The following is a 56,785-nucleotide window of genomic DNA, read 5'->3' on the forward strand; positions in this document are numbered from 1 at the left end:
GCGTAATGTGTGCAGGCTAAAATTGAGTAAGCCCCAAAAAAGCCCCGACAAACTATCTAAGCTATTGATTTTATAATTTATTTTGGTGCTTCTCCTGGGCACCAAATATTATCATAAAATCAATAACTTAAAGAATTTATAGAGCATTTTGGGCTGCTCTGATTTGCCTATCTACTTATCTTTTGCCTACAGCACTTGATCACAAGCAAAAAACGCTTTTAGCGCTTGGATTAAAAAGCCAAGGTCGCGGCTGTCGGCCAGTTCGCGGATGGAGTGCATGGCAAAGGTGGGCAGGCCAATATCCAATGTTCGCACCCCCAGGCGGCTGGCGGTGATAGGGCCGATGGTCGAGCCGCAGCCTAGGTCGCTGCGGCTGACGAAGTTTTGCAGCGGTACCGCTTCGCGTTGGCACAGGTGACGGAAAAAGCCTGCCGTTTCGCTGTTCGTGGCGTAGCGTTGGTTGCTGTTGATTTTGATAACCGGTCCTGCGCCCAGCATGGGGGCGTGGTTGCCGTCGTGTTTATCGGCGTAGTTGGGGTGCAGGCCGTGGGCGTTGTCGGCGGAAATCAGCAACGATTGTTGCAGAATTTGCGCAAATTGTGCCTCATTTTGCGCCCATAGACGGCGCAGCACTTGTTCCAAAAAAGGCCCATCCGCGCCACAGGCCGAAGCGGAGCCGACTTCTTCATGGTCAGTGCAGACCAACACGCAATGTTGCCCGCTTGTCTTTGCGGCCAGTAATGCCTCTAATCCAGCAAAACAAGACAGCAGATTATCGAGCCTTGCGCTTGCGATAAATTCGCCGTTAAGGCCGATTTGTGCGGCTTTTTGCGTGTCATAAAAACTCAGCTCAAAGGCCAGTATTTGAGCGGATTCAATCCCCTGCTCTGCGGCCAGCTGCTGCGTTAATAAGGCAGATAAATCCAAGGGGTTGTCACCTGCCAAAGCGAGGATGGGCGAAAGTTCGGTTTGCGCGTTAATCGGCCAGCCTTGATTGGCTTGGCGGTTTAAGTGAATAGCCAAATTGGGGATAACCGCCAGCGGGCGTTTAAAGTCAATTAAACGGCTTTGAACTTTGCCGCTTAGCTCAAAAGTCACCCGCCCGGCCAGTGACAGGTCGCGGTCAAACCAAGGCGCAAGCAGGGCACCGCCGTAGACTTCAACGCCCAGTTGGCAAAAGCCGTGGCGGTTGATCACAGCACTTGGTTTAACACGCAAACAAGGGCTATCGGTATGCGCCCCTACCAGCCGCAGCCCGCTTTGCAATGCAGGGCGCTGCCCAAGCTGTACGGCAATCAGCGACGAATCATTGCGGGTGATGCAGTAACACCCGCCCGCCTCAATCTGCCAAGCCTCGCGTTCGTCCAGCAGGATAAAACCGGCTCTTTGCAGCCGCTGCACCATATTGGCACAGGCGTGAAAAGGCGTAGGCGAGTGATCCAAGAAATCAAGCAGCGCGGGGATCTGGCTCATAACGGGCCTTTGCAGGAAATAAAGGGCGCAAAGTTTAGACGATTTACTGCAAAGTCTGCCGCTTGCCGTTATTCTGCACGGTTTTCGCCAAAGGCTTTCGGGACATCGGTTATGCAGACTTTTTTCCTCGCGCCAACGGATTTTGGCGTTGGCCTGACCTCTATCAGCTTAGGTTTAGTGGGTGCGTTGGAGCGTGCCGGTTTGCGCGTGGGTTATCTCAAACCGATAGCCCAGGTGCGCCGTGAAAAGCCCGGCCCTTCGCGCGCCAGTGAATTGATAGCGCGCACGCACGGGCTAAGTTCGCCGCAGCCGCTGCAACGCGCCGAGGTGGAAAAACTGCTCGCCGATGGCGCTCTGGATCATCTGCTGGAGCAAATCGTCAGCCTGTATCAGGAAGCGGCACGGGATAAGGACGTAGTGATTGTCGAAGGCATGGTACAAAACCGCCAATCCAGCTACGCCTCGCGGGTGAATTTTCATCTGGCGAAAAGTTTGGATGCCGGAGTGATTTTGGTCTCCGCCGCCGAAGACGAGCCTTCCAGTGAGCTGCTTGAGCGCATTGAGATTCTCGCGCAGCTTTTTGCAGGTCCCAATGACCCCGAGCTGCTTGGCTTGATTCTTAACAAAGTCCGCGAGCCGGCGGCTTTTACCGTACATCACGCGCCGCTGCTGAAAAACGGCGGACTGCGCCTTTTAGGCTGTATTCCCTGGCAGGCCGAACTGAACGCGCCGCGCACCAGCGATGTAGCGGATTTGCTGGGCGCGCGGGTGATCAATGCCGGGGATTTTCACCATAGGCGCATGCAAAAAATCGTGCTCTGCACCCGCGCGGTCGCCAATACCGTGCATCTGCTTAAACCCGGCGTGCTGATAGTCACTTCCGGTGATAGAGCCGACATTATTATTGCCGCCAGCCTTGCCGCGATGAACGGCGTGCCGCTCGCAGGGCTGCTCCTGTGTAGTGATTTGCCGCCGGATGCGCGGATTATGGAACTGTGCCGCGGCGCATTGCAGGCCGGACTGCCGGTGCTTTCCGTACAGACGGGAGCCTATGACACGGCGACCAATCTCAATCGATTAAGCCGAGAAATTCCGATAGATGACCGCGAACGTGCAGAGAAAGTCGCCGATTTTGTCGCCGAATATCTCGATGGCGATTGGCTGCGCGCACGTTGCGGGCAGCCACGTGAGGTACGCCTGTCGCCGCCCGCTTTTCGCTGGCAACTGGTCAAACGTGCGCAAGCGGCGGGCAAGCGCATTGTGCTACCGGAAGGCAGCGAGCCGCGCACCGTGCAGGCGGCAGCGATTTGTCAGGCACGCGGCATTGCCCGCTGCGTACTGCTCGCCAAGCGCGAAGAGGTCGAAGCCGTCGCCCGCGCTCAAGGCATTGATTTACCGGCAGACCTTGAAATCCTCGACCCGGATTTAATCCGTGAAAACTACGTAGCGCCAATGGTCGAACTGCGCAAAAGCAAGTCGCTCAACGCACCGATGGCGCGCGCGCAACTGGATGATCTGGTCACGCTGGGCACCATGATGCTGGCGCAAGATGATGTCGATGGTCTGGTTTCCGGCGCCGCGCACACCACCGCCAATACCATCCGCCCTGCCCTGCAACTGCTAAAAACCGCGCCCGGCATTGCGCTGGTTTCCTCGGTCTTTTTTATGCTGCTGCCCGACCAAGTGGTGGTCTACGGCGACTGCGCGGTCAATCCCGACCCTTCGGCCGAAGAACTCGCCGAAATCGCTCTGCTCAGCGCCGAATCCGCCGCCGCTTTTGGCATTGAACCGCGCGTGGCCATGCTCAGCTATTCCACCGGTCATTCCGGCAGCGGTGCGGATGTGGAAAAAGTGCGCAAGGCCACCGAGCTCGCCCGTGCGGCCCGTCCCGACCTGCTGATTGACGGCCCGTTGCAGTACGATGCCGCCGCCATTGCCAGCGTCGGCCAGCAAAAAGCACCGAACAGCAAAGTCGCCGGACGCGCCACGGTGTTTATCTTCCCCGACTTAAATACCGGCAATACCACCTACAAAGCGGTACAGCGCAGCGCCAACTGCCTGTCGGTCGGCCCGATGCTGCAAGGACTGCGCAAACCGGTCAACGACCTGTCACGCGGCGCATTGGTGGATGACATTATCTACACCATCGCACTAACAGCCGTGCAGGCCGCACGCTAAACGTTTTGATAGAGATGTGTTACGAAAAAACGATTTGACAAAATAGGCCATATCAATCTATTAAATCATTGTTTTTATTAAAAATAATTGGAGGCCGAGGTCGGAATCGAACCGGCGTGGACGGATTTGCAATCCGCTGCATGACCACTCTGCCACCCGGCCTCTTTGCTTTACCTTAAAGCACCTTTAATCATTTTTATATCATTGATATAAAAAGATTTTTTGTCTTTGCTTCGGCGCAGCGGCGCGTATTATCCACCAGTCACTGGCGCTTTGGCAAGAAAAAATCTACCGCAACAGGAAAATGGGCGATTTAAGGCTGCTGCGCATTAAAGGCTTGCCCGTTAATGCCTTGGCTATCTGGTCCCATCAGATAGAGGTAGGCGGGCATGATGTCTTCGGGGGTTGGCAGGTTTTCCGGGTTTTCCGCTGGATAGGCGTGGGCACGCATGGCGGTGCGGGTTGCGCCGGGGTTGAGGCTGTTGCTGCGGACATTACTGATGCCGTCCAGTTCATCCGCCAGCGTCTGCATCAGTCCTTCGCAAGCGAATTTGGAAACACCGTAAGCGCCCCAGTAAGCGCGACCTTTGCGCCCTACGCTGCTGCTGGTAAAAAGTACCGAGGCATCTTTTGACAGCAGCAGCAGCGGCAGCAATGCATGGGTCAACATAAAAGCGGCGCTGACGTTGACTTGCATCACGCGCATAAAGTGCTCGCCACTAAGCTGCTGCAACGGGGTGCGCGGGCCGACGATGGCGGCGTTGTGCAGCAGGCCGTCGAGGCGGCCGAAGTGGCTTTCCACCATTGCGGCCAGTTCGTCGTATTGGTGCGGAGCGGCGGTTTCCAGATTAAACGGGATAACCACCGGCAGCAGATGTCCGGCGGCTTCGATTTGGTCGTAAACCTGATTAAGGTTTTCTTCTGTTTTACCCAGCAGCAGCACGCAAGCGCCATGTGCGGCAAAGGTTTTCGCCGCTTGTGCGCCAATGCCACGACCGGCACCCGTGATCAAAATCACGCGGTCTTTAAGCAGATCAGCAGGCGCTCGATAGTCCAGCATGGTTAGTCTTCCAACAATTCGTTCAGCAGGGGTTGCAAACGGCTTTGCATCGGCTTTTGCTCGCTGCGACCTGCGCCAATAATGGCTTTTAGTGCAGCCAGCGCCTCGGCAAAGTCATCGTTGACCAGCAGATAGTCGTATTCGCAGTAATGGCTTATCTCCAGCCTTGCCGACTGCATGCGCCGATTGATGGTGTCTTGGCTGTCCTGCCCGCGAGTGGTCAATCGCTCAAACAAGGCGGCGCGGCTGGGCGGCAGGATAAAAATCGAACGCGATTCGGGCATTAAACGCCGCACTTGTTGCGCGCCCTGCCAGTCGATTTCCAGCACCACGTCCAAGCCTTTATCCAGCATCTGCTGCACGCTTTGCTGCGAAGTGCCGTAATAATTGCCGAACACTTCGGCGCTTTCCAAAAATTCGCCGCGCCCTTGCATGGCGACGAAGGTTTCCAGGCTGCAAAAGTGATAATTAACGCCGTCCTGTTCACCCGGGCGGATGGCCCTGGTGGTGTGCGAGATGCAAACCTGCACATCCGGCCATTCGCGTACCAAGGCTGCGACCAGCGAGGTTTTACCTGCGCCGGACGGGGCGGAAATAATATAGAGATGGCTCATAAGGTTTCCTTAACTCATTTAAGCTTATTCAATGTTTTGCACTTGTTCGCGTATCTGCTCGATAAGCACTTTAAGGTTCACCGCCGTCTGGCTGCTGCGCGGGTCGAAGGCTTTGGCCGCCAAGGTGTTGGCCTCACGGTTGAGCTCTTGCAATAAAAAGTCGAGCTTTCTGCCGACCGCACCGGTGCCATGCAGCACGCGGCGTATTTCCTGGGTATGAATGCTCAACCGGTCTAGCTCTTCACTCGCATCGGATTTAACGGCGAGCAGCGCCAGTTCCTGCTCCAGCCGTTCATGATCGATGCTGATTTGCAGCTCGTTTAAGCGCTCTCTGGCTTTTTGTCGCCAGTCATAGAGCATCTGCGGAAGGCATTCACGCAACTTGGCCACTTCCGTCTCAATCGCATCAAGACGCTCATCGAGCAGGCGAACCAGGGCTGCCCCTTCGCGCGCGCGGGTTTCTTGCAGTTCGGCGAGTGCTTGCTCGAAGGCGGCCAATGCGGCCTCGGTCAGTATTCGCGGATGCTGACTGCGCGTTTTCAGCACGCCCGGCCAAGCAAGGACTTGCAGTGGGTCAATGGGCGCGGCCTGCTGACAGCGGCCGGCAATTTCGCGAGCGACAGCGATCAACTCATCGGCGCGTTTGCCATCAATTTGCAAACTGCTGTCAGCGCCGCTCTCATCCAAACGCAAGCTGCCATCGACCTTGCCCCGCAGCAGATTTTGCCTTAGTGATTCGCGCAAGAGCGCCTCAATACTGCGCAGCACTTCCGGCAAACGCAGTTGCACTTCCAGATAACGATGATTAAGCGAGCGCAAATCCCAGCTTAAGGTACCGAAGCTGCCGGTGCGCGTGGCGCTGGCGAAGGCGGTCATGCTTTGTACCATGAGCTTATCCCGGCGAATAAAAATGCCGATTGTAGCGCAAAGAGCGCCATGCCCAGAGCCTCTTTAAAACTTGGCACAGCATTTGCCAAACCTCTTGCCTGTAGTTGCCATGCGTCAAAAAAACCACATAAATGCAGGGGTTTTAATGAGCCAAACGATTGAAGCGAGTTCTTTACTGTCGCAGATGCACGCGCTGCAAAACGCAGCCAGTGGTGCAGGCGCTTTTGCTGCGCCTTCCGAAGACGCCCGCTTTACCAAGTTATTCGGCGATATGCTCGATAAAGCCTCTGCTCAGCAGCAGGCGGCGCGCGAGATTGCCAATGCCTTTGAAATCGGCCAAAGCGATACCGACTTGAGCGACGTGATGATTGCCATGCAAAAAGCCAATGTCTCTTTTGCCGCGTTGACCCAAGTTCGCAACAAATTGGTGCAGGCGTACCAAGACATTATGCAAATGCCGATTTGATATGAGCGTAGTTAGTGAAATGCTGCCCGAGATGGGCGAGGAAAAACCCCAAAAACCGCTGTTTGGTCTTACCTTTTTACAGCACTTAAGTGAGGCCAGCCTGCTGCGCCAACTGGGTCTGCTGGTGGGACTCTCGGCCAGTGTGGCGATTGGCCTTGCGCTGGTGCTGTGGTCGCAGCAAGCGCAGTACCGCCCGCTTTTGGCTTCGCTCGCCGGTGTTAATGCCGAGCAAGTCAGCGAAACCTTAGGCAATGCCGGCATTGATTTTCATCTGGAGCCTGATTCCGGCGCGCTCTTGGTTAAAAGTGAAGACCTGGCACGCGCACGACTGGCCTTGGCGAAAGCCAATATCGCCCCACAAGATGCCAGCATCGGCTTTGAACTGCTCGACCGCGAACAGGGCCTGGGCAGCAGCCAGTTTATGGAGCAGACCAACTATCGCCGTGGTCTGGAAGGCGAACTGGCGCGCACCATTGCCGCAGTCAACGGGGTCAAGCAGGCGCGGGTGCACCTTGGAATTCCGAAAACCGCCGTGTTTGTGCGTGATGCGCGAAAGCCCAGCGCCTCGGTGCTGGTCGAACTTTACCCCGGGCGCAGTTTAGAAGCCGGACAAGTGCTCGCCATCGTTAATCTGGTCGCCGCCAGCGTGCCGGAAATGGAAAGCGCGCAAGTGGCGGTGGTCGATAACAAAGGGCGATTACTCTCCGACCAGCAGGAATTATCGGAATTAACACAGGCCGGCAAACAACTCGATTACACGCGAAAACTCGAATCCACACTGCAGCAGCGCTTGGATAACCTGCTCGCGCCGGTTCTGGGGATGGAGCGTTTTCAGGCACAGGTGACGGCGGATATTGACTTTAGCGCTCAAGAATTAACTTCCGAGACCTTTAATCCCACAGCCCCTGCGCTGCGCAGCGAGCAAAAAGTCAGCGAACAGCGGCAAAGCAGCCAGCCGCCGCAAGGCGTGCCGGGGGCGCTGTCCAATCAGCCGCCGGCTGAAGGCCGCGCCCCGCAGCAAGCGACCGCCACCGCGACCACCGCAGGCGGGCCGATTGCCGCCGGACAGCCGCTGGTCGATGCCTACGGTGAACAAATCAAAGACCCGCAAAGCGGCCAACCGATGCTCGCGCCCTTCCCTGCTGATACGCGCGAGCAGGCTACGCGCAATTTTGAACTCGACCGAAAAATCCAGCACAGCAAGCAACCCGTAGGGCAGCTTAAGCGCCTTTCTGTCGCGCTGGTGGTTGACCATCAGATGAAGGCAAACGCCGAAGGTGAATTAGTCGCAACGCCCTGGACAAGCCAAGAGCTTTCGCAATTGACTGAACTGGTACAGAGCGCGGTAGGTTTTGATGCGGCCAGAGGCGATCAGGTTCAGGTGATCAACGCACCCTTTAACGCCATGGCCGAAGAGCCTCTGCCAGAAATAGCCTTTTACCAACAACCTTGGTTCTGGCAATTGGGCAAACCGGCGCTCGCCCTGCTCGTGCTGTTGATATTGATATTCGGCCTGCTGCGCCCGTTACTTAAACCTGCGGGTTCGTCCAAAGCACTCGCGCTGCTGGATAACCAAAGCGAGCCGCTGGAAGGTGAGTTGCCCGAAGCCGAGCCACTCGCCCTGCCCAGCCCGAAAGCGGAAAAACCGCTACGCCTGCCCGGCGCAACGGAAGGCTTTAACGCACAGCTCGATGCCATTCGCGATCTGGTCGCCGATGACCCCGGCCGCGTGGCGCAAGTGGTCAAACTCTGGATGAACCCTTAAATGATGGAACTCTCCCTGCCCGGTATCGACAAAGCGGCCATTTTGCTGCTGTCCTTGGGCGAATCCGATGCGGCCGCCGTACTGCGCCAGCTCGATGCCAAAGAGGTGCAGCGTGTGGGCCTGTGCATGGCGCAGCTTGCCAATGTGCGCCGCGAACAGGTCGAGGCGGTGGTCGCTGAATTTATCGATACCGTCAACGACCACACCAGCTTAGGTCTGGGCACGGACGATTACATCCGTAGCATGCTGACCCAAGCCTTGGGCGAAGATAAAGCCGGAAATCTGATTGACCGCATCTTGATTGGCGGCAATACCAGCGGGCTGGACAGCCTTAAATGGATGGAAGCGCGCGCAGTAGCCGATGTGATTCGTTTTGAGCACCCGCAAATTCAGGCCATTGTGGTGGCTTATCTTGACCCCGACCAAGCGAGCGAAGTGTTAAGCCATCTCGATAGCAAAGTACGGCTCGATATTATCCAGCGCGTCGCCTCGCTCTCGACCGTGCAGCCGACGGCGCTTAAAGAACTCAATCAGATTTTGGAAAAACAGTTCGCCGGCAGCAGCGGCAACTCGCGCACCCACTTGGGCGGAGTAAAACGCGCGGCCAATATCCTCAATTGTCTGGACAGTTCCTTAGAAAGTGAACTGCTCGATACCCTGCGCCAGACCGATAACAGCCTGTACACCCAGCTCGAAGATTTAATGTTCGTCTTCGACAACCTCGCCGATGCCGACGACCGTGGCATTCAAACACTGCTGCGCGAAGTGCCGCCACAAACCCTGCTGATTGCGCTGCGCGGCGCAGATGAGGCGGTCAAGGGCAAAATCTTTAACAACATGTCGCGCCGCGCCGCCGAACTGTTGCGTGAAGACCTCGCCGCCAACGGCCCAGTGCGCCTGTCCGAAGTGCAAGCGGCGCAAAAAGAAATCGTCGCCATTGCCCGCCGTATGGCCGATGCTGGAGAAATCACCCTGGGCGGCGCGGGTGCCGAACAGATGCTGTAACGCGCCGTCATGTCCGCATTCAAAGACTCGCTCGCCCCCATCCCCGCGCGTGATGCAAAGCCGTTTTCGTCTTGGTCGCTGCCACAGTTTTGCGTAGCTGAAACCGCGCTTATCAGTGACCAAGACGCGCGCGAAGAAGCGGTCAAAGCCCCGGTTATCGACGAGCAAGCACTGCAAGCGCTGCGTGATAAAGCCTATCAAGAAGGTTTTACCCAAGGTGAACGCGAGGGTTTTGCGCAAGGCGAGCAAAAAGCCAAGGAACAAGCAGAGCAGGCGCTGAATAGCCGCCTAAGCAGCCTGCAAAGCTTGATGCAAGCGCTGTTTGAGCCGATTGCCGAACAAGATCAGCAGATTGAAAACGCCCTGCTGGATTTATTGCAACAACTGAGCAAAGCGGTGATTCGCCGTGAACTCAAAATGGATTCCAGTCAAATCCTGCCGCTGCTGCGCGAGGCGCTATCCCTGCTGCCCATCGGTGCGGACAATCTTCATCTTTGGGTCAGTGCACAAGATTTTGCCGCCGTTAAAGCCTTTCGTGACCACCACAACGAACACTGGCGAATCTGCGAAGACCCGGATTTATTGCCCGGCGGTTTTCGTCTGGAAAGCCAGCACAGCCGCATTGACGCCACTATTGAAGCCAGGCTGGAACAAGCCTTTGCGCAGATCGCCGAAAGGCAACGCGAACAACGCCTGCATCCGCCTGCTACCGATTTATCTATTAGCCTCTCCCCCATCAATGAGGAAGGGAAGCCTTGGGCAAGCGATGCAACTTAACCGAATTAGCTTGCGCAAACGCCTAAACGCCTACCAAAGCAGCCTGCATCTGCCAGAGCAACCTGGCGTCGAAGGCCGCTTGCTGCGCTCGGTGGGTCTATTACTGGAAGCCTTGGGATTAAGAGCCGCACTTGGCAACCGCTGCCAAATCATCAATGACGAGCGCTTTCACTCCGCCCGGGTGGAAGCCGAAGTCGTCGGTTTTTGTGGCGAGCGCGTATTTTTAATGCCGGTCGGGCCTCTCGCCGGTATTGCGCCAGGCGCTCGGGTCGTGCCGATTGCTGGCGGCGATCGTCTGCCGATGGGGCGCAGCATGTTAGGTCGGGTGCTCGACGGCACCGGCAAAGCGCTTGATAACAAAGGCCGCATGCGCGCCGATGACTGGATACCCATGCAGGGCGAGGTCATCAACCCGCTAGAGCGCTGCCCCATCCGCCAGCCGCTGGATGTCGGCATTCGCAGCATTAACGGCCTGTTAACCGTCGGACGAGGCCAGCGGCTGGGGCTATTCGCCGGAACCGGTGTGGGTAAATCGGTACTGCTCGGCATGATGACGCGCTTTACCGAGGCCGACATTGTGGTAGTGGGTTTGATTGGCGAACGCGGACGCGAAGTCGCTGAATTTATTGAGCAAATTTTGGGTGAGGAGGGCATGAAACGCGCCGTGGTGATTGCCTCGCCGGCCGACGACGCACCGCTTTTGCGTCTACGCGCCGCCATGTACTGCACGCGCGTTGCCGAATATTGGCGCGACAAAGGCAAACACGTACTGCTGCTGATGGACTCCTTAACCCGCTACGCGCAGGCGCAGCGCGAAATTGCCTTGGCGGTGGGCGAGCCACCGGCCACCCGCGGCTATCCGCCGTCCGTTTTCGCCAAACTGCCGGCGCTGGTCGAACGCGCCGGTAACGCGCAGGCAGGCGGCGGCTCCATCACGGCTTTTTATACCGTGCTAAGCGAAGGCGACGACCCGCAAGACCCGATTGCCGATGCCGCGCGAGGCATTCTCGACGGCCACTTTGTGCTGTCGCGCCAATTGGCCGAAGAAGGGCTGTATCCGGCCATCGATATCGAAGCCTCCATCAGCCGCGTCATGCCGCAAGTGGTCAGCGCCGAACAACTGGCAAAAAGCCAACGCTTTCGCGCCCTTTGGTCGCGCTGGCAACAAAGCCGCGACCTGATCAGCATCGGCGCATACAGCTCCGGGGACGCTCAAACGGATCTGGCCATCACCCGCGCACCGCAGATGGAAGGCTATCTGCGCCAATCGCTTAGTGAACGGGTCGATTTTGCACAAAGTGAGGCGCAATTAACCGAATTGCTGAGTGCGCCGCTGCCGCCGAATCACCAGTAATTTTCTACCGCAATCTGCCCAGGTTTGCGTGTTAAAGCCAGACGCATGCCACGCTCTTTTAATACGGCGCGGCAGTCTTCGACCATCTTAGGATTGCCGCAGAGCATCAATCTTGACTGTTCGGCTGACAGTGCAAAACCCGCCGCTTGTTCTAACTCGCCGCTTTTAAGCAACACCGGGATGCGCTGATGCAATGTGCCGCTATGGTGCTCGCGGGTAATGATCGGGATATAGCGCAGTTTGCTTGCGTATTCAGCAAGATAATCGCGCCGCGCAAGATCTGCAATCATCGGCTGATAAGCAAGTTCCGCAGCCTCGCGCACGCTATAAACCAGCACAATGCGGTTAAAACGTTGCCAGACTTCAAAATCCTGCAAAATCGATAAAAACGGCGCAAGGCCGGTACCGGTAGCAAGCAACCATAAATCTTCGCCGTCTGCGAAACGGTTTAGCGTTAAAAAGCCAAAGGCTTGCTTATCAATCAGTAAATGATCGCCCAGACGCAGACGCGAAAGCTCGCCGGTAAACTCGCCGTTCGGTACGACAATGGAGAAAAACTCCAAAAACTCATCGTGCGGCGCAGAAACCATCGAATAAGCGCGCCAAACCAAGCTGCCGTCTGCCTTCTGTACGCCAAGACGGGCAAATTGTCCGGCTTGAAAACGAAATGCCGCGTCACGTTCAGTACGAAAGCTAAATAAATTGGCAGTTAGCGGGTGGATCGCGGTAATGGGTTGGCGGGTGAATTTTTCGGCGTTCATGGCTTGCTCTCTCCCTTCCCTATAAGCGGGCAAGGGGTTTTAACAGTTTTTATAATATCCAAGCAAAGCATATATTTACTGGCTTGTGTTTTTGGTTGGACTCATGCAAATTTGAAAGGCATTGCGGAAAATGGAAAAGGGGTTGGTTATGGCTGCGGCGGCGTTTGATACGGCTGAGCATATTGAAGCGTTGGAAAAAGAAGGCATTGAGCACAACCATGCGCGTGCTTTTGTCAAGCTCGTGTGGCGCTCGCATAAAGCGGTCCTGGCTACCCAAGCTAAAGAGCAGCAAGAAATCAGCGCTCGTACAGCAAAAGAACAAGATAGCAAGACAGAGCATAAAATTGAGCTTCTGCGTAAAGACTTAGGAGCTGTTGAAGAGCGGCTCAATGGCAAGCTGACAAATCTTGAAACAGGCCTGCGTAAAGACATGGAAGCTGTCGAAGAGCGCCTTAATGGCAAGCTGGTAAATCTTGAAACAGGCCTGCGTAAAGACATGTAAGCTGTTGAAGAGCGCCTTAATGGCAAGCTGGTAAATCTTGAAACAGGGCTGCGCAAGGACATGACAAATCTTGAAACGGGTCTGCGCAAAGACATGGAAGCTCTAGGTAACAAATTGATTATCCGGCTGACCTTGGCCATGCTTGGAGTGTTTGGCGTTGTAGGTACTATCCTGGGTTTCGTACTGCGTGCTGTGCTGATGAAATAAATCATCTGACCCATTTCCTGCTTTTTCATGTTGTCCTTAAAGCCCTGCTCAAAGCGGGGCTTTTTGTTACTGGGGACGCTCTTTTGAGGTGCCAACCAGGCAGCGCTACGCTAAGTTCCACCGCATGTAAAGCCTGTGGAGAAGCAGCAAATCAGCAGCAAATCGGTTGAGATAGATTTGTTTAGCGATGACGGAGCGGATTAAAGCGCGCACGGACAATCCCAAAATGCAGCCTACCCTCTCCCATTTATGCATTTCCGCAGAGGCTGCGAGGGCATTTAACTGTCGCCAAAAAACCGCTTCATCCCTTCAAACCAGCCGCTGGCTTTGGGCGAGTGGCTTTGGTTGCCGCTGAGTGTGCTGCGGAACTCTTCAAGCAGTTCGCGCTGGCGTTTGGTCAGTTTGACCGGGGTTTCCACCACAATGCGGCACATTAAATCGCCCGCCGTGCTGCGCCCGTAGGGCATTACGCCTTTGCCGCGCAGGCGGAACAACTTGCCGCTCTGGCTGCCTTCGGGGATTTTCAGTTTGACCCGTCCGTTTAACGTCGGCACTTCCAGTTCACCGCCCAGCGCAGCCTCGGCAAAATTGACCGGCACTTCGCAGTACAAATCCGCACCGTCGCGCTGGAAAATCGGGTGCTCGCGTACCTGGATAACGACGTATAAATCGCCGCCCGCCTCGCCTTCGCCGGTTAAGCGAATGCGCGTGCCGCTGTCCACGCCTGCTGGAATGGTGACCGATAGGCTTTTTTCTTCCTCGACCTGGCCGCTGCCGTGGCAACTGGTGCAAGGTTCGGGAATGATTTTTCCCGTGCCGCCGCAGCGCGGGCAGGTTTGCTGCAGGGCAAAAAAGCCTTGCTGCATACGCACTTGACCGCTGCCGTTACAGGTGCTGCAAGTGATCGGGCTGGTGCCCGGTTTGGCACCGCTGCCGTTGCAGGTTTTGCAGGCCACCTGTAGCGGGATGTGGATGGTGGTTTTATGGCCGTGAACGGCTTGCTCCAAATCAAGCACCAGCCGGTATTGCAAATCGGTGCCACGACGACGCGATGAACCACCGCGCCCGGCGGAAAATAAATCGGAGAACATGTCACCGAAGATGTCGGAAAAGCCGCCCGCGCCAAAGCCGCCGTCCGCACCGCCTGCCATATTAGGATCAACCCCGGCATGGCCGTATTGGTCATAACGCGTGCGTTTTTCTGCATCGGTAAGCACTTCGTAAGCTTCGGACGCTTCTTTGAACTTTTCCTCAGCGGCTTTGTCCCCGGGATTTCTGTCCGGGTGGTATTTCATGGCAAGACGGCGGTAGGCTTTTTTTAGCTCCGCTTCGCTCGCGCCTTTGTTTACCCCGAGTACTTCGTAATAGTCACGTTTGGCCATGCCGGATTGCGCTCTTTAATTTCACGGTTTTTAAAGACTAAAAACGCGAGCACCCATGCGCTCGCGTCTTTTTACCCTCTCCCATAAATGGGAAGGCGTTTGCTTCCCTTGCCCGCTGGCAAAAGCGGGCTAAGGAGAAGCGCAGGCGTTACTTGTTGTCTTTAACCTCTTCAAATTCCGCATCGACGACATCATCCGCGCCTTTCGGCGTTTCCTGTGCACCTTCTTGCGCTTTGCTTTCGTATAACTTCTGCGCCAGCGGGCTGCTGGCGGCAGAAAGCGCCGCAACGGCGGCTTCAATGGCGGCTTTGTCGTCGCCTTTAACGGCCGCCTCCAAATCAGCCAGTGCTTTTTCCACGGCGGCTTTGTCTTCGGCGCTGGCCTTATCGCCCGCTTCGGTCAACATTTTGCGCGTGGCGTGCACCAGTGCATCGCCTTGGTTGCGCACGGCTATCAGCTCTTCAAACTTGCGGTCTTCTTCGGCGTTGGCTTCGGCATCGCGCACCATGCGCTCGATTTCGTCATCGGAAAGCCCCGAGTTGGCCTTGATCACGATGGATTGCTGCTTGCCGGTCGCCTTGTCTTTAGCGGACACGTGCAAAATGCCGTTGGCATCAATGTCAAAGGTCACTTCAATTTGCGGCACACCACGCGGGGCGGGCGGAATGTCGGCCAAATCAAATTTTTCCAGCGATTTATTCTGCGCCGCTTGTTTGCGCTCGCCTTGCAACACGTGGATGGTGACGGCTGTTTGGTTGTCATCCGCGGTAGAGAAGGTCTGCGTCTTCTTGGTCGGGATGGTGGTGTTTTTCTCAATCAGCGGGGTCATCACGCCGCCCATGGTTTCGATGCCCAAGGTCAGCGGGGTCACGTCGAGCAACAGTACGTCTTTCACCTCACCGGAAAGCACCGCGCCCTGAATAGCCGCGCCCATTGCCACCGCTTCATCGGGGTTGACGTCTTTGCGCGGCTCTTTGCCGAAAAATTCAGCAACTTTTTGCTGCACCAGCGGCATGCGCGTTTGCCCGCCGACCAGAATCACGTCGTGAATGCCGGAAGCCTCTAAACCTGCGTCTTTTAGCGCGATACGGCAAGGCTCAATGGTGCGGGCGACCAAGTCCTCAACCAGAGCCTCCAGCTTGGCGCGGGAGATTTTCAAGTTAAGGTGCTTAGGCCCTGAAGCATCGGCGGTGATATAAGGCAGGTTGACATCAGTCTGTTGGCTGGAAGACAGCTCGATTTTGGCTTTTTCAGCCGCTTCTTTTAAGCGCTGCATGGCGAGCGGGTCGCCTTTTAAGTCAATCCCGCTGTCTTTTTTAAAGCTGTCAACAAGGTAGTCAATCAGGCGCAAGTCAAAGTCTTCACCGCCCAGGAAGGTATCGCCATTGGTCGCCAGCACTTCAAATTGATGCTCGCCGTCCACTTCGGCAATTTCAATCACCGATACGTCAAAGGTACCGCCGCCCAAGTCATAGACAATGATGGTGTGGTCGCCCTTGGCTTTGTCCATACCGTAGGCGAGCGCGGCAGCAGTGGGCTCGTTGATGATGCGTTTAACTTCAAGACCTGCAATGCGCCCGGCATCCTTGGTCGCTTGACGCTGGCTGTCGTTAAAGTAGGCCGGAACGGTAATCACCGCTTCGCTGACCGTCTCGCCCAGATAGTCCTCGGCGGTTTTTTTCATTTTTTTCAGCACTTCGGCAGAAATCTGCGGCGGCGCCATTTTTTGCCCTTTGGCTTCGACCCAGGCATCCCCGTTGTTCGCCTTGGTGATTTTGTAGGGCACCATTTTGATGTCTTTTTGCACGACATCTTCATCAAAACGGCGGCCAATCAGACGTTTAACGGCATACAAGGTGTCATGCGGATTGGTTACCGCCTGGCGTTTGGCAGACTGGCCGACGAGGATTTCACCGTCGCCGGTGTAGGCGATAATCGACGGTGTGGTACGCCCGCCTTCAGCGTTTTCAATCACCTTGGCGCTGCCGTTTTCCAGCACGGACACGCAGGAGTTGGTGGTGCCAAGGTCGATACCAATAATTTTGCCCATTTTAAATACTCTCCGAACTTAGGATTGGGTAGCGCTTTGCAACTGATCTGCCCAGTTAAATGGGGCAGATTGCGATTTTTTCAAGTTATTTACTGACCACGACCATGGCCGGTCTCAGCAAACGGCCATTCAGCAGATAGCCTTTTTGGAATACGCGAAGCACCGTATTGGGCTCAACTTCGGCGCTTTCCTCGGTGGTCATGGCTTGGTGCTGCTGCGGGTCGAACGGTGCGCCGTGCGGGTCAACCGGCTCAATTTGATGGCGCTTTAAGGTATCGAGCAACAGTTTGAGCGTTAACTCCATGCCTTCGCGCATGGCTTTGTACGCTTCGCTTTCGATGTCGGTAAGCTCAAGGCCGCGTTCCAGACTATCCACTACCGCCAGCAAATCGCCAGCAAAGCGCTCCAAAGCAAATTTGTGCGCCTTTTCTACGTCCTGCTCGGCGCGACGACGCAGATTTTGCAAATCAGCGGCGGTGCGCAGCGCCTGGTCTTGCGCGGCGGCGAGTTGCTCTTGCAAGGCCTCGGCCTGTGCTTGCCAGTCGATCACTTCTGCCTCGGGCGCGGGGGGAACGCTGTCTTCCTGCGACACATTCAAGTTCTGTTCGTCAGCCACCTTATCCTCCTAAAAACCTGTGCTCATCGTTACGCGGCTATATGGGGATGGTTTACGTCGTTTCAAGGTGTCTTGTCGGCAGCAGGGCGCATGCGGTAAAAGACAAGGGTCTGTTCCCGCCTCAAACGTGGCCGCGACGGAGCCAGATTTTGCGCGCAGCAAGGCGCGAGAAGAGAAATTTGCTCATGCAAATGAACGACGAGCAACACAGCGGCGCACAAAATCTGGCCCGTCCCTTCGGGCTGCGCCCAAAATTTCGCCATACGTTGTTGCAGCATTTGCCAAGGTTGTACACATTGGCTGCATGCTGCGCCTAGTCTGGCGAAATTTTGAGCAGCAGCACGGCTCGCGTTTGAGGCGGGAACAGACCCTAGCCATCCACAGGAGTTTTTTATGCTGCTGCAACTGTCCATCCGTAACTACGCCTTGGTTTCACAGCTTGACCTTGAACTTGCTGCCGGTATGACGGTGATTACCGGCGAGACCGGCGCGGGCAAATCCATCATGCTCGATGCGCTGGGGCTGGCCTTGGGTGACCGCGCCGATGGTAATGCAGTGCGCCCGGGTACGGACAAGGCCGATATTCTGGCCGCTTTTGACTTAAGCCAAAGCCCAGAAGCCGCAAGCTGGCTTTCGCAGCGCGACCTGGAACAAGACGGTCTGTGCCTGTTACGCCGTGTGGTCAGCAGTGAAGGCCGCTCGCGCGGCTATATCAACGGCACGCCCTGCCCGTTAAGCGACCTTAAGGCGCTCGGTGAATTGCTGCTCGACATTCACAGTCAACACGAGCACCAATCGCTGTTGCAAAGCGAAACCCAGCGTCGCTTGCTGGATAACTTCGCCGGCAGTACCGATCTCGCTAAAAGCGTGCAACGCAGTGCGCAGCAATGCCAGCAACTGCGCAGCCAGCTCAATCGCTTAAGCCAGGCGGACGACGAACAACGCGCGCGCCAGCAGCTTTTACGCTATCAATTGGAAGAGCTGGACCTGCTCGCCTTGGCCGAAGGCGAATGGGAGCAGCTTGAACAGGAGCATCAAACCCTCTCCGGCGCAGCCGATTTACTCTCAAGCTGCGCCGAAGTGCTTGCCTTAAGCGAAGCTGACGGCGGCCATCTGCTAGCTGCGTTATCGGGCAGCCTGCATCGCTTAACCAGTTGCGCCCCCTTACCCGAAGCCTTGGGCGAAGTCTGCGAACTGCTGGAAAGCGCCCAAATCCAAATTGAGGAGGCGGTCTCATCGGCGCAGCGCTTTATCGACCATTTCGACAACGACCCCGAGCGCGCGCAGTTTCTTGAAGAGCGCATCAGCAGCGTCTACAGCCTCGCCCGCAAGCACCGCGTGCAGCCTTCCGAACTGCATCGTCATCATCAGCAATTGGCGGCGGAACTTGCCAGCATCAGCGCCGATGAGCAAACCCTTGGCGAACTGGATGAAGCCTTAACCGCTGCGCTGCAAAGCTATCAACAACAGGCCGGCGAGTTAAGCGCACAGCGTGAGGAAGCCGCCGCCCGTCTATCGGCCGCCGTAGAAGCGCAAATGCAGCGCCTGGGTATGCAGGGTGGGCGCTTTGTAATTGCGCTGCACCTGCGCGAGCACACTGAACCGCACGCGGGCGGGCAGGAGCAGGTGGAATTTTTGGTCAGCGCCAACCCGGGCAGTGCGCCAAGGCCACTGATAAAAGTGGCCTCCGGCGGCGAATTGTCACGGATTAGTCTGGCCATTCAGGTGATTGCCGCGCAGACCTCGCGCGTGCCCACGCTGATTTTTGACGAAGTCGATGTCGGCATCGGCGGGCCAACCGCTGAAGTGGTCGGCCAGCTACTGCGCCAGTTGGGCAGCCGCGGGCAAGTGTTGGTCGTCACCCATCTGGCACAAGTGGCCGCGCAGGGGCATCAGCATCTATTGGTCGAAAAACGCAGCGACGCACAGAGCACGCAAACCGCCGTGCTGGCGCTGGACAACAAAGGCCGTCATCAAGAAATCGCGCGCATGCTGGGCGGCGTTGAGATTACCGCCGAATCCCTCGCCCACGCCCACAAAATGCTGGCGAATGTGCAAGGCTAAATGCGCACAGAAACGGGTCTGCCAAAGCAGACCTGTTCAGACCCAAAAATCAGCTATCTTTTTTGCGCACATAGAGCACAAGGTTATGGCCGACCAATTCATAACCTTGCTGGCGCACCACTTCCTTTTTGCGCTCTTCGATTTCGGCATCGTAGAACTCGATAATCTCGCCGTTATCGACACAGACCATATGGTCGTGGTGCTCGCTGTCGGCCAGTTCAAACACCGCGTGGCCGCCATCAAAATTGTGCCTGCGCACCAAACCCGCCGTCTCAAACTGCGTCAGTACGCGGTAGACTGTGGCAAGCCCGACATCTTCACCGGCCTCCATCAGCGCCTTGTAGACATCCTCGGCGCTCATGTGCCGCTGCTCGTGAGTATCGAGCATTTGCAGTATCTTGATGCGCGGCAAAGTGACTTTAAGGCCGACTTTGCGCAGTTCGTTATTTTCAACCATGTGTTGTCTTCTCTATAAGCGTTACTTCTACACGAGGTGCGATGCGGGTATTATCCGCACCTTGTTTGCCCGGTAAAAAGTTAGCGGAAATCTTGAATGTTAAACACCAAGCACTTGTTGACCAGCCTTACCCTGACCGCAGTCATTGTTTTAGCAGGCTGCTTCCCCGGCGTCTACAAAATCGACATCCAGCAAGGTAATGTTGTCACGCAGGATATGATAGACGAATTAAGACCCGGAATGTCCAAAGCGCAAGTGCGCTACATTATGGGCAATCCGCTGATTACCGATACCTTTCATGCCAGACGCTGGGATTATCTGTACAGCCTGCAAACCGGTTCAGGCGAAAAAAGCCAAAAACGCATGAGCCTGTACTTTAACGATGGCGACCAGTTAATCGCCGTTTCCGGTGACTTTCGGCTAAAACCCGGAAAAACACGTGATGAGGCCATTTTGGGAACACAGGCTAATGCAGAATCCATCACCGCACCACCCATAACAGACAATAGTGCTGAGCTACCCGGCGAGCCAGAGCCTGCTGCGCAAGAAACGCCGCTGGTCAGCCAACAGCCGCCTGCCACAGAAAACACAGAAAAGCCCTCGTTACAGTTTTCCGATAATCGCTCGATGGAACCCGGTGCGCCGCCACCTGGTTCGCTGGAAGAACAAATCCAGCACGAGCTGGACGCTGCCAAGCCCATACAGCAGCAACAGCCCGGTCAACTTTAAGCGGCTTTTGCCGCGCGTCTGCGGCGTATTTCTTTCGGGTCAAGCCGCAGCGGGCGGTAAATTTCTACCCGCTCGCCTTCTTGCAAAACATGCGCTTCGGGGTTTTTCAACCGTTTGCCGAAAATGCCCAAAGCGCAGCAGGATAAATCAAGCTCGGGAAACTTGGCCGCAAGCCCTGAGGCTAGCGCCGCTTGTCGTGCGCTGCTGCCCTCTTTCATCGCTAGCCGGCATATTACCTGCTGATTGGGCGCGGCGTAGACCACTTCAACCGATACCATCAACCGCGCCAAATAATGCCCTTGCACGGGCGCAAAACGCATCCACCATGGACGCGGCCAATTGATTAAACAAAGGCCCCAAACTCGCCTTAACCAGTGCGCCGGAATAATCAAAGGAAAGATCCAGGCTGATTTTGCAAGCCGCCTCGCCAAGCGGGGTAAACAGCCATAAACCGTGCAGCTTTTTAAAGGGTCCTTCGGCCAAATTCATCTCAATGCGCTCGCCTGGCACCAGCGCATTGCGCGTGACGAACTGCTGACGAATAATCCCTTTGCCCAGCTTAAGCCGCGCCAGCATGTGGGTTTGGCTCACTTCGAGCACCTCGCCCGCTTCGCACCAAGGCAAAAAGTCACTGTAGTGCGCGACATCATTGACCAACTCATACATCGACTGCGCTGAATAAGGCAGCAAAGCCGAGCGCTGAATATGGCAGCTCATGCGGTAATCCCAATAGCGGCACGACCCATCGCGCCCATAAAAGCCAAAAGAGCCGCGTATTTTCAATTATTTGTAAGAACCGCTCAAGCTATCGCCAGTATTGCGGCAACTGTCTATACTTCGCGCCCCATGAGTAAACCGAAAAAAGCCGCCAAAGGCACTATCGCGCTGAATAAAAAAGCGCAGCACGACTATTTTATTGAGCAGCGCGTTGAGGCGGGATTGGTGCTGTCCGGTTGGGAAGTCAAAAGCCTGCGCGCGGGCAAAGCGCAATTGGTCGACAGTTACGTCCTGCTAAAAGACGGTGAGGCTTGGCTTTTAGGCTGCCATATCACGCCGCTTGCCAGCGCCAGCAGCCACGTCTATGCAGACCCCACGCGCAGCCTCAAACTCCTGCTCAGTAAACGCGAATTGGGAAAATTATTCGGCGCAGTACAACAAAAAGGCTACGCCTGTGTTGCCTTGGCACTGTATTGGAAAAAACACCTGATTAAGTGCGAAATCGCCCTCGGCAAAGGCAAAAAAGCCTTCGACAAACGCCACAGCGAAAAAGAGCGCGACGCTGGACGTGAAATCCACCGAGCACTGCGCAATAAGGGCAAGGAAGAGGATTAACCTGCTAGCAAGCGGGTTTTTCTGTATTTCTAGTATCGGGAAGTAATGCGCAGTCCAAAGACATCCAATCGCGCGACCGCAAAGACAAAGCCCCATTTTCTTGGTTCAATCTCCATGCTTGAGCCAAACCTAAAAGACTAAAAGATTGAAACAGGAAAAACCCTATGACCAGCACCCAGCAACGCGCCGCCCTGCAACGCCAGATATGGCAAATCGCCAATGACGTGCGCGGCGCGGTCGATGGCTGGGATTTCAAGCAATACGTCCTGGGCACCCTGTTCTATCGCTTCATCAGCGAGAATTTCACCGCCTATATCGAGGCCGACGATGACTGCATCCAGTACGCCAAGCTGTCCGACAGCGTCATCACCCCGGAGATCAAGGATGACGCCATCAAGACCAAGGGCTACTTCATCTACCCCAGTCAGTTGTTCGTCAACGTGGCCGCCAGTGCCAACACCAACGAAAGTCTGAACACCGACCTGGCGCGCATCTTCGCCGCCGTCGAAAGCTCTGCCAATGGGTATCCATCAGAGCGTGACATCAAAGGCCTGTTTGCCGACTTCGACACCACCAGCAACCGCCTCGGCAACACCGTAGCCGACAAAAATAGCCGATTGGCCGCCGTGCTCAAACGGGTCGCCGAACTCGACTTCGGCGACTTTAAAGACAATCACATCGACCTATTCGGCGATGCCTACGAGTTCCTCATCTCAAACTACGCCGCCAACGCCGGAAAATCTGGCGGCGAGTTCTTCACTCCGCAGAATGTATCCAAACTGATCGCGCGGCTGGCCATGCACAAGCAAGCCAGCGTCAACAAGATTTACGACCCGGCCTGCGGCTCCGGATCGCTGTTGCTGCAGGCTAAGAAGCAATTCGACGAACACATCATCGAAGACGGGTTTTACGGCCAGGAAATCAACCACACCACGTATAACCTGGCGCGGATGAACATGTTCCTGCACAACATCAACTACGACAAGTTCAACATCCAGTTGGGCGATACGCTGCGGAGCCCACATTTTGGCGACGAGAAACCCTTTGATGCCATCGTATCCAACCCGCCCTATTCGGTGAAGTGGATTGGCGGCGACGACCCCACCCTCATCAACGACGATCGCTTTGCCCCGGCCGGCGTGCTGGCACCCAAGTCCAAAGCCGACTTCGCCTTCGTGCTGCACGCGCTGCACTATCTATCCGCCAAAGGCCGCGCCGCCATCGTGTGCTTCCCCGGCATCTTTTACCGGGGCGGAGCCGAGCAGAAAATTCGCCAGTATCTGGTGGACAACAACTATGTAGAGAGCGTGATTTCTCTCGCGCCAAACCTGTTCTTTGGCACCACCATTGCCGTAAACATTCTGGTGCTCTCAAAACACAAGGCCGACACCAACACCCAGTTTATCGACGCCAGCAGCCTGTTCAAGAAAGAAACCAACAACAACGTGCTGCTGGACTCGCATATCGAGCAAATCATGTCGGTGTTCGACAGCAAGGCCGACGTGGAACACTTTGCCAAATCAGTGAATCACGATGTGATCGCCGATAATGACTACAACCTGTCGGTCAGCAGCTATGTTCAAGCCAAGGACACCCGCGAGGAGATGGATATTGCCAAACTCAACGCCGAGCTGAAAACCACCGTGGCCCGCATCGACCAGCTTCGGAAGGATATTGACGCTATCGTCGCTGAGATTGAAGGAAGGGGGCAGGAGGCATGAGCAGCATGAACTTCTTGGACAAACTGCTGGATGGGGTTGAGGTCGAGTGGAAAACGTTGGGGGAAGTAACATCGCCTACGGCTAATGTTAAGTGGCGCGATGCGAACCGCACCTACCGATATATTGACCTCACCTCTGTAAATATTGAAACGAAGACAATAGTTGAGACATCAGAAATAACGCGCAGCAACGCACCAAGCCGTGCGCAAAAGCTTGTTGAAAAGGATGATGTTATTTTTGCAACGACACGTCCGGCTCAACGGCGCTATTGTTTAATTGATGATTATCATGCTGGCGAAGTTGCCAGCACCGGTTACTGCGTTCTACGCGCCAAGAAAGAAGAGGTATCGCCCAAGTGGATTTTGCATTGGATCGCATCTTCTGATTTCAAGGCCTATGTTGAAGAAAATCAAAGTGGATCTGCATATCCCGCTATTTCAGATGCAAAGGTAAAGGATTTCAAGATTCCCATTCCATGCCCTGAAGATTCAAAAAAATCGCTTGAAATCCAAACAAAAATAGTCCAGATTTTAGACGCATTCAGCGAGCTTACCAGCGAGCTTACCAGCGAGCTTATTTTGCGCAAAAAACAATACGAATACTATCGCGAGCAGTTGTTGAGTTTTGAAGATGGGGAAGTGGAATGGAGGACACTGGGAGACGTAACCAAGAAGTGGTACTCAGGCGGAACGCCAAAAGCAGGTGTGCCAGAGTATTACGAAGGCGGTGATATTCCATGGCTAAGAACCCAAGAGGTCAAGTTTTCAGATATTAAGAGTACCGAAGTAAAAATTACTCAGGCGGCGCTAGACAGTTCGGCAGCGAAGTGGATTCCGGCAAACTGCGTAATCGTTGCAATATCGGGTGCAACCGCAGGTAGATCTGCGATTAACAAGATTCCGCTAGCCACCAATCAGCACTGCGGCTGCCTAGAGATTGACAGCAAAAAGGCGTTGTACCGCTATGTATTTCACTGGGTAAGTTTTAATTATGAAAACATCAAAGCGCTAGGCCAAGGTGCTAGAGGCGATCTGAACTCAAGCATCATCAAAAGTTTCAAGCTCCCTCTTCCTTATGCGAACGACCCTGAAAAGTCCCTTGCCGAGCAAACCCGCATTGTCGCCATTCTCGACAAATTTGACACCCTCACCACCTCCATCAGCGAAGGCTTGCCCCGCGAGATCGAATTGCGCCAGAAGCAATACAACCATTACCGTGATCTGCTGTTGAGCTTCCCCAAACCGGACATCGCATATGGTTGACTTCACCAAACCGATTGCCGAATTGAACCGCTTTATCGTCCTCGACAGGTACGACAAACAATGGCAGGTGGCCGACAGCTATCAAACCGAAAGCGATCTTGAGTATGAGTTTATTCAGGATTTGGTCAATCAAGGGTATGAATACCTGCCGGAACTGAAAACCCCGGAAGCGCTACTGGCCAACGTGCGCGAACAGTTGCAGGCGCTGAACCATGTCCAATTCTCGGACGGCGAATGGGCACGCCTCATAGAAAGCTGGCTGGATAAGCCTAGCGATGGAATCGTCGAAAAAACCCGCAAGATTCATGACGATTATATCCATGACTTCGTGTTCGACGACGGACGTATCCAGAACATCACCCTGCTCGACAAGAAGCACATCACCCGCAACAAGGCGCAGGTGATCAAGCAGTTCGAGCAAACCGGCAGCCATGTCAACCGCTATGACGTAACGGTGCTGGTCAACGGCCTGCCGCTGGTGCAGGTAGAACTGAAAAAGCGCGGTGTCGCCATCCGCGAGGCCTTCAACCAAGTGCATCGCTACAGCAAGGAGAGCTTCAACAGCGAGCATTCCCTGTTCAGATATTTGCAGTTGTTCGTTATCTCCAACGGCACCGACACGCGTTACTTCGCCAACACCACGCAGCGCAATAAGAACAGCTTCGACTTCACCATGAATTGGGCGCAGGCCGACAACAGCCCGGTCAAGGATTTGAAGGATTTCACCGCCACCTTCTTCCAGAAGCGCACCTTGCTCAATGTGCTGCTGACCTATTCGGTGTTCGACGTCGGCAATACCTTGTTGGTGATGCGGCCCTACCAGATTGCCGCGACCGAGCGCATCTTGTGGAAGATCAAGAGCGCCTATCAGGCCAAGCATTGGCGCAGCACCGAGGGCAGCGGCTACGTCTGGCACACGACGGGATCGGGCAAAACCCTGACCAGCTTTAAGGCCGCGCGTCTGGCGACGGAGCTTGAGTTCATCGACAAGGTGTTCTTCGTGGTGGACCGCAAGGATCTGGATTACCAGACCATGAAGGAATACCAGCGCTTTTCGCCCGACAGTGTGAACGGCTCGGACAGCACGGCGGGCCTGAAGCGCAACCTGGACAAGGACGACAACAAGATCATTGTCACGACCATCCAGAAGCTCAATAACCTGATGAAGAGCGAAAACGACCTGCCGATCTACGGCAAGCAGGTGGTCTTTATCTTCGACGAGTGCCACCGCAGCCAATTTGGCGAGGCGCAGAAAAACCTGAAGAAGAGGTTCAAGAGGTTCTACCAGTTCGGTTTTACTGGCACCCCGATTTTCCCGGATAACGCGCTGGGCGCGGACACCACTGCCAGTGTGTTCGGTCGGGAACTGCATTCCTATGTCATTACCGATGCCATCCGTGACGAAAAGGTGCTCAAGTTCAAGGTGGACTACAACGATGTACGTCCGCGGTTCAAAGCCATCGAAACCGAGCAGGACGAAAAGAAGCTCAGTGCGGCGGAAAACCGGCTGGCCTTACTGCACCCGGATCGTATCCGCGAAATCACCCAGTACATCCTGAACAACTTCCGGACGAAAACCCACCGCCTGCAAGCGGGTGCCAAGGGCTTTAATGCCATGTTTGCCGTCAGCAGCGTGGATGCGGCCAAGCTCTACTACCAAGCCTTCAAGACCCTGCAGAAGGACAGCGACAAGCCTTTGAAAGTTGCCACCATTTTCTCGTACGCTGCCAACGAGGAGCAGGACGCGGTGGGCGACATCGCGGACGAAGGCTTTGAAGTCTCGGCCATGGACAGCAGCGCCAAGGAATTCCTGAGCGCGGCCGTTGCCGATTACAACGCGCTGTTCAAGACCCGCTTCAGCGTGGACAGCAAGGGTTTCCAGAATTACTACCGCGACCTGGCCAAGCGCGTCAAAGAGCAGGATGTCGATTTGCTGATCGTGGTCGGGATGTTTCTGACCGGCTTCGATGCGCCCACGCTGAACACCTTGTTTGTGGACAAGAACCTGCGCTACCACGGCCTGATTCAGGCCTATTCGCGCACCAACCGCATTTTTGACGCCACCAAGACCTTCGGTAATGTCGTCACCTTCCGCGATCTGGAGCAGCCAACCGTTGCTGCCATCACCCTGTTCGGTGACAAGAACACCCGCAACGTGGTGCTGGAAAAAAGCTATGCCGAGTACATGGAGGGCTTTACCGATGTCGTCACGGGCGAGGCGCGACGTGGCTTCAAGGATGTGGTGCGTGAGTTGGAGCAGCGCTTTCCAGATCCTGCGAACATCGTCAAGGAATCCGACAAAAAGGTCTTTGCCAAACTGTTTGGTGAATATCTGCGCGTGGAAAACGTGCTGCAAAACTACGATGAATTCGCCAGCCTGAAAGCCTTGCAGGATATTGACACGAACGACCCGCAAGCGGTGGAGGCCTTCAAGGCGGAACGTTACCTGAGCGACGAAGATTTGGCCACATTGCAGGCGATCCACATTCCCGCCGATCGGAAGATCCAGGATTACCGCTCCGCCTACAACGACATCCGCGACTGGCTGCGCAGGGAAAAAGCCTCAACGGAAAAAGAAAAATCCAGCATCGACTGGGATGATGTGGTGTTCGAGGTAGATCTGCTTAAGTCGCAGGAAATAAACCTGGACTACATCTTGGAATTGATCTTCGAGAAGAACAAAAAAACCAAGGACAAGGTGGCACTGATCGAGGATGTGCGTCGAGTAATTCGCGCCAGCCTGGGTAATCGGGCCAAGGAAAGTCTTGTCGTGGAGTTCATCAACCAGACCGACTTGGATGGGCTGGGCGACAAGGCCAGCGTGATCGAGGCATTCTTCAGCTTTGCCCAGGCCGAGCAGCAGCGCGAGGCTCAGGAGTTGATTGACGATGAGGCGCTGAATGCAGAGGCGGCCAGACGGTACATCCGCAGCTCACTGAGACGTGAATTCGCCAGCGAGAACGGCACCGAACTCAATGCCCTCCTGCCCAAGATAAGCCCGCTCAATCCGGAGTACCTGAGCAAAAAGCAAAGCGTCTTCCAGAAGATTGCCGCGTTCGTCGAAAAATTCAAAGGGGTGGGTGGGCAGGTGTAACCGACCAGCGTTATCGCACAGGCGGTAAAGCATGCTTGCTCGACGTACAAACTCCGTGGAGATACTTGGTATGAGTCGCAAAAAATTGATCCGCAACAGCACCGCCGAGTTTTTGATTTTTACTGGCCAGGCCGACGAACAGAGCATCGAGGCTCGCTACGAGGACGAAACCCTGTGGCTGTCGCAGAAGCTGATGGCCGAACTGTTCGGGGTGGATGTGCGCACCGTCAGCGAACACCTGAAGAACATCTTTGCCAGTCAGGAGCTGACCGCGGAAGCAGTTATCCGGAAATTCCGGATAACTGCCAGTGACGGCAAGAACTATCAGACCCAGTTCTACAACCTCGACGCCATCATCTCTGTCGGCTACCGGGTCAACTCCATACGTGCCACCCAGTTCCGCCAGTGGGCGACTGGTGTGCTGCGTGAGTTCGCTATCAAGGGCTATGTGCTGGATCGCAAGCGCATGGAAAATGGCAGTTTCCTGGGCGAGGACTACTTCGAGCGGCTGCTGGAAGAAATTCGCGAGATTCGCCTCAGTGAGAGGCGCTTCTACCAGAAGATCACCGACATCTACGCCACCAGCGTGGACTACAACAAGGACGCACCGACCAGCAAGGCATTCTTCGCCAAGGTACAGAACAAACTGCATTACGCCATCCACGGCCATACCGCAGCAGAGTTGATCCGCAAGCGGGCCGATAGCAGCAAGTCACATATGGGGCTGACTTCCTGGGCGAACGCGCCCGAAGGCAAGATACTGAAAACCGACGTCGCCGTGGCCAAAAACTACCTGACCAAGGATGAGCTGGATTCATTGGGCCGTATCGTCAATGCCTATCTGGAACTGGCTGAGGATCGGGCGCGCCGCAAAATCCCCATGAGCATGGAAGACTGGTCCAAGCGTCTGGACGCCTTCCTGGAGTTTGATGATCGGGAAGTGCTACAGAACAGCGGCAAGATTTCTGCAAAACTTGCCCAGACGCATGCGGAAAGTGAATTTGAGAAATACAGAATTGTGCAAGATCGCCGGTTTGAAAGCGATTTCGACAAAGCAGTGAAAAAACTGGCGTCCGCTGAACCGAACGCCAGAGATGACGGATAAGGCTCAGGTTCCCAAATAAATCGACGTCACTTTTAACCTTGCATGCCCGTGACACATTCAGACTCTGCAATTGCGTAAGCAATGCGGCAATGCCCGTCTCGTCGTTGCTGAATCGTTCAGTTTTGCGCTTGTCGTCCAACGCCACTTCCAGCGTCGCCTTGGAAACGTCAACGCCGACAAACAGCGCGTCCTGGTTTTGAGAAATCTTCGCCATAGCCCTATCTTGCATATACGTGGTCAATGCACAACGCATCGCCGACTGACAACTGTTCGGGATTTCGACAAAGAAATGCTATCCACGCCAAGTGCTGAACATCGGGATACTGCGTTCCCAAGACCATAACGGGCTGTGGATAACATCTCAACACTACATCTGAACAGACGGAAGGTTAAAGATACAAGAGATTCCCTGGGGCGATTCAGACCGGCTACGGAAAATAGCCCAGCAGCAGTCAGTGGGCGCTGATGGCAAGGCAAGGGGGCGTCGGCCAGCGCCTCGCCCTAATAACGGGTAATAGATGTTTGGCGTTTTTATAAGAGTTGGTGCCCGAAGCCGGATTTGAACCGGCACGCCAGTAACTGGCGAGGGATTTTAAGTCCCTTGCGTCTACCGATTTCGCCATTCGGGCAGGGATTTTGCGAGGGGTGCGACTATAGCCAGCTCTCTTCACTTGCACAAGTCTTTGAACCGGTAATTATTTCCCGCTCCGGCGTAAAAATGCCGCAGCGGGAAATGGGTTATTTGAGGATGACAGTGCGGCTGCCGTTTAAAAAGACACGCCGCTCCAAGTGGTAGCCAACGGCGCGGGCGAGGGTTAGGCATTCGATGTCGCGGCCTTTGGCGACCAAGTCTTCCGGGTAGTGGCTATGGTCTACCGGTTCCACGCCTTGGGCAATAATCGGGCCTTCGTCGAGGTCGTCGTTAATGTAGTGGGCGGTTGCGCCGACCATTTTGACGCCTTTTTCATAAGCCTGATGATAAGGTTTAGCGCCTTTAAAGCCGGGCAGTAGCGAGTGGTGGATGTTGATCGCCCGGCCGTCGAGTTTTTTGCATAAATCCGCCGAAAGCACCTGCATGTAGCGGGCGAGGACGACCAGTTCAGCACCGGTTTGTTCAATCACTTGCATCACTTTACGTTCCTGCTCCGGTTTGCCGTCCGGCTGCATGGGCAAATAATGCCAGTCGATACCATGCCAGCGGGCTAAAGGCTCTAAATCGGGGTGATTGGAGATAATGCCGACCACGTCCATGCGCAGTTGGCCGATACGCTGGCGGTAGAGCAAGTCGTTTAAGCAGTGGTCCGCTTTGGAGACCATCAACAGCACTTTCATGCGCCGCGCGGGTGCGGTCAGTTCCCAGCGCATGCCGTAGGGTTTTAGCTGCTGGCTTAAACCTTCGCAAAAAGCGGCTTCGTTGAAATGATCCGGCTGGCCAAATTCGGCGCGGATAAAGTAGTTGCCGGACAAGCGGTCGTCAAAGGACTGATGCTCGCAGACGTAGCAGCCCTGCTCGTAGAGGTAGGCGGTAACGGCGTTGACCGTGCCCAGTACGCCGGGGCATTGGGCGGTCAAAATCCAGGTATCGGTGGCACGGCTCATAGCGGGAAACTCCGGTAAGGGTTTGGTGTGGTTTTCTCTTTCCGCAGACCCTCCCGCCAGTGGGCGAGGGTCTGCGGGAGTAGGGATGTTATGGGTTAAGCATTAAGCGGTTTGCAGGCCGTATTCGCTGCCGGCATCGTTTAACCATGCCCAAAAGTAATCGGCAAAGCTGCGGCGGATAACCAGTTCCCAGCAGTCTTCACCGCTTCGCCTGATTAAAAGCTGCGATTTGGCGAAGGTGCTGCCGACCGCTTTACCGATGGGGAAGTTGCGCGGATGCACGTCGTAGACGGTGGATTTCATCAATAGTTGTCGCGCCTTAGTTCCGGCGAGTTCGACCAAGGTCTGCCCGCCGCTGACATTGACGATGGAATAATGCAATCCCTCTGGCATGGCTTTACGTAAGCGCTGTTCAGTGGCGAATTCTTCTCCGCTCGGCACAATCAGCAGCCATTCATCGGGGGCGAGCCATTGCAAAGAGGTTTCGCCTTGATAAACCACGCTTAGCGGCGCGGGTAGCGCCACCCCTAGCGTTTGCCGGATGGCATCGGCAAAAGCCGGATGGCTGGCATCACCGCGTAGCATTAGGTGGCCTAGCAGTGGTTTCTCGCGCAGCGTGACTTGTCCTGCTCCGTTGTTGGTTTTTTCATTACGACGGGCAAAAAACAACGGTGTTTCAGCGCGGGCGTTGCCGTCTTCGGGGCGTTGCTGGTAGGTATTGGCGGTATTCACAGGGTTTATCCTCAGATATTTTGCCGCTCGCCTTTCGGATCGTAAAACACCGAACTGCAAATTTCGGCCTCAATGACGCTGCCATCCGGCTGCGGGGCAAAGACGTGCTCGCCCATGCGTTTTAGGCCGCCTTTAACCAGCGCCAGTGCAAAGGAATGCCCCATTGCCGCGCTGAAGTAGCTGGAGGTGACGTGTCCGGCGCTATCGACTGGGGCGGTAAAGGTTTTCTCAAATAAAAGCTGGGTGCCTTCCGGCAGGACTTTTTTCGGGTCGACGGGTTTTAGCCCGACCAGTTGCTTGCGCCCTTCGCGCAGACAGTCGGCGCGGTTCATGCCGCGTTTGCCAATCCAGGAGAAGGCTTTGTTTTTGCCGACGCACCAATCCATATTGAGGTCGCTCGGCGTGACCGAACCGTCGGTATCTTGGCCGACGATAATAAAGCCCTTCTCGGCACGCAGGACGTGCATGGTTTCCGTGCCGTAGGGGGTTAGCTCGTACTGTTTGCCCGCTTCAATCAACTGCTGCCAGACCGCCATTGCGTAGTTGGCCTGTACGTTGACCTCAAAAGACAGCTCGCCGGTAAAGGAGATACGAAACACGCGAGCCGGAATGCCGCCTACCAGGCCTTCTTTCCAACTCATAAAGGGGAAGGCCTCCGACGACAGGTCAATATCGGTGAGCTCTGCCAGTAATTTGCGGCTGTTTGGACCGGACAGCGTCATCGTTGCCCAGTGGTCGGTCACCGAGGTCAAATAGACCTTAAGCTCTGGCCACTCGGTTTGCAGATACAGCTCCAGCCACTCGAACACGCCCGCCGCGCCGCCGGTGGTGGTGGTCATTAAAAAGTGGTTATCGGCCAGACAAGCGGTTACGCCGTCGTCGAAGACCATGCCGTCTTCGCGGCACATCAGGCCGTAACGTGCTTTGCCGACATCGAGCTTGGTCCAGGCGTTGGTGTAGACGCGGTTCAGAAACTCGCGAGCATCGGGCCCTTGAATATCGATTTTGCCCAGCGTGGAGGCATCCAAAATGCCCACTGAATGACGCACGGCAAGGCATTCGCGGGCCACCGCGGCGTGCAGGTCTTCGCCTTGTTTGGGGAAGTACCAGGGGCGCTTCCACTGGCCGACATCTTCAAATTGTGCGCCGTTTTCCACATGCCAGCGGTGCATGGCGGTGTAGCGTTCGGGGTCAAACAGTGCGCGGCAGTGACGACCGGCAATGGCACCAAAGGCCACCGGCGTGTAGTTGGGGCGGAACATGGTCGTGCCCATTTGTGGGATAGGCACATTTAACGCCTTGGCCGCAATGGCTAAACCGTTGACATTGCCCAGCTTGCCCTGGTCGGTACCAAAACCCAGCGCGGTATAGCGCTTGACGTGTTCGACCGACTCAAAGCCTTCGCGCACGGCCAGCTCAATACCGGCGGCGGTCACGTCGTTTTGCAGGTCAACAAACTGCTTCGGTGCTCGTGCCGTGCCTTTTGGGTGCTGTACTAAAAACAACGGCTGAAGCGGTTGTTCCTGGCGGTTTTCGGTCTTCGGTAAATCCCCGTGGACGATACTAAAGCCCGCTTTGGCCGCCGCTTGACCGCCGACTTCATAGCCGCTTTGCAATACTTCGCTTAAGCGGAATATCCCGGCAACCGCGCCCGCACAAAGGCGCTCTTGCCAAGTCTCACCGGGGACAAAAGCCGCGATATCCTCACGCCAAACCGGACGAATACCGAGGTGCGAGGCCAGATGCACCACCGGGCTATAACCGCCGGAGGTAGCGACCAGATCGCATGCAAAATGCTCAGCGTTGCCATCGGTCACTTTGCCGTTGCTGTCAATCGGCATTACCCGAGCGTCTTTAACCTGTTTGCCGCCAAAAACCTCAACTACCGCGCTTTTTTCCAGAATGCGTACGCCGCGCTGGCGGGCTTCGTTCACCCAATCGCCTTGCGGATTGCTGCGCGCATCGGCGACAGCGACCACTTGCAAACCGGCATCCAGCCAATCCAGCGCGGTGCGGTAGGCGTAGTCGTTATTCACCGACAGCAGCAGCTTGCGCCCTGCCCTAACGCCATAACGGCGCAGATAAGTAGAAACCGCACCGGCAAGCATATTGCCGGGGATGTCATTACGCGCATAAACCAACGGCCTTTCGTGTGCGCCGGTCGCCAGCACCACCTGTTTCGCACGCACACGGTGCATACGCTGGCGGGCTCTCGCCGCACCGTTTTCCAATAGCGGAGCACGTTCGCCCAAGTGGTCGGTGAGCCGCTCGCAGAGGGTTAAAAAGTTGTGGTCGTGATAGCCGTTGGCCGTAGCGCGGGGCAACAAGGTCACGTGCGGCATTTGCGCGAGTTCTGCCAGCACGGCAGCGACCCATTCGGCGGCTGGCTTGCCTCCTAAGGTTTCGCGCGTATCCAGCAGATTGCCGCCGAACTCTTCTTGTTCATCGGCCAAAATCACCCGCGCACCGCTACGACCCGCCGCAAGCGCCGCCGCAAGTCCCGCCGCGCCGCCGCCGACGACCAATACATCGCAGTTTTGGTTGATATGGTCGTAAATATCCACATCCGGCTCGGTCGGCGCACGGCCAAAACCGGCGGCTTTGCGGATGTACTTCTCATAGGTATGCCAAAGTTTTTTCGGCTGCATAAAGGTTTTGTAATAAAACCCCGGCGGCATTAACGCACCGCCCAATTTGCCGACCAGTCCCATAATGTCGCTATCGACACTCGGCCAGCCGTTGGTACTGTGCGCGGTGAGACCCGCATACAGCGCCTGCTGCGTGGCGCGTACATTCGGCACTTGGGTCGCCTCGCTGCTTCCGATTTGCATCAGCGCGTTGGGTTCTTCCGCACCGGCGGCGACCAGTCCTCTGGGACGTGCATATTTAAAGCTGCGCCCCAGCACCATCACGCCGTTAGCGAGCAGCGCCGAAGCCAAGGTATCGCCCGCGTAGCCTTGCAGCTCGCGCCCGTTAAAGCGAAAGCTCAGCGGCTGGCCGCGGTCAATCCGTCCGCCTTGATCAAGACGATTGGGCTGGTTCATGCGCCCTCTCCTTCTGCCAAGGCTTTTGGCTGCTCGCCGATTTTGTAGGTTTCATGGATTTGGTAAGTGACGGTATCGCGCGTCGCATTGAAATATTTACGACTGCCCGCCGAATGCACCCAAAGCTCGTGGTGCAAGCCGCGCGGGTTTTTACGGAAGAACAGGTACTCGCCCCATTCTTCGTCCGTGCAGGCATCGGGGTCGAGCGGACGCGGCAGGTGCGCCTCGCCCTTGACGTGAAATTCCTCTTCAGAGCGAAGCTCGTTACTGTGCGGGCAGAAGAGTTGCAGCATAAAAGTTCTCCTGAAATAGGTTCTCCTCTGCCCCAACAATGGCAGAGAGCTATCAATCGCTTACCTTTCCTCTTTCGCTTGGCGAGAGAGGAGTATTTTTAGTGCGCGACCCCAGCGGCGCCGTGCTCGTCAATTAATGCGCCGCTGTAAAAACGCTCAATAGCAAAGGGTTTTGCCAGCGGGTGCATCTCTTCGCCTGCCAGACTTGCGGCAAACACATGCCCGGAACCTGGCGTTGCTTTAAAGCCGCCAGTACCCCAGCCGCAGTTGAAATAAAGGTTCTTAACCGGGGTTTTGCTGATAATCGGGCAGGCATCCGGCGTGGTATCGACAATGCCGCCCCACTGGCGGTTCATGCGCACGCGCGAAAGTACCGGGAACAGCTCCACAATCGCCTGCAAGGTATGCTCGATGGTGCGGTACGAGCCGCGCTGACCGTAACCGTTGTAGCTATCGATACCCGCACCGATGACCAAATCGCCCTTGTCCGATTGGCTGATATAGCCGTGCACCGCGTTGGACATAATCACGCTGTGAATAATCGGCTTGATCGGTTCGGAAACCAGCGCTTGCAGCGGGTGCGATTCCAGCGGCAGGCGGATACCGGCAAGTTTTGCCAGATGGCCGGAATTGCCCGCCGCGACCACGCCCACGCGCTTGGCAGCGATAAAGCCTTTGTTGGTTTCTACCCCGATAACCGCGCCGTCCTGCTTGCGAAAACCGGTGACTTCCGTGTTTTGCAGCAAATCCACGCCTGCACCATCGGCGGCGCGGGCATAGCCCCAAGCGACGGCGTCATGCCGCGCCACGCCACCACGGCGCTGCACGGTCGAACCCATAATCGGGTAGCGGGTATTTTTTGAGCAGTCCAAATAGGGGATTTCTTCGGCGAGCTGCTTGGCATCGATCACTTCGCCGTCAATGCCATTAAGCCGATTGGCGCTGGCGCGGCGCTCGGCATCGCGCATGTCCTGCAAGCTGTGGCACAGGTTGTAGACGCCGCGCTGCGAGAACATAACGTTGTAGTTTAAATCTTGCGACAAACCTTCCCACAGTTTGAGCGCGTGCTCGTACAGGCGGGCGGATTCATCCCATAAATAGTTGGAGCGGACGATGGTGGTATTACGTGCGGTATTGCCGCCGCCCAGCCAGCCTTTTTCCACCACCGCCACATTTTTGATGCCAAATTCCTTGGCCAGATAATAGGCAGTGGCAAGCCCATGCCCGCCGCCACCGACTATCAGCACGTCATACAGTGGTTTTGGCGTAGGATTGCGCCACATGCGCTGCCAGTTTTGATGATGGCTAAAAGCATTGCGAAGCAAACTAAAGCCGGAAAATCGCTGCATGCTCGTGCTCCTTAATTGTTATTGGAATTAGCGGTAGACCGGATATTCGGCGCAGACTTTGGCGACTTTGGCAGCAACCGCCGCTTCCACTTCGGCCTTGCCCAAATTATCCAGAATGTCGCAAATCCAACCGGCAAGCTCTTGGCACTCTCCCTCTTTAAAGCCGCGCGTGGTGACTGCCGGGCTGCCGATACGCAAACCGGAGGTGACAAACGGGCTTTGCGGGTCATTCGGTACGGCGTTTTTATTGACCGTGATATGCGCCCGTCCCAACGCAGCATCGGCTTCCTTGCCGGTAATGCCTTGTTTGATCAGGCTAAGCAAAAACAGATGGTTTTCGGTTCCGCCGGAAACCACATCAAAGCCGCGCTCGATAAACACTTTCGCCATCGCCTGCGCGTTTTTAATCACTTGCTTTTGGTAGTCCTTAAAGGAAGGCTCCAGCGCCTCTTTAAAGCACACCGCTTTGGCGGCAATCACGTGCATCAGCGGGCCGCCCTGAGCGCCGGGGAATACCGCCGAGTCGAGTTTTTTCTCAATCTCAGGATTGCTTTTCGCCAAAATCAAGCCGCCACGCGGGCCGCGCAAGGTTTTGTGGGTGGTGGTGGTAACGACATCGGCAAAAGGCACTGGATTGGGATATAAGCCAGCCGCGACGAGACCCGCCACGTGCGCCATATCGACAAACAACAATGCACCGACTTTATCGGCAATCGCACGAAAACGCGCAAAATCCAAAATCTGTGAATAAGCCGAAAAACCGGCCACGACCATTTTCGGCTTGTGTTCCAAGGCCAGGCGCTCGACTTCGTCGTAATCAATAAAACCGTTTTTGTCGATACCGTACTGCACCGAGTGGTACAGCTTGCCAGAGGAGCTGACCTTGGCACCGTGGGTTAAGTGCCCGCCGTGAGCAAGGCTCATGCCCAAAATACAGTCACCGGCATTGAGCAACGCCAGATACACCGCCGAGTTGGCCGATGAACCGGAATGCGGCTGCACGTTGGCGTAATCCGCGCCGAACAGTTGCTTGGCACGCGCAATCGCCAGCGACTCGACTTTATCGACCCATTCACAGCCACCGTAATAGCGCTTGCCCGGGTAGCCTTCGGCGTACTTGTTGGTCAGCCCCGAACCTTGCGCCTCCATCACCCGCTGGCTGCAATAGTTTTCTGAGGCAATCAGCTCAATATGCGCTTCCTGGCGCAGATCCTCGCCTTTAATAGCCGCGAGCAGTTCGTCGTCGTAGCCTGCAATTTGGTCATTCTTGTGAAACATGGGTCACTCCAAGGTTTTTAGTGGGCTGCCAACGCAACCGGATTGCAAAAGATTGTCGGCAAGGCGGGCAACCTTCGTTTGCCCGTTTGCGACCTGAAAATGCCTATTCGCCACCGCACGCAAGTGGCAGCGATAGTGCGTGTGGATACCTTTAGTAACTTATCTGTCAGCGACCTCCTGCTTCCCGTTATCGACCAACTGTAAACCGACCCATTGCCGAGCAAATTGATAGGCGCAGCGCCCGTTGCGATTGCCGCGTGCACTGGCAAAGCGCACCGCCTCAATAGCGAGTTCGTCCGTCCATTGCCAATGCAGCTGGCCAGAGTGCGCCAGCGAGCCAATCCAATGCCGCACTACATTTAAATAATGCTCTTGCGTAAAGGGATAAAACGACAGCCATAAACCAAAACGGTCAGACAGCGCAATTTTGTCCTCGACCGCTTCCGATGGATGCAGTTCGCCGTCTTGCATCTGCCAATGTTCGTTGTCGCTTTCGCGTTCCGGTACTAAATGGCGTCGGTTGGAAGTGGCATAGAGCAACAGGTTATCCGGCGCTTGTGCCAGCGAGCCGTCCAGCACTGTTTTCAAGATGCGGTAATCGCCCTCGCCTGCTTCAAACGACAGGTCATCACAAAACAGCAAAAAGCGCTGCGGCAGACTGCCGAGGCGTTCGACCAACTGCGGCAAATCGGCCAGATGGTCGCGTTCGATTTCAATCAGCCTTAATCCGTCTTTGGCATATTCCGCGAGCAGCGCACGCACTAAAGACGATTTACCGGTTCCCCGTGCGCCCCAGAGCAGCGCGTGATTGGCAGGCAGACCGGCCACAAACTGGCGGGTATTGGCAGAAAGTTGCTGCCGTTGACGCTCCACACCTATCAAATCGTCAAAGCGCAAATCCAAACGCACGCCAAGCGCCTGCAAATAACCGCCCGCGCCACTGCGCCGCCAACGCGCGGCTAATGTTTGCTGCCAATCAATCGGCTGTTCCAGCGGCGGTAATAACGGCTCAAGGCGGGTTATCAGAGTTTCCAGGCGCTGTATAAAATCAAGCAGAGAGGTATCCAAGCCAGCCTCCTCAAGGCGCAACAAAGCGACGGATTATGCCGTATCACGAGCTACCTTTGAGGTTCTTGCAAGCACTGGCACCGTGCATAACGCCACAGACATGGATGACTTTGCTATGAGCCGCCCTACCCTGTAGTACCACACCGCACAGGGCAAGGGGCAGGGTTTACTCACCGCTAAGGTTTGCGTTCCAGCTCAACCCCATGTTTCACCAGCCAAGCCTCGATTTTTCGCTTGCCGGCCACAAATGAATCCGTGGCGATGGATTCATCCATCGTGTTCAAGTAGGACTGAAATGTCCGGCCACGTCCATTCAGCGCTCGCGGATCGGCCCCCGCTTCCAGTAATGCCAAGATGCCTTTTACATCATTCAACGAGGCAGCAAGATGTAATGGCCGACTCCCGGTTTCCAGCATCCCTTCTCCGGTTATCGCCTGCGCATTGGGGTCCGCGCCTGCGCCGAGCAAGATACGAAGTTGAGGCTCGCGCCTATTCCAGATCGCTTCATGCAGAGGCGTCTGCCCTTTCGGATCACGCACCTCCGTACTGACCCCCGCATCCAGCAACCCTTGTAGCAGCGAGGGGTCATCAATCGCAGCCGCGTAATGCATCACGGTCATCCCCTTGTTGTCTATCAAGGCCGGATCCGCGCCGGCTTTAAGCAGCGCCTGCATGCCGTCAATGCTTTGGTTCCAAAAAGCCCATTGCAGTACGGACGTATCAAGATCTCCCAGCGCATTCACATCAGCGCCCTGCTGCACCAGCTTGGCGACAGCTTGCCTGTCGCCTCTGGCCGCCGCTTCCGCCAATCGCACCACAGCGGAGCCTTTGTCTTTAAACACATAGCTTGCAGTCACTTGCAACTTGCTCTTGGTTTGCGCGTTTGATTCATCAAACAGGCAGGCTGACAGTATGACTATGATAGGCAGAGCCATCACCGCCCGCCGCCATCTCTTGCTTGTGAAGATATCCCTCATGGCTCTAAGCTCCTAAGCTGAATAAATGACATCTGCGTCCATCGCGCTGCTGATTTGCTGCTTCACAGAGGCCGGTTTCACTTGAAATGCGGATTGACATACCCGTCATGCGGGCTAATACCGTCAGCGCGCAGACGCTTGTACATAGATCCAAGCAAAAGCGCAAATCGGTAACTCTATGCTTTTGGTTTAGATATCATGAAAACTGAGCAAACCGTGCCGGATGGGCGCAGAGCGTTTAGAATGACGGTTTTTTAAGCGGCGGGGGCTTTAACACAATGGGCGAGAGTGCAAGCGGCAGCGAGGCCGAGCCGCGTACCCATTTTGGCTATCAGAGCGTGGCGGAAAGTGAAAAAGCCGCCAAGGTTGCCGAGGTGTTCCACTCGGTTGCCGCTCGCTACGACCTGATGAACGATTTAATGTCCGCCGGCATTCACCGCTTGTGGAAGCGCTTGACTATCGAGCTTTCTGCTGTTCGCCCGGGGCAGCGCGTGCTGGATATTGCAGGTGGTACCGGCGATTTGGCGCGCCAATTTGCCTTGCGCGTGGGGGCAGAGGGTGAAGTGGTGCTCGCCGACATTAACGCCTCGATGCTGGAAATGGGCCGCAGCAAACTGCTCGATGCCGGTGTGGCGGGCAATCTGCGTTTTGTGCAAGCCGATGCGGAGCAATTGCCGTTTTCCGATAATTGTTTTGATTGCGTTTCCATCGCCTTTGGTCTGCGCAATGTGACCCATAAGGAAAAAGCACTGGAGTCGATGCTGCGCGTGCTCAAACCCGGCGGTCGTTTGTTGGTGCTGGAATTTTCCAAACCGCGCCATGCACTGCTGGGCAAACTGTATGACGCTTATTCTTTTCGCATACTGCCTAAATTAGGGCAATTAGTCGCCGGCGACGAAGACAGCTACCGCTATTTGGCCGAATCCATCCGTATGCACCCGCCGCAGGAAGCACTTAAAGCCATGATGCAGACGGCCGGTTTCGCGCGGGTAAGCTTTCACAATATGACCGGCGGCATTGTCGCCCTGCACCGCGGCATCAAGCCTTGAAGCTAACCCTTGGCACAGCGGATAAAGCTGCGCGACTGCAAGCGCCGCCTTTTGTATTGGCAGGCAAGCCAGATATGGCGGAATATCTGCCGGCAGAAACCGCCCTGCTGCCCCATCAGGCCGAAGCCTGCGCCGGTTTTGCCGAACGGGAAGGCTTACAACAGCGCCTGGATGCGCTACAACGAGTTAATCGCCTGTGAGCCTGCTCGCCATCCGTAGGCTGCTGGCCATTTTGCGCGTGGTTATCCGCTACCGGCTGGATGACCTGTTGTTTGCCGCGCGTCTGCCTTGGTGGCTTGCGGTGCTACGTTTTGTCTTACCTTGGCGGCTGCTGCCAAGAAAACACTACCCGCGCGGCGAAGCCTTAAAGCTGGCTCTGCAAGATTTAGGGCCGATCTTTATCAAATTCGGCCAGATGCTCTCCACCCGCCGCGATCTATTGGCTCCGGATATTGCCGCTGAGTTGTGCTTTTTGCAGGATAAAGTCCCGCCGTTTGACCCCGCTCAAGCCCAATCGATGATTGAGGCGCAGTTTGGCGATAGCGTAGAAAACCTGTTTGCCTGGTTTGAGGCTGCGCCGCTTGCCAGTGCCTCCATTGCCCAAGTCCACGCCGCTCGCCTTACAAACGGCGACGAAGTGATTATCAAAGTGATTCGTCCCAATCTGGAAGCGGTTATCCACGCCGATATTGCTTGGCTATTTGCCTTGGGGCGCTTTGCCGAACGCTTATCCAGCGAGGCACGCCGCTTGCATCTGGTGGATGTGGTCAGCGACTACGAAAAAATCATCTTTGACGAACTCGACCTGCTGCGCGAAGCGGCCAACGCCAGCCAATTTCGCCGCAACTTTGCAAACTCGCCCAAGCTCTATGTGCCGCGCGTCTACTGGCCGCTGTGCCGCGCCCGTGTGCTGGTGATGGAGCGCATCAACGGCATTCCAGTCACCGATCTGGCCGCCCTTAAAGCGCAAAACACGGACTTTAGGCGTTTAGCCGAAAGCGGCGTGGAATTGTTCTTTACCCAATTGTTCCGCGACAATTTTTTCCACGCCGACATGCATCCGGGCAATATCTTTGTCAGCCGGGCGCACCCGCAAAATCCGCAGTACATCGCCATCGACTTTGGCATTGTCGGCAGCCTTTCGACCGAAGATAAAGACTATCTGGCGCACAACCTGATGGCCTTTTTTAACCGCGACTACCGCAAAGTCGCGCAACTGCATATTGACTCCGGCTGGGTCGCGGCGGGTACCAGGGTGGAGGATTTTGAAGCCGCCGTGCGCACCGTATGCGAGCCGATTTTTGAACTGCCGCTAAAAGATATTTCCTTCGGCCATTTGCTGCTGCGCTTATTTCAGATTGCGCGGCGCTTTGATATGGAAGTGCAGCCACAACTGGTGCTGCTGCAAAAAACCCTGCTCAATATCGAAGGCTTGGGTCGCCAGCTTTACCCCGAACTTAATCTGTGGGAAACCGCCAAGCCCTTTATCGAACGCTGGATGCGCGAGCGCGTGAGCCCCAAACAAATCTTCAACCATTTAAAAAGCCAACTGGAACAACTGCCGCAACTGGTTCGCAGCACGCAAATGGCCATGGAGCGCCTCGCCGAACCACCGCCCGCACCGCCTAACAGCCACCTACTGGAACGCGGTATCGGCGTGGCACTGCTTGTCGTCACCGCGCTGCAACAAACTTCATCGATCATGCCGGATAGCAGCAGCACATTACTGCTTCCTGCCCTGCTCGGTGCCGTTGGCCTTTATCTGATTTTGCGCAGATAACCCCAGGCTGGCAGAATACGCAGCTTATTTATCGTAGAAACCCGCCATGACTGATTGGCTCGACCACATCCGCTGGAACCAGGACGGCCTGATTCCCGCCATTGCCCAAGACTGGCAAAGCGGCAGGGTGCTGATGCTCGCCTGGATGAACCGCGAGGCGCTAGCACTGACCCTGGCGGAAAACCGCGCCATTTACTGGTCGCGCTCGCGCGGCAAACTCTGGCGCAAAGGCGAGGAGTCCGGCCACGTGCAAAAGCTGCACGAACTGCGCCTCGATTGTGATGCCGATGTGCTGCTGCTATTGGTCGAACAAATCGGCGGCATTGCCTGCCATAGCGGACGCGAAAGCTGCTTTTACCGCGTGCAAAAAGACGGCCAGTGGCAAATCACAGACCCGGTGCTTAAACCCGCAGAAGCCATTTATCAGCAAGGCCACCCGCATGAGTGATCAGCGCCTCGGAAGGCTTTATGCCGTATTGCAAGAACGTAAATCCGCAAGCGCGGATACTTCTTATGCCGCCAGTCTTTATCAAAAAGGCTTAAATAAAATCCTGCAAAAAATCGGCGAAGAAGCCAGCGAAGTCATTATTGCCGGCAAAGATGCCGAGCAAAGCGGCAATAATCAGGCACTGATTTATGAAATGGCCGATTTATGGTTTCACAGCTTGCTACTGCTCGCCGCGCGCGATATTACGCCGCAACAGATATTGGATGAACTCGAACGCCGCAGCGGTCTTTCCGGACTTGCCGAAAAAGCCGCCCGCAACCTTTCCCAGGAGCATTAAAACAATGGGTATTTTTGATTGGAAACACTGGGTTGTTATTCTCATCGTCGTGGTCTTGGTGTTCGGCACTAAAAAACTAAAAAACTTGGGCAGTGACTTAGGCGAAACCATCAAAGGCTTTCGCCGCGCCATGAATGAAGACGAGAAAACCCCGCCCGCCGCCGAACCGCCTGCGATCGAAAAAAAGGCAGAGCCTGCCAGCGCTGCGCCTTTAACCGAAGACGCGCTGAAAAAATAAACCCGCCGCCATGTTTGGTATCGGCTTTTCAGAACTCTTGCTGGTCGGCTTGGTTGCCTTATTAGTCTTAGGTCCCGAGCGCCTGCCCGCCGCCGCGCGTACCGCTGGCCTTTGGCTTGGGCGTTTTCGGCGCACGTTCAACCATATTCGTCAAGAAGTCGAACGCGAAATCGGTGCTGATGAAATCCGCCGCCAACTGCATAACGAAGCCATCCTCGATATGGAACGCCAATTTAAACAAAGCCTTGCCAACAACCCCAATCCGCCGCCCAGCCCATTAAGCCTGGAAAAAAAGCCGCCGCATGACCAATAGTGTCCATCCAGAAGATGACCAGGAAATGCCGCTGGTCTCGCACTTAACCGAACTTAGAACCCGCCTGCTGCGCTGCGTGCTGGTCGTTCTCGCATTGTTTTTAGGCTTGCTCTACTTTGCGCAGCCGATTTACACCGCCATTTCCGCGCCACTTCGCAAATACCTGCCAGAAGGCGCGACACTGATTGCAACCGATGTCGCCTCGCCTTTTCTAACCCCGTTAAAACTCACCGCAATAGTCGCGCTGTTTCTCGCCATGCCACTGATCTTGCAGCAAATCTGGGGCTTTATCGCCCCTGGGCTATACCAAAAAGAAAAACGCATTGCCGTGCCGCTGCTCGTTTCCAGCGTTATTTTGTTTTATCTCGGGATGGCCTTTGCCTACTTTTTGGTCTTCCCGCTGATCTTTCACTTCTTTGCCAGCGTCACCCCGGAAGGCGTAGCGATGATGACGGATATATCCAGTTATCTGGATTTTGTCATAACGCTGTTTTTTGCCTTTGGCCTGGCCTTTGAAATTCCGGTAGCCGTGGTATTACTGATCTGGATTGGCGTGGTCGATGTCGCCTACCTTAAAAAAATTCGCCCCTTTGTGATTGTCGGCTGCTTTGTCGTTGGCATGATTTTGACCCCGCCGGATGTGTTCTCGCAGACATTGCTCGCCGTACCCATGTGGTTTTTATTTGAACTGGGGCTGCTTGCCGGCTCGCTGATTAGAAAACGCCAACAACCTGAAGCCTGCGATGAACCTGCTGCTGCTGGATGAGGGCGACTTTATCGATCACCAACGCGCCCGCGTAACCGATAGCCGCCGTTTGCAACACCTGCTTAAGGTGCAGCGCGTTAAGGTCGGCGATAGCCTAAAAGCCGGCCGCTTGGGCGCTCTGATGGGACAAGCAAAAGTGTTAAGCCTGTCTAAGCAACAGGCCGAATTACAGCTAACGCTCGACCAGCCACCGCCGCCCAAACTGCCACTTACACTCGTGCTCGCCCTGCCGCGTCCGCAGATGCTGCACCGTTTGTTCCAAGTCATTGCCGCAATGGGCGTGCCGCGTTTAATCCTGCTGGGCAGCGCACGGGTAGAAAAGAGCTTCTGGCAGAGCAGGCGCCTTGCCTCTGATGCCACCCGCCATGAATTACTGCTGGGACTGGAACAAGCACGTGATACCGTGCCGCCGCAGATACAGATCGAGCGCCAATTTAAGCCTTTTGTAGAAGACCGCCTGCCCGCTATCGCGGGTGACAGTCTGGGGCTACTCTGCCACCCGGGCGATTACCCGCCCTGCCCTCGCTCAGTCAGCGGTGCTGTTACACTCGCCATAGGCCCGGAAGGCGGCTGGCTGCCTTACGAGGTCGAACTATTAGAGAAAGCGGGTCTGCAAACCGTACAACTGGGGGCGCGAATTTTGCGCGTAGAAACCGCCGTAACGGCATTGCTGGGGCGATTGTTCTAACGCTTATCCAATTTATCGATACTTCCAAGCGAAAATTTCCGCTTTATTTTGATGGTTTTGCCGTTACTCTTGCCCGCTCATTCGAATATCAGGTATCCGTGATGCAACTGAAAAACTCTCCCGAACGCTATGGCACCGTGAGCCTGCTGCTGCATTGGGGCGTGGCGCTTAGCGTATTTGCCATGTTTGGCGTGGGGCTTTGGATGGTGGGCTTAAATTACTATCACCCGTGGCGGCAAGTGGTGCCCGATTTGCATAAAAGTATCGGCATTACGCTGTTTGTTATTATGCTGCTTCGCGTACTCTGGCGCTTTATCAGCCCACCGCCGCCGCCAAGCCCGGGTCATGGCTGGCTGATTCGCACAGCCGCTAAACTCGGCCACTTGGCGTTGTATCTTTTACTGTTTGCCGTGATGATTTCCGGCTATTTAATTTCTACCGCAGAAGGTGACGGCATTGTGGTATTTGGTCTGCTCACCGTACCCGCTTTATTCACTATCAGCGGCAAGGCGGAGCTTGCCGGAAACCTTCATCTTTATCTTGCAATAACCTTGGTGGTTGTAGCCACACTGCACGCACTGGCGGCGCTCAAACACCACTTTATTGACCGTGATGCCACTTTGGTGCGCATGCTGGGCATTAAGCCCAAGCACTCACTTAACCCGTAAATGGAGTTATCCCATGTTGAAGAAAACCCTTATCACCCTTGCCATCAGCTCTGCCCTCTTCGGCGGCCTCGCCCAGGCGGCTGATTACAAGATGGATACCGAACGCACCCATGCCTTTGTCAATATCAAAGTCAACCACTTGGGTTTTAGCTTTGTGACCGGCACCTTCCGCGACTTTGATGGCAGTTTCAGCTTTGATGCGAATAAACCGGAAGAAGCCAAAGTACAGGTCACACTGAAAACCGCAAGTCTCTTTACCAATAATGCCGAGCGCGATAAACACGTGCTGGGCAAAGACTTTTTAAACACCAGCAAATTCCCCGAGGCCACCTTTGTATCCAGCAAAGTCGTGCCGACCGGCACCGATGACAAAGGACGCATGACCGCCGATGTCACCGGCGATTTAACGCTGATGGGTACCACCAAACCCATCCTGATCAAAGCGACCTTGATTGGCGATGGCAAAGACCCTTGGGGCGGTGAGCGCGTTGGCTTTGAAGGCACCAGCAGCATCAACCGGCAGGATTTTGCCAAAATGATGGACTTGGGGCCGCAGTCCAACACCGTCGAGCTTTACTTCACCTTTGAAGGTATTCGCCAGTAACCTGCCTTAGCAAAACGCCGACTTTAAAGTCGGCGTTTTGACTGACGACAGACTTTGCCGCTTGCCGCAACAATCCCCGCTCTTTAGACTTTCGCCTTTTATTTAAATCCGGAACAAGCCAATGCCCGTCGTTTTTGCCGAAGACTCCGTAGGGCTGGTGACACCGCAAACCGCGCACTTTAACGAACCGCTTGCCCTTGCCTGCGGGCGCAGCCTTGCGCCCTGGCAACTGGTCTATGAAACCTACGGCACACTGAATCCAGCGCGCAGCAACGCCATACTCATCTGTCATGCACTGTCCGGCCATCATCATGCGGCGGGCTTTCACCGTGAAGACGAGCGCAAACCCGGCTGGTGGGATAGCTGCATCGGTCCTGGCAAACCCATTGATACGCGGCGCTTTTTTGTCGTTAGCCTGAATAACTTAGGCGGCTGCAACGGCTCCACGGGACCTGCCAGCATTAACCCGGCCAGTGGCAAAGCCTATGGCGCGGATTTTCCGGTGATGACGGTTGAAGACTGGGTCAAAAGCCAAGCGCTGCTGGCAGACCGTTTGGGCATTAGCCAATGGGCCGCCGTCATTGGCGGCAGCCTTGGTGGCATGCAGGCGCTGCAATGGAGCATCAGCTACCCCGAACGCATCCGCCACTGTGTAGCCATTGCCGCCGCGCCGCGTCTTTCCGCGCAAAATATCGCCTTTAATGAAGTCGCACGGCAGGCGATTTTGACCGACCCGGATTTTTTCGGCGGGCACTTTAAAGAACAAGGCGTAGTCCCCAAACGCGGGCTGATGCTGGCACGCATGGTCGGCCATATTACCTATTTATCCGATGACGCCATGGGTGAAAAATTTGGCCGTGGCTTAAAAAGCGAAAAACTCAATTACGACTTTCATAGCGTCGAATTTCAAGTAGAAAGCTATTTGCGTTATCAGGGCGAAGAGTTTTCTGGCCGTTTTGATGCCAATACTTACTTGTTAATGACCAAAGCGCTGGATTATTTTGATCCGGCGGCGACCCATAACGGCGATTTAGCCAAAACACTTGCCGTTGCCAAAGCGCATTTTTGTTTAATGTCCTTTACCACCGACTGGCGTTTTCCCCCAGCGCGTTCGCGGGAAATAGTCGATGCTCTGCTGCGCGCCGGAAAAAACGTCAGTTATCTGGAAATCGACGCACAACAAGGTCACGATGCCTTTTTATTACCCATCCCGCGTTATTTGCAAGCACTCGACAGCTATCTACAAGGCATTGCACCATGAATAACCCTTTGCGCAGCGACCTTGACATTATTCAAAACTGGATAGTCGATGGTAGCAGGGTATTGGACTTAGGCTGCGGTAGTGGCGAGTTACTGGCCTTTTTGCGCGATAAAAAAAATGTCCAAGGCTATGGCCTTGAGATTGATGCCGATAATATCGCAAGTTGCATCAAACGCGGCGTTAATGTCATTGAACAAAACCTCGATGCTGGCTTAGATAACTTCGCCAGTGACAGTTTTGATGTCGTACTGATGACCCAATCCTTACAGGCGCTACATTATCCACACCGCGTATTGGATGAAATGCTGCGTATTGGTCGAACCGGCATTATTACTTTTCCCAACTTTGCTCATTGGCGCTGCCGCTGGTATTTAACCGTACAGGGGCGCATGCCGGTTTCCGAGTTTATGCCCTATGCTTGGTACGACACGCCCAATATTCACTTTTGCACCTTTAGGGATTTTGAAGCGCTCTGCCATGAACGCAAACTAAAAGTGCTCGACCGATTGGCGGTTGACCAGCAACATCAAGGCGGTAAACTCGCCAAACTTTGGCCGAACCTATTTGGCGAGATTGGCATTTATCGGGTCAGCAGGCCGTAACATATGCGTCATTTACTGTTATTTTGTTTACTGCTTTTAAGCTTTACGGCACTGGCCGAACGCAAAGTTAATTTGGCCGGTCTTGAAGTTCATTACAATGTTTTTAATGCCAGTTATCTGCAAAAAAATATTGCCGAGGCGGCGGGCATTATGCACAGTAGCCAGCAAGCTGTAGTCAATATCACCGTACTTAAAGGCGGCACTCCAACAGCCGTTACCATTAAAGGCGAACTGCGCGATTTATTGGGCAAGAAAACAGCACTTGCTTTCCGTGAAAACCACTATCAAGGCGGCGTTTATTATCTGGCGCAATTTCCCATTTTCCAGCGCGAAATACTGCGTTTTTTCATTGAACTGCAAGAAACAGGCGGCGCAGTACAGCGCTTTGACTTTACCCAAGAAATATTCCCAGGCGTATGAGTTTATCCATTACTGAAATCGTGCTGGCAAGTAGCAACCCCGGCAAACTTAAAGAACTGCAAACATTGCTCGGCGATAGTGTAAAACTGCACTTAATCTCAGACTTTACCGACCAATCGCCTAAAGAGACCGGGCTTTCCTTTGTCGAAAACGCCTTGCTTAAAGCCCGCCACGCCGCACAGATTAGCGGCCTTGCTGCGCTCGCCGATGATTCTGGCCTTGCCGTTGATTATTTAGGCGGCGCACCGGGGATTTATTCCGCGCGTTACGCTGAAGTTGCGACCCACCAAGATGCCGCCAATAACGCCAAACTCCTTGCCGCGCTTAACGGCGTGCCGGATGAACGACGCAGCGCTCAGTTTGTCTGCTCCCTTGCCCTGCTGCGCCACGCAAAAGACCCACTGCCCACCATTGCTCAAGGCATTTGGCATGGCTGCATCCTGCACGCCCCACGCGGTACTAACGGTTTTGGCTACGACCCGCTGTTTTTTATTGCCGAACTTAATCAATCCAGCGCCGAACTCACCGCGGCCGAAAAAAACCAACAAAGCCACCGCGCCCGCGCCATGCAACAACTTAAACAGCAGCTTGCGACAAAAAAGCGTTATTGCTGATAGCGCTTGCTTAAATTTTTAGTACCTACCCCTTAAGAAACCGCTTTTCGCCATTGCATGCCATCCCTTCTTTTACCGCCGCTGTCGCTTTATATCCATATCCCTTGGTGCGTGCGCAAGTGCCCTTATTGCGACTTTAATTCGCACAAAGTGCCGGGCGAATTGCCAGAACAGGAGTATATAAAAGCGCTACTTTTGGATTTGGATACTGAACTTAAAAAAGTACAGGGCCGCGAGTTAGTTTCCATTTTTTTTGGCGGTGGTACACCAAGTTTATTTTCGGCCAAGGCTTTTGACAGCCTGTTGCAGGGGATCAAGCAGCGTTTGTGTTTTGCTGATGATATTGAAATTACGCTGGAAGCCAATCCCGGCACTTTTGAGCAAGAAAAGTTTAGCGCTTATCGAGCATTGGGTATCAATCGCCTGTCGCTTGGCGTACAGAGTTTTGCCCCCAAGCAACTTGCCGCCTTAGGTCGTATTCATTCCAATATCGAGGCCATCCATGCCGCGCTTAATGCCCGCAAAGCCGGTTTTAACAATTTTAATCTGGATTTAATGCACGGACTACCCGAGCAAAGTATAAGCGGAGCGCTTGATGACCTTAAGCAAGCAATAGCGTTAAGCCCTACGCATATCTCTTGGTATCAATTAACGCTGGAACCCAATACCGAATTTTGGAGCAAGCCGCCGAAACTACCAGAAGATGAACCTCTCTGGGAAATACAACAAGCGGGGCAAAAGCTACTCGCCAAGCAAGGTTATCAGCAATATGAAGTATCCGCTTACGCAAGAAATAACCATCAAGCCAAGCATAATTTAAACTATTGGCAATTTGGTGATTATTTGGGTATTGGCGCGGGAGCGCACGGCAAATGGACAGAGGCAGGCGGTAAAATTTATCGTAATTGGAAAACCCGTCTGCCGAAAGACTATATGAATCCCGATAAACCCTTTACTGCCGGGGAACGCTTGCTGGGCATTGAAGAATTACCGTTTGAGTTTATGCTGGGGGCGCTGCGGTTAAATCAAGGCGTGCCTGCTTCACTATTTACGAAGCGCTGCGCTCTTGATAGTAAAGTATTGGATAAACCACGAAAAAAGGCGCAGCAGCTCGGGTTATTACAAACCCATGCCGAGCGCTTGGCGGCCACTGCTAAGGGTCGTTTGTTTTTAAACGATTTATTGCAACTTTTTATGGACTGAGCAGGAAGTTATCGATGAATACAGTGCTTGAATTTATTGCAACGGTTTCGCGGTTTTGCCGTGCGCATTTATCGGAAATCGCCCTTGCCATTATGGCCTGCTTGTTGGTTTTGTTTGGCAGCAGTTTTAATCGCTGGGTTCGCCATAAAATCGGCAGCCTTAATTTTGTTTTCCGCACCCTTTTATTTATAGTGCTTTGTGCACTGGTTTATGGTCTGTCTATTTTATATCTCACCCCTTGGATAACCCAGGGACTTTCTTACTTTGGCAACTACAGTTTATTCCCGGTACTGCTGCTGATTTTCCTGCTGATTGGCATAGTGGCCGACCGCAGTTGAACTTCCCTCCTCCCCTTGCATTGCAAGCCTGTCGTGCAGCTTGCCAGTAGGGTCGCTATACTGCTGCGCTTGTTGTAACCCTTAAGTTTATTTTTCAGGAGGTGCGCGGTGCTGCGCAGCCGGACGCTATTTTTATTTGCCTTGCTGGCCGTATTGATGGTCGGCTGTGGGCAGAAAGGGCCGCTTTATCATCCCGATGATGAGCAAAAAAGCCAGCAGCGTGACAAGGATGTGTTCGGACTTTAGGAGCCATCCATTGGACGCTTTTACTTATCAAAACGGGCAATTACATGCTGAAGGAGCGCCGCTTGCAGGGATTGCCGCGCAGTTTGGCACGCCCTGCTACGTCTATTCGCGCGCATCTATTGAGCAGCAGTTTCGCGCCTGGTCTGCCGCGCTGGCAGGCCAGGCGCATTTGCTCTGCTTTGCCGTTAAAGCCAACTCCAACCTCGCCGTGCTGGGGCTTTTGGCCAAGCTCGGCGCGGGCTTTGATATTGTCTCTGGCGGCGAGCTTGCTCGCGTACTCGCCGCAGGTGGCAACCCGCACAAGGTGGTGTTTTCCGGCGTGGGCAAGTCGGTGCAAGAGATGCAGCAAGCACTGCTCGCCGGGGTGCACTGCTTTAATATCGAATCGAGCGCTGAACTTCTGCGCCTGCAACAGGTCGCAAGCAGGCTTGGTATCAAGGCCAAAGTCTCCTTTCGCGTTAATCCCGATGTGGATGCCAAAACCCATCCCTATATCGCCACCGGCCTTAAAGACAATAAGTTCGGTATTGATATTGAAAGCGCAGAAGCACTTTACCAACAGGCCGCCGAACTATCCCATATCGAGTTGCGCGGGATTGACTGCCATATCGGCTCGCAACTGACTGAACTTGCGCCGTTTTTGCATGCGCTTTCGCATCTTTTAGATTTGCAAGAACGCCTCGCGGCAAGCGGTATTGCCATTAAACACCTGAATTTAGGCGGCGGCCTTGGCGTGCGTTACCGTGATGAAACGCCCCCCTCACCGGCCGAATACGTTAACGCGGTGCGGCAAATGCTTAAAGGGCGCGATTTAACCTTGATATTTGAGCCAGGCCGCTCGGTGGTCGCTAACGCGGGCGTGCTGCTGACCAAGGTTGAACACCTTAAACACAGTGCACACAAAAACTTTGCCATTGTCGATGCCGCCATGAATGACCTGATTCGCCCTGCCCTTTATCAGGCGTGGATGGCGATTGAGCCGGTTTCTCCCAGAGCCGGTGAAAAACGCTGCTATGACTTGGTCGGCCCGGTCTGCGAGACCGGTGACTTTATCGGCAAACAGCGTGAGCTTGCGCTGGCGGAAGGCGACTTGCTGGCGGTGCGCAGTGCGGGCGCTTACGGCTTTTCGATGAGTTCCAACTACAACAGCCGCCCACGTGCCGCCGAAGTGCTGGTTGACGGCAGCAAGTGCCACTTGGTGCGCCGCCGCGAGACGGTGGATGAACTGTTCGCGGGCGAAAGCCTGTTGCCGGACGAAGGCGGATGATTGCCTTCAGCAAAATGCACGGCTTAGGCAATGACTTTATGGTGATTGACCTGATCAGCCAGCGAGCGAGCCTTAAACCTAAACAAATCCGTGCCCTCGCCGACCGCCATACCGGTATTGGTTTTGACCAGTTGCTGTTGGTCGAGCCGCCGCAGCGCCCCGATGCGGATTTTCGCTACCGCATCTTTAATGCCGACGGCGGCGAAGTGGAGCAGTGCGGCAACGGCGCACGTTGCTTTGGCCGTTTTGTGTTTGAACAAGGCTTAACGCGCAAAAAACACATTCGCGCCGAAACCTTAAGCGGTCTGATTGAAATCCGCTTGCAAGAGCAAGGCATGGTCTGTGTCGATATGGGGCTGCCGCGCTTTACCCCAGCGAAAATCCCATTTATCACCGAAGCTGAGGCGCTCAGCTACCCGCTTGAAGTGGGCGGGCAAACCTTGGAAATTGCCGCGCTGTCTATCGGCAATCCCCATGCAGTGCTGCGCGTTGAGCGCGTCAAAACCGCCAAAGTGGGCAGGCTTGGCGCATTGATTGAACGACACCCGCGTTTTCCCGCGCGGGTCAATGTCGGCTTTTTACAAGTCACCAATAGGCACAGCGGCAAACTGCGCGTATGGGAGCGCGGCGCAGGCGAAACCCGCGCCTGCGGCACAGGTGCTTGCGCGGCAGCAGTCGCCGCCATCCGCCAAGGTTGGATGGAGTCTCCCGTTGAGCTGCAACTGCGCGGCGGCCTGCTCGACATTGCCTGGGCGGGTGACGGGCAACCCGTGCTTATGACAGGCCCCGCCGTGACCGTCTATCAAGGACAAATCGCACTATGAGCACCGAGTTGCAGGCCGAACAAATCGCTGCCTGGCTACGCGAGCGCCCGTATTTTTTTACCAACCATGCCGAACTGCTTGGTGAACTGCGCATTCCGCATCAGGCGGGCACGGTTTCGCTGTTGGAATATCAAGCGCAGGTGCTGCGTGAAGAAAACAGCAAGCTGCGCGACCGCCTCGCCCAATTAACGCAAACCGCGCAGGATAACGACCGCCTGTTTAAGGCCACGCGCAAGCTGCTACTTAAGTTGCTGGCAGCCCGCACACTGGACGAACTGTTGCAGAGGGCTCAGCGTTGCCTGCAAGCTGAGTTCCAGGTACCGGTCGTTAGCCTCTTGCTGTTTATCGAAAGCCACAGCGTTTCCAGCCATTACCCGCAGCACAGTCTGACTGAAGCCGAAAAAGCCATCGGCAGCCTGCTTAAAGGTGGTGGGCAGCTTTGCGCCGCGTTGCGTGAAGAGGAACAACGCTTTCTGTTTGCCGAGCAGGCCGTACAAAGCGCCGCCGTATTGCCACTGCGCGGCGAACGTCTGTACGGCGTACTGGCCTTGGGTAGCCCCGACCCCGAGCGTTATCGTGGCGCACAGGGCACCTTATTTCTCGATTATCTGGGCGAAGTTCTACCATGCCTGCTCAAGCGCTTTCTGCCGTCAGCTCAAGCCTAGCCCACTCCCCTGCCCTGCCAGTGGGAGAGAAGAGTCAAACTGTGCTTGCTGAAAATATCGAAAGCTGGTTGCGCCAGCTTCGTGTGCAAAGGCAGCTTTCCCCGCATACAGTGGCCGCCTACCGGCGCGACTTGGCGCATCTGCAGGCTTATCTCAAAGGGCAAGGGATCAGCGGCTGGAATGACTTGGATCCGCGTAGCCTGCGCTACTTTATCGCGCAGATGCACCAAAACGGGCTATCCGCCCGCTCGCTTTCGCGGCTGCTATCGGCACTGCGTGGTTTTTTCCGTTATCTTTTGCAAAACGGCGTAATCACACGCAATCCGGCCAGTGGTCTACGCCCGCCTAAAGGAGAAAAACGCCTGCCGAAAGTCTTGGATGTCGATCGCGCCACGCAACTGCTCGATCACTTCCCCACAGAGGATTTTATCGACTGCCGCGACAAAGCCATTTTGGAGTTGTTTTACTCCTCGGGACTGCGCCTTGCCGAATTGGTCGGGCTGAATCTGCAAGACCTCGACCGCGGCCAAGCGCTCATCACCGTGCTTGGCAAAGGCGGCAAAAGCCGCATGCTACCAGTCGGTGGTAAAGCCATCAGCGCTTTGGACGATTGGCTGGCTTTGCGGGCAAAATTTGCCACGGCGGACAATGCCCTGTTTGTCAGCCAAAAAGGACGGCGCATCGGCACCCGCGCCGTGCAACTGCGCATTGCCCAAGCAGGGGTCAAAACCATCGGCGAACACCTGCACCCGCACCGCCTGCGCCACAGCTTTGCCAGCCATTTACTCGAATCCTCACAAGACTTACGCGCGGTGCAGGAGCTCTTGGGGCATTCCAGCCTGGCCAGCACACAGATTTACACCCATCTCGATTTTCAGCACCTGTCCAAGGTTTATGACAGCGCCCATCCACGAGCCAAGAAACAACAATGACTTTCTTGAAAACACTCCGTCATTTTTTACTTAAGCGTTCCCGCAGGCAAAAACGCCTGTTGCAGACGATCGCCGATACCAGCTTGGTCTGGCTTGCACTGTGGCTCGCCTTTGTCGTGCGCACGGGATCAATCGATTCGGTAAAACCGCTGGGCGGGCACCTGTTTTTATTTATCGCCGCGCCCTTGATTACCTTGCCACTGTTTAGCGTTTTTGGCCTTTACCGCACTGTGACTCGTCGTGTCGGCGACAGCATCTGGCCCGCCTTGGTCAAGGCGAGTGCGCTCGCCTCTTTGCTGCTGACCTTGCTGATTTACTGGTATCAACCCGGCATCAGCATGCCGCGCTCAATGGTCATCAACTATTTTTTGCTGTGCCTTCTGCTAAACGGCGCTTGGCGACTGCTCGCGCGGCAGTATTTAGGCGGTACCCACCACTGGATACGCCACAAAAACCGCAGGGGTCTGCCGAAAGTCGCCATCTATGGCGCCGGCGAGGCGGGCAATCAACTGCTATCGGCACTGAAAAGCGGCCATTTGATGAATCCGGTGGCCTTTATCGACGACGACCACAGCTTGGCCGGACGCTTGATTGGCGGCATCAAGGTCTACAGAGGCCAGCGCCTTGCGCGAATGATTGAGCAAACCGGCGCAACCGAAGTGCTGCTGGCACTGCCTTCCATCTCGCGGGCAAGGCGGCGCGAAATCCTTGAGCAGTTGGAGGCTTTCCCGCTGCACGTGCGCACCGTACCCGGGCTTGCTGACCTTGCCAGCGGCAAGGTGCAGGTAGGCGACGTGCAGGAAGTGGACATAGCCGATCTGCTTGGGCGCGACCCAGTGCCGCCGCAGGGTGAATTGCTCAGCCGCTGCATCAAAAGCCAAGTGGTGCTGGTCAGCGGAGCCGGTGGCTCGATTGGCGCGGAACTTTGTCGGCAAATTGTGCAAAATCAACCGAACACACTGATTTTATTTGAGCACAGCGAATACAACCTGTATGCCATCCATCACGAACTGCAAGCACTGGTCTGCCGCCTTGACTTAAGCCTTAAGCTGATACCGATATTAGGTTCTGTTACCGATGCGCCGCACTTACTTAAAGTGTTGCAAAGCTTTCAGGTGACGACCTTCTACCACGCCGCCGCCTACAAGCATGTGCCACTGGTGGAACAAAACATGGCGGCGGGCGTATTTAACAATGTCTTTGGCACGCTGCACGCAGCCGAAGCTGCACTTAAGGCAGAGACTGCGCACTTTGTGTTGATTTCCACCGATAAAGCGGTACGCCCGACCAATGTCATGGGCGCAAGCAAGCGCCTCGCCGAAATGGTGCTGCAAGCCTTAAGCCAAGAAGCCGCGCCGACGCTATTTGGCGAAGCCGCCAGCTTGCATCAGCTCAATAAAACCCGCTTCTCAATGGTGCGCTTTGGCAATGTGCTGGGTTCATCTGGTTCGGTGATTCCATTGTTTAGAAAGCAGATTGCCGCAGGCGGGCCGGTCACTGTCACCCATCCCGACATCACGCGCTACTTTATGACCATCCCTGAGGCTGCGAGCCTGGTTATTCAAGCCGGTGCGATGAGCGAGGGCGGCGAAGTCTTTGTGCTGGATATGGGCGAGCCGGTCAAAATTGCCGAACTGGCCGAAAAGATGATTCACCTGTCCGGCCTATCGGTGCGTAATGAAAGCCATCCCGAAGGTGATATTGCCATTGAATTTACCGGCCTTCGCCCTGGCGAAAAGCTCTACGAGGAGCTACTGATTGGCGATAACCCCAGCAAAACCGACCATCCGATGATTTTATGCGCACAAGAAGAACGGCTGCCTTGGCCTTTGCTTAAAACCCTGCTCGCCGAATTGCTAGACGCGATCGAAAACGACCACTACCCGCGCATCCGCGAACTGCTGCAACAAGCGGTCAGCGGCTATGCGCCGCAAGGTGCGATGGTCGATGGGCTGTTTTTACAACGAGCCAGCCTTAAGCCTGCTCCCATAAATGGGATAGAGCCGGGGGGAGCGGGCAAAAAAGTTACCGCTGCTGCGGCAGCAGTGATTTAAAGCCTTGCTGCTCCAGTTGGTTTTGCGCTTGTGTCATTTGTGCGGCGCTCTCAAACGGGCCAATCATCACGCGGTGCCAGATTTGCCGGCCGACTTTGCCCTGCTCCAGGCGGGTGATTTGCCCAAGCAAGGCAAGCTGCGCACGCAAGCGTTCGGCCTCCTTGCTTTTGCGAAAAGAACCGGCCTGCAAAAAATACTGCGGCCTTGGCGCCGGTATTTCGCCGCGCAGTGCCGCATCGGCGCGGGCAACTTCGGTTTTTGGCGGC

The 56,785-nt window shown here is 55.2% G+C and carries 57 protein-coding genes, 2 tRNA genes and 1 pseudogene (1 of these 60 cut by a window edge); 38 read left to right on the forward strand and 22 right to left on the reverse strand.

Annotation, left to right across the window (positions count from 1 at the left end):
• Positions 1-186: 186 nt before the first annotated feature.
• Entirely contained in the window at positions 187-1,473 is a 1,287-nt protein-coding gene (locus AXE65_RS02805; protein ID WP_068387781.1) for a M18 family aminopeptidase, read from the reverse strand.
• Between the two features lie 111 nt (positions 1,474-1,584).
• Between AXE65_RS02805 and pta the strand changes: the two genes are divergently transcribed.
• Positions 1,585-3,651, forward strand: coding sequence for a phosphate acetyltransferase (gene pta, locus AXE65_RS02810; protein ID WP_068387785.1), 2,067 nt, complete (start codon positions 1,585-1,587; stop codon positions 3,649-3,651).
• A gap of 88 nt (positions 3,652-3,739) precedes the next feature.
• Here the strand turns inward: pta and AXE65_RS02815 are convergent.
• From AXE65_RS02815 to AXE65_RS02830, 4 genes are all read right to left on the reverse strand, one after another.
• Positions 3,740-3,813 (reverse strand) — tRNA-Cys (locus tag AXE65_RS02815).
• A 151-nt stretch (positions 3,814-3,964) separates the two neighbouring features.
• A complete protein-coding gene (locus tag AXE65_RS02820) occupies positions 3,965-4,711 on the reverse strand; it encodes a YciK family oxidoreductase (RefSeq protein ID WP_068387788.1) in 747 nt (248 codons plus the stop codon).
• Positions 4,712-4,713: 2 nt separating this feature from the next.
• Positions 4,714-5,325: a guanylate kinase gene (gene gmk / locus AXE65_RS02825; RefSeq protein ID WP_068387791.1), complete on the reverse strand. Its 612-nt coding sequence runs from the start codon at positions 5,323-5,325 to the stop codon at positions 4,714-4,716.
• 24 nt (positions 5,326-5,349) lie between these two features.
• On the reverse strand, positions 5,350-6,213 hold the full coding sequence (locus AXE65_RS02830) for a YicC/YloC family endoribonuclease (protein WP_068387794.1): 864 nt from the start codon (positions 6,211-6,213) through the stop codon (positions 5,350-5,352).
• A 145-nt stretch (positions 6,214-6,358) separates the two neighbouring features.
• Here AXE65_RS02830 and fliE point away from each other — a divergent pair, with 145 nt between their 5' ends.
• Genes fliE through fliI form a run of 5 tightly spaced genes read left to right on the forward strand, consistent with a single transcriptional unit; the run spans position 6,359 to position 11,580 of the window.
• Positions 6,359-6,679, forward strand: coding sequence for a flagellar hook-basal body complex protein FliE (fliE, locus tag AXE65_RS02835; RefSeq protein ID WP_068387797.1), 321 nt, complete (start codon positions 6,359-6,361; stop codon positions 6,677-6,679).
• A gap of 1 nt (position 6,680) precedes the next feature.
• Positions 6,681-8,444, forward strand: coding sequence for a flagellar basal-body MS-ring/collar protein FliF (gene fliF / locus AXE65_RS02840; protein ID WP_068387801.1), 1,764 nt, complete (start codon positions 6,681-6,683; stop codon positions 8,442-8,444).
• Positions 8,445-9,449 carry a flagellar motor switch protein FliG gene (fliG, locus tag AXE65_RS02845; protein ID WP_068387804.1) on the forward strand — a complete coding sequence of 335 codons (1,005 nt, stop codon included), beginning with the start codon at positions 8,445-8,447 and terminating at the stop codon, positions 9,447-9,449.
• A gap of 9 nt (positions 9,450-9,458) precedes the next feature.
• Positions 9,459-10,226: a flagellar assembly protein FliH gene (locus AXE65_RS02850; RefSeq protein WP_068387807.1), complete on the forward strand. Its 768-nt coding sequence runs from the start codon at positions 9,459-9,461 to the stop codon at positions 10,224-10,226.
• Positions 10,216-11,580, forward strand: coding sequence for a flagellar protein export ATPase FliI (gene fliI / locus AXE65_RS02855; protein ID WP_068387810.1), 1,365 nt, complete (start codon positions 10,216-10,218; stop codon positions 11,578-11,580). Before AXE65_RS02850 ends, fliI begins: the two co-directional genes overlap by 11 nt.
• On the opposite strand, the gene AXE65_RS02860 is transcribed toward fliI, so the two are convergent.
• Positions 11,571-12,341, reverse strand: a complete 771-nt coding sequence (locus AXE65_RS02860) for a ferredoxin--NADP reductase (protein ID WP_068387813.1) — start codon at positions 12,339-12,341, stop codon at positions 11,571-11,573. The two genes, fliI and AXE65_RS02860, sit on opposite strands and share 10 nt — an antisense overlap.
• Before the next feature lie 130 nt (positions 12,342-12,471).
• On the opposite strand from AXE65_RS02860, the gene AXE65_RS02865 reads away from it, so the two are divergent.
• Entirely contained in the window at positions 12,472-12,843 is a 372-nt protein-coding gene (locus tag AXE65_RS02865) for a hypothetical protein (RefSeq protein ID WP_068387816.1), read from the forward strand.
• A gap of 60 nt (positions 12,844-12,903) precedes the next feature.
• A complete protein-coding gene (locus AXE65_RS13740) occupies positions 12,904-13,050 on the forward strand; it encodes a hypothetical protein (RefSeq protein ID WP_160330583.1) in 147 nt (48 codons plus the stop codon).
• A 278-nt stretch (positions 13,051-13,328) separates the two neighbouring features.
• Here AXE65_RS13740 and dnaJ read toward each other — a convergent pair whose 3' ends face one another.
• The 3 genes from dnaJ to grpE form a co-directional block, all read right to left on the reverse strand.
• A complete protein-coding gene (gene dnaJ / locus AXE65_RS02870) occupies positions 13,329-14,432 on the reverse strand; it encodes a molecular chaperone DnaJ (RefSeq protein WP_068387819.1) in 1,104 nt (367 codons plus the stop codon).
• Positions 14,433-14,580: 148 nt separating this feature from the next.
• Positions 14,581-16,482 carry a molecular chaperone DnaK gene (gene dnaK / locus AXE65_RS02875; RefSeq protein WP_068387822.1) on the reverse strand — a complete coding sequence of 634 codons (1,902 nt, stop codon included), beginning with the start codon at positions 16,480-16,482 and terminating at the stop codon, positions 14,581-14,583.
• An 85-nt stretch (positions 16,483-16,567) separates the two neighbouring features.
• Entirely contained in the window at positions 16,568-17,098 is a 531-nt protein-coding gene (gene grpE / locus AXE65_RS02880; RefSeq protein WP_068387824.1) for a nucleotide exchange factor GrpE, read from the reverse strand.
• Between the two features lie 393 nt (positions 17,099-17,491).
• On the opposite strand from grpE, the gene recN reads away from it, so the two are divergent.
• Positions 17,492-19,162: a DNA repair protein RecN gene (gene recN, locus AXE65_RS02890; RefSeq protein WP_068387829.1), complete on the forward strand. Its 1,671-nt coding sequence runs from the start codon at positions 17,492-17,494 to the stop codon at positions 19,160-19,162.
• A 49-nt stretch (positions 19,163-19,211) separates the two neighbouring features.
• Here recN and fur read toward each other — a convergent pair whose 3' ends face one another.
• A complete protein-coding gene (fur, locus tag AXE65_RS02895) occupies positions 19,212-19,619 on the reverse strand; it encodes a ferric iron uptake transcriptional regulator (RefSeq protein WP_068387832.1) in 408 nt (135 codons plus the stop codon).
• Between the two features lie 96 nt (positions 19,620-19,715).
• On the opposite strand from fur, the gene AXE65_RS02900 reads away from it, so the two are divergent.
• Positions 19,716-20,348, forward strand: a complete 633-nt coding sequence (locus tag AXE65_RS02900) for an outer membrane protein assembly factor BamE (protein WP_068387834.1) — start codon at positions 19,716-19,718, stop codon at positions 20,346-20,348.
• Here the strand turns inward: AXE65_RS02900 and AXE65_RS02905 are convergent.
• A complete protein-coding gene (locus tag AXE65_RS02905; protein WP_193393232.1) occupies positions 20,345-20,638 on the reverse strand; it encodes an RnfH family protein in 294 nt (97 codons plus the stop codon). The genes AXE65_RS02900 and AXE65_RS02905 overlap by 4 nt on opposite strands.
• Positions 20,613-21,065 (reverse strand): type II toxin-antitoxin system RatA family toxin, encoded by a 453-nt coding sequence (locus AXE65_RS02910; protein ID WP_068387996.1) that lies wholly within the window; start codon positions 21,063-21,065, stop codon positions 20,613-20,615. Before AXE65_RS02910 ends, AXE65_RS02905 begins: the two co-directional genes overlap by 26 nt.
• 129 nt (positions 21,066-21,194) lie before the next feature.
• Between AXE65_RS02910 and smpB the strand changes: the two genes are divergently transcribed.
• From smpB to AXE65_RS02935, 5 genes are all read left to right on the forward strand, one after another.
• Entirely contained in the window at positions 21,195-21,680 is a 486-nt protein-coding gene (gene smpB / locus AXE65_RS02915; protein ID WP_068387840.1) for an SsrA-binding protein SmpB, read from the forward strand.
• Between the two features lie 164 nt (positions 21,681-21,844).
• Complete coding sequence (locus tag AXE65_RS02920; protein WP_068387842.1) at positions 21,845-23,401, forward strand: type I restriction-modification system subunit M; 1,557 nt, start codon at positions 21,845-21,847, stop codon at positions 23,399-23,401.
• Positions 23,398-24,663: a restriction endonuclease subunit S gene (locus AXE65_RS02925; protein WP_068387845.1), complete on the forward strand. Its 1,266-nt coding sequence runs from the start codon at positions 23,398-23,400 to the stop codon at positions 24,661-24,663. Before AXE65_RS02920 ends, AXE65_RS02925 begins: the two co-directional genes overlap by 4 nt.
• A complete protein-coding gene (locus tag AXE65_RS02930) occupies positions 24,656-27,757 on the forward strand; it encodes a type I restriction endonuclease subunit R (protein WP_068387848.1) in 3,102 nt (1,033 codons plus the stop codon). The genes AXE65_RS02925 and AXE65_RS02930 overlap by 8 nt, the downstream gene beginning before the upstream one ends.
• A gap of 70 nt (positions 27,758-27,827) precedes the next feature.
• The gene (locus tag AXE65_RS02935) at positions 27,828-28,862 is read left to right on the forward strand and encodes a virulence RhuM family protein (RefSeq protein ID WP_068387999.1); all 1,035 of its coding nucleotides are present in this window, start codon (positions 27,828-27,830) and stop codon (positions 28,860-28,862) included.
• Positions 28,863-29,403: 541 nt separating this feature from the next.
• On the opposite strand, the gene AXE65_RS02940 is transcribed toward AXE65_RS02935, so the two are convergent.
• The 9 genes from AXE65_RS02940 to AXE65_RS02980 form a co-directional block, all read right to left on the reverse strand.
• A tRNA-Leu gene (locus AXE65_RS02940) sits at positions 29,404-29,491 on the reverse strand.
• Between the two features lie 109 nt (positions 29,492-29,600).
• Positions 29,601-30,461 carry a formyltetrahydrofolate deformylase gene (gene purU, locus AXE65_RS02945; RefSeq protein ID WP_068387850.1) on the reverse strand — a complete coding sequence of 287 codons (861 nt, stop codon included), beginning with the start codon at positions 30,459-30,461 and terminating at the stop codon, positions 29,601-29,603.
• A gap of 102 nt (positions 30,462-30,563) precedes the next feature.
• Complete coding sequence (locus AXE65_RS02950) at positions 30,564-31,193, reverse strand: sarcosine oxidase subunit gamma (protein WP_068387853.1); 630 nt, start codon at positions 31,191-31,193, stop codon at positions 30,564-30,566.
• 11 nt (positions 31,194-31,204) lie between these two features.
• On the reverse strand, positions 31,205-34,237 hold the full coding sequence (locus AXE65_RS02955) for a sarcosine oxidase subunit alpha (protein ID WP_068387856.1): 3,033 nt from the start codon (positions 34,235-34,237) through the stop codon (positions 31,205-31,207).
• Positions 34,234-34,530 (reverse strand): sarcosine oxidase subunit delta, encoded by a 297-nt coding sequence (locus tag AXE65_RS02960; protein ID WP_068387859.1) that lies wholly within the window; start codon positions 34,528-34,530, stop codon positions 34,234-34,236. Before AXE65_RS02960 ends, AXE65_RS02955 begins: the two co-directional genes overlap by 4 nt.
• A gap of 98 nt (positions 34,531-34,628) precedes the next feature.
• Positions 34,629-35,879 (reverse strand): sarcosine oxidase subunit beta family protein, encoded by a 1,251-nt coding sequence (locus tag AXE65_RS02965; protein WP_068387862.1) that lies wholly within the window; start codon positions 35,877-35,879, stop codon positions 34,629-34,631.
• Positions 35,880-35,906: 27 nt separating this feature from the next.
• On the reverse strand, positions 35,907-37,157 hold the full coding sequence (gene glyA, locus AXE65_RS02970; protein ID WP_068387866.1) for a serine hydroxymethyltransferase: 1,251 nt from the start codon (positions 37,155-37,157) through the stop codon (positions 35,907-35,909).
• Positions 37,158-37,316: 159 nt separating this feature from the next.
• On the reverse strand, positions 37,317-38,225 hold the full coding sequence (locus AXE65_RS02975) for an ATP-binding protein (RefSeq protein WP_068387870.1): 909 nt from the start codon (positions 38,223-38,225) through the stop codon (positions 37,317-37,319).
• A gap of 176 nt (positions 38,226-38,401) precedes the next feature.
• Entirely contained in the window at positions 38,402-39,202 is an 801-nt protein-coding gene (locus tag AXE65_RS02980; protein ID WP_079214016.1) for an ankyrin repeat domain-containing protein, read from the reverse strand.
• A 278-nt stretch (positions 39,203-39,480) separates the two neighbouring features.
• On the opposite strand from AXE65_RS02980, the gene ubiE reads away from it, so the two are divergent.
• The 23 genes and pseudogenes from ubiE to AXE65_RS03095 all read left to right on the forward strand — a co-directional run bounded on the left by ubiE (position 39,481) and on the right by AXE65_RS03095 (position 56,519).
• Positions 39,481-40,251: a bifunctional demethylmenaquinone methyltransferase/2-methoxy-6-polyprenyl-1,4-benzoquinol methylase UbiE gene (ubiE, locus tag AXE65_RS02985; RefSeq protein WP_068387876.1), complete on the forward strand. Its 771-nt coding sequence runs from the start codon at positions 39,481-39,483 to the stop codon at positions 40,249-40,251.
• On the forward strand, positions 40,248-40,451 hold the full coding sequence (locus tag AXE65_RS02990) for a hypothetical protein (RefSeq protein WP_068387879.1): 204 nt from the start codon (positions 40,248-40,250) through the stop codon (positions 40,449-40,451). Before ubiE ends, AXE65_RS02990 begins: the two co-directional genes overlap by 4 nt.
• On the forward strand, positions 40,448-42,031 hold the full coding sequence (gene ubiB, locus AXE65_RS02995) for a ubiquinone biosynthesis regulatory protein kinase UbiB (RefSeq protein WP_068387882.1): 1,584 nt from the start codon (positions 40,448-40,450) through the stop codon (positions 42,029-42,031). Before AXE65_RS02990 ends, ubiB begins: the two co-directional genes overlap by 4 nt.
• 46 nt (positions 42,032-42,077) lie before the next feature.
• Positions 42,078-42,479, forward strand: coding sequence for a phosphoribosyl-AMP cyclohydrolase (gene hisI, locus AXE65_RS03000; RefSeq protein WP_068387885.1), 402 nt, complete (start codon positions 42,078-42,080; stop codon positions 42,477-42,479).
• Positions 42,472-42,816, forward strand: a complete 345-nt coding sequence (locus tag AXE65_RS03005; RefSeq protein ID WP_068387887.1) for a phosphoribosyl-ATP diphosphatase — start codon at positions 42,472-42,474, stop codon at positions 42,814-42,816. Before hisI ends, AXE65_RS03005 begins: the two co-directional genes overlap by 8 nt.
• A gap of 4 nt (positions 42,817-42,820) precedes the next feature.
• Positions 42,821-43,054, forward strand: a complete 234-nt coding sequence (locus tag AXE65_RS03010) for a twin-arginine translocase TatA/TatE family subunit (RefSeq protein WP_068387890.1) — start codon at positions 42,821-42,823, stop codon at positions 43,052-43,054.
• A gap of 10 nt (positions 43,055-43,064) precedes the next feature.
• A pseudogene (tatB, locus tag AXE65_RS03015) lies at positions 43,065-43,352 on the forward strand (Sec-independent protein translocase protein TatB); the annotation flags it as partial.
• Between the two features lie 4 nt (positions 43,353-43,356).
• Positions 43,357-44,133: a twin-arginine translocase subunit TatC gene (gene tatC / locus AXE65_RS03020; protein ID WP_068387893.1), complete on the forward strand. Its 777-nt coding sequence runs from the start codon at positions 43,357-43,359 to the stop codon at positions 44,131-44,133.
• Complete coding sequence (locus AXE65_RS03025; protein ID WP_068387897.1) at positions 44,111-44,821, forward strand: 16S rRNA (uracil(1498)-N(3))-methyltransferase; 711 nt, start codon at positions 44,111-44,113, stop codon at positions 44,819-44,821. The genes tatC and AXE65_RS03025 overlap by 23 nt, the downstream gene beginning before the upstream one ends.
• A gap of 101 nt (positions 44,822-44,922) precedes the next feature.
• The gene (locus AXE65_RS03030; protein WP_068387900.1) at positions 44,923-45,489 is read left to right on the forward strand and encodes a cytochrome b; all 567 of its coding nucleotides are present in this window, start codon (positions 44,923-44,925) and stop codon (positions 45,487-45,489) included.
• A 13-nt stretch (positions 45,490-45,502) separates the two neighbouring features.
• Positions 45,503-46,093, forward strand: coding sequence for a YceI family protein (locus AXE65_RS03035; RefSeq protein WP_068387904.1), 591 nt, complete (start codon positions 45,503-45,505; stop codon positions 46,091-46,093).
• A gap of 121 nt (positions 46,094-46,214) precedes the next feature.
• On the forward strand, positions 46,215-47,354 hold the full coding sequence (gene metX / locus AXE65_RS03040) for a homoserine O-succinyltransferase MetX (RefSeq protein ID WP_068387907.1): 1,140 nt from the start codon (positions 46,215-46,217) through the stop codon (positions 47,352-47,354).
• 8 nt (positions 47,355-47,362) lie between these two features.
• Positions 47,363-47,956 (forward strand): methionine biosynthesis protein MetW, encoded by a 594-nt coding sequence (gene metW, locus AXE65_RS03045; protein ID WP_068388002.1) that lies wholly within the window; start codon positions 47,363-47,365, stop codon positions 47,954-47,956.
• A gap of 3 nt (positions 47,957-47,959) precedes the next feature.
• Complete coding sequence (locus tag AXE65_RS03050) at positions 47,960-48,376, forward strand: DUF4426 domain-containing protein (RefSeq protein WP_068387910.1); 417 nt, start codon at positions 47,960-47,962, stop codon at positions 48,374-48,376.
• Entirely contained in the window at positions 48,373-48,990 is a 618-nt protein-coding gene (rdgB, locus tag AXE65_RS03055) for an RdgB/HAM1 family non-canonical purine NTP pyrophosphatase (protein ID WP_068387913.1), read from the forward strand. Before AXE65_RS03050 ends, rdgB begins: the two co-directional genes overlap by 4 nt.
• 57 nt (positions 48,991-49,047) lie before the next feature.
• Entirely contained in the window at positions 49,048-50,193 is a 1,146-nt protein-coding gene (gene hemW / locus AXE65_RS03060; protein ID WP_068387915.1) for a radical SAM family heme chaperone HemW, read from the forward strand.
• Between the two features lie 14 nt (positions 50,194-50,207).
• A complete protein-coding gene (locus AXE65_RS03065; protein WP_068387919.1) occupies positions 50,208-50,531 on the forward strand; it encodes a DUF3392 family protein in 324 nt (107 codons plus the stop codon).
• A 111-nt stretch (positions 50,532-50,642) separates the two neighbouring features.
• Positions 50,643-50,777 (forward strand): LPS translocon maturation chaperone LptM, encoded by a 135-nt coding sequence (gene lptM, locus AXE65_RS03070; RefSeq protein ID WP_153015371.1) that lies wholly within the window; start codon positions 50,643-50,645, stop codon positions 50,775-50,777.
• A 10-nt stretch (positions 50,778-50,787) separates the two neighbouring features.
• Positions 50,788-52,044: a diaminopimelate decarboxylase gene (gene lysA / locus AXE65_RS03075; RefSeq protein ID WP_068387925.1), complete on the forward strand. Its 1,257-nt coding sequence runs from the start codon at positions 50,788-50,790 to the stop codon at positions 52,042-52,044.
• A complete protein-coding gene (dapF, locus tag AXE65_RS03080) occupies positions 52,041-52,868 on the forward strand; it encodes a diaminopimelate epimerase (protein WP_068387931.1) in 828 nt (275 codons plus the stop codon). Before lysA ends, dapF begins: the two co-directional genes overlap by 4 nt.
• On the forward strand, positions 52,865-53,533 hold the full coding sequence (locus tag AXE65_RS03085) for a DUF484 family protein (RefSeq protein WP_068387934.1): 669 nt from the start codon (positions 52,865-52,867) through the stop codon (positions 53,531-53,533). The genes dapF and AXE65_RS03085 overlap by 4 nt, the downstream gene beginning before the upstream one ends.
• Before the next feature lie 41 nt (positions 53,534-53,574).
• On the forward strand, positions 53,575-54,465 hold the full coding sequence (xerC, locus tag AXE65_RS03090) for a tyrosine recombinase XerC (protein ID WP_068387937.1): 891 nt from the start codon (positions 53,575-53,577) through the stop codon (positions 54,463-54,465).
• Entirely contained in the window at positions 54,462-56,519 is a 2,058-nt protein-coding gene (locus AXE65_RS03095) for a polysaccharide biosynthesis protein (protein WP_079214019.1), read from the forward strand. The genes xerC and AXE65_RS03095 overlap by 4 nt, the downstream gene beginning before the upstream one ends.
• On the opposite strand, the gene AXE65_RS03100 is transcribed toward AXE65_RS03095, so the two are convergent.
• Positions 56,491-56,785 carry the end of an SPOR domain-containing protein gene (locus tag AXE65_RS03100; protein ID WP_068387940.1) on the reverse strand. The gene runs 320 nt beyond the window's last position, so the window shows 295 of its 615 coding nt (coding positions 321-615); its start codon lies beyond the right edge, outside the window; it ends in the stop codon at positions 56,491-56,493. The genes AXE65_RS03095 and AXE65_RS03100 overlap by 29 nt on opposite strands.

This window comes from Ventosimonas gracilis, from assembly GCF_001580025.1.
Classification (GTDB): Bacteria; Pseudomonadota; Gammaproteobacteria; order Pseudomonadales; family Pseudomonadaceae; genus Ventosimonas; species Ventosimonas gracilis.

Bases quoted from the DNA above. Each gene is read 5' to 3' on its own strand.
- AXE65_RS02930 (WP_068387848.1), top strand. From the start codon at position 24,656: ATGGTTGACTTCACCAAACCGATTGCCGAATTGAACCGCTTTATCGTC.
- AXE65_RS03035 (WP_068387904.1), top strand. From the start codon at position 45,503: ATGTTGAAGAAAACCCTTATCACCCTTGCCATCAGCTCTGCCCTCTTC.
- AXE65_RS03030 (WP_068387900.1), top strand. From the start codon at position 44,923: ATGCAACTGAAAAACTCTCCCGAACGCTATGGCACCGTGAGCCTGCTG.
- AXE65_RS02805 (WP_068387781.1), bottom strand. From the start codon at position 1,473: ATGAGCCAGATCCCCGCGCTGCTTGATTTCTTGGATCACTCGCCTACG.
- AXE65_RS02935 (WP_068387999.1), top strand. From the start codon at position 27,828: ATGAGTCGCAAAAAATTGATCCGCAACAGCACCGCCGAGTTTTTGATT.
- AXE65_RS03085 (WP_068387934.1), top strand. From the start codon at position 52,865: ATGAGCACCGAGTTGCAGGCCGAACAAATCGCTGCCTGGCTACGCGAG.
- dapF (WP_068387931.1), top strand. From the start codon at position 52,041: ATGATTGCCTTCAGCAAAATGCACGGCTTAGGCAATGACTTTATGGTG.
- fliF (WP_068387801.1), top strand. From the start codon at position 6,681: ATGAGCGTAGTTAGTGAAATGCTGCCCGAGATGGGCGAGGAAAAACCC.
- purU (WP_068387850.1), bottom strand. From the start codon at position 30,461: ATGAGCCGTGCCACCGATACCTGGATTTTGACCGCCCAATGCCCCGGC.
- AXE65_RS03025 (WP_068387897.1), top strand. From the start codon at position 44,111: ATGAACCTGCTGCTGCTGGATGAGGGCGACTTTATCGATCACCAACGC.
- rdgB (WP_068387913.1), top strand. From the start codon at position 48,373: ATGAGTTTATCCATTACTGAAATCGTGCTGGCAAGTAGCAACCCCGGC.
- AXE65_RS02920 (WP_068387842.1), top strand. From the start codon at position 21,845: ATGACCAGCACCCAGCAACGCGCCGCCCTGCAACGCCAGATATGGCAA.
- AXE65_RS02955 (WP_068387856.1), bottom strand. From the start codon at position 34,237: ATGAACCAGCCCAATCGTCTTGATCAAGGCGGACGGATTGACCGCGGC.
- AXE65_RS02960 (WP_068387859.1), bottom strand. From the start codon at position 34,530: ATGCTGCAACTCTTCTGCCCGCACAGTAACGAGCTTCGCTCTGAAGAG.
- dnaK (WP_068387822.1), bottom strand. From the start codon at position 16,482: ATGGGCAAAATTATTGGTATCGACCTTGGCACCACCAACTCCTGCGTG.
- dnaJ (WP_068387819.1), bottom strand. From the start codon at position 14,432: ATGGCCAAACGTGACTATTACGAAGTACTCGGGGTAAACAAAGGCGCG.
- AXE65_RS13740 (WP_160330583.1), top strand. From the start codon at position 12,904: ATGACAAATCTTGAAACGGGTCTGCGCAAAGACATGGAAGCTCTAGGT.
- AXE65_RS02910 (WP_068387996.1), bottom strand. From the start codon at position 21,065: ATGAGCTGCCATATTCAGCGCTCGGCTTTGCTGCCTTATTCAGCGCAG.
- smpB (WP_068387840.1), top strand. From the start codon at position 21,195: ATGAGTAAACCGAAAAAAGCCGCCAAAGGCACTATCGCGCTGAATAAA.
- ubiE (WP_068387876.1), top strand. From the start codon at position 39,481: ATGGGCGAGAGTGCAAGCGGCAGCGAGGCCGAGCCGCGTACCCATTTT.
- fliE (WP_068387797.1), top strand. From the start codon at position 6,359: ATGAGCCAAACGATTGAAGCGAGTTCTTTACTGTCGCAGATGCACGCG.
- gmk (WP_068387791.1), bottom strand. From the start codon at position 5,325: ATGAGCCATCTCTATATTATTTCCGCCCCGTCCGGCGCAGGTAAAACC.
- metX (WP_068387907.1), top strand. From the start codon at position 46,215: ATGCCCGTCGTTTTTGCCGAAGACTCCGTAGGGCTGGTGACACCGCAA.
- recN (WP_068387829.1), top strand. From the start codon at position 17,492: ATGCTGCTGCAACTGTCCATCCGTAACTACGCCTTGGTTTCACAGCTT.
- AXE65_RS02830 (WP_068387794.1), bottom strand. From the start codon at position 6,213: ATGGTACAAAGCATGACCGCCTTCGCCAGCGCCACGCGCACCGGCAGC.
- AXE65_RS03010 (WP_068387890.1), top strand. From the start codon at position 42,821: ATGGGTATTTTTGATTGGAAACACTGGGTTGTTATTCTCATCGTCGTG.
- hisI (WP_068387885.1), top strand. From the start codon at position 42,078: ATGACTGATTGGCTCGACCACATCCGCTGGAACCAGGACGGCCTGATT.
- AXE65_RS02980 (WP_079214016.1), bottom strand. From the start codon at position 39,202: ATGAGGGATATCTTCACAAGCAAGAGATGGCGGCGGGCGGTGATGGCT.
- AXE65_RS02820 (WP_068387788.1), bottom strand. From the start codon at position 4,711: ATGCTGGACTATCGAGCGCCTGCTGATCTGCTTAAAGACCGCGTGATT.
- AXE65_RS02860 (WP_068387813.1), bottom strand. From the start codon at position 12,341: ATGAACGCCGAAAAATTCACCCGCCAACCCATTACCGCGATCCACCCG.
- tatC (WP_068387893.1), top strand. From the start codon at position 43,357: ATGACCAATAGTGTCCATCCAGAAGATGACCAGGAAATGCCGCTGGTC.
- glyA (WP_068387866.1), bottom strand. From the start codon at position 37,157: ATGTTTCACAAGAATGACCAAATTGCAGGCTACGACGACGAACTGCTC.
- fliG (WP_068387804.1), top strand. From the start codon at position 8,445: ATGATGGAACTCTCCCTGCCCGGTATCGACAAAGCGGCCATTTTGCTG.
- AXE65_RS03095 (WP_079214019.1), top strand. From the start codon at position 54,462: ATGACTTTCTTGAAAACACTCCGTCATTTTTTACTTAAGCGTTCCCGC.
- AXE65_RS02850 (WP_068387807.1), top strand. From the start codon at position 9,459: ATGTCCGCATTCAAAGACTCGCTCGCCCCCATCCCCGCGCGTGATGCA.
- AXE65_RS02900 (WP_068387834.1), top strand. From the start codon at position 19,716: ATGTTAAACACCAAGCACTTGTTGACCAGCCTTACCCTGACCGCAGTC.
- AXE65_RS02965 (WP_068387862.1), bottom strand. From the start codon at position 35,879: ATGCAGCGATTTTCCGGCTTTAGTTTGCTTCGCAATGCTTTTAGCCAT.
- fur (WP_068387832.1), bottom strand. From the start codon at position 19,619: ATGGTTGAAAATAACGAACTGCGCAAAGTCGGCCTTAAAGTCACTTTG.
- fliI (WP_068387810.1), top strand. From the start codon at position 10,216: ATGCAACTTAACCGAATTAGCTTGCGCAAACGCCTAAACGCCTACCAA.
- AXE65_RS02865 (WP_068387816.1), top strand. From the start codon at position 12,472: ATGGAAAAGGGGTTGGTTATGGCTGCGGCGGCGTTTGATACGGCTGAG.
- AXE65_RS03005 (WP_068387887.1), top strand. From the start codon at position 42,472: ATGAGTGATCAGCGCCTCGGAAGGCTTTATGCCGTATTGCAAGAACGT.
- AXE65_RS03065 (WP_068387919.1), top strand. From the start codon at position 50,208: ATGAATACAGTGCTTGAATTTATTGCAACGGTTTCGCGGTTTTGCCGT.
- pta (WP_068387785.1), top strand. From the start codon at position 1,585: ATGCAGACTTTTTTCCTCGCGCCAACGGATTTTGGCGTTGGCCTGACC.
- AXE65_RS02925 (WP_068387845.1), top strand. From the start codon at position 23,398: ATGAGCAGCATGAACTTCTTGGACAAACTGCTGGATGGGGTTGAGGTC.
- hemW (WP_068387915.1), top strand. From the start codon at position 49,048: ATGCCATCCCTTCTTTTACCGCCGCTGTCGCTTTATATCCATATCCCT.
- AXE65_RS03050 (WP_068387910.1), top strand. From the start codon at position 47,960: ATGCGTCATTTACTGTTATTTTGTTTACTGCTTTTAAGCTTTACGGCA.